At 35.2% G+C, this 57671-nt stretch carries 50 protein-coding genes, 1 pseudogene, 2 riboswitches and 1 other annotated feature; of the genes and pseudogenes, 45 read left to right on the forward strand and 6 right to left on the reverse strand.

The features are described 5' to 3' along the window. Window positions 1-265 precede the first annotated feature (265 nt). From ACMW72_RS00005 to ACMW72_RS00015, 3 genes are all read left to right on the forward strand, one after another. A complete protein-coding gene (locus ACMW72_RS00005) occupies window positions 266-1966 on the forward strand; it encodes a phospho-sugar mutase (RefSeq protein WP_418367365.1) in 1701 nt (566 codons plus the stop codon). 126 nt (window positions 1967-2092) lie between these two features. Continuing rightward, a complete protein-coding gene (locus tag ACMW72_RS00010) occupies window positions 2093-3331 on the forward strand; it encodes an exonuclease SbcCD subunit D (protein WP_418366783.1) in 1239 nt (412 codons plus the stop codon). Continuing rightward, window positions 3328-6924: an SbcC/MukB-like Walker B domain-containing protein gene (locus tag ACMW72_RS00015; protein WP_418366784.1), complete on the forward strand. Its 3597-nt coding sequence runs from the start codon at window positions 3328-3330 to the stop codon at window positions 6922-6924. Before ACMW72_RS00010 ends, ACMW72_RS00015 begins: the two co-directional genes overlap by 4 nt. Window positions 6925-6926: 2 nt before the next feature. Here ACMW72_RS00015 and ACMW72_RS00020 read toward each other — a convergent pair whose 3' ends face one another. Continuing rightward, on the reverse strand, window positions 6927-7310 hold the full coding sequence (locus tag ACMW72_RS00020) for a L,D-transpeptidase (RefSeq protein ID WP_418366785.1): 384 nt from the start codon (window positions 7308-7310) through the stop codon (window positions 6927-6929). Between the two features lie 652 nt (window positions 7311-7962). Between ACMW72_RS00020 and ACMW72_RS00025 the strand changes: the two genes are divergently transcribed. From ACMW72_RS00025 to proC, 9 genes and pseudogenes are all read left to right on the forward strand, one after another. Continuing rightward, a complete protein-coding gene (locus ACMW72_RS00025) occupies window positions 7963-8580 on the forward strand; it encodes a lytic transglycosylase domain-containing protein (RefSeq protein WP_418366786.1) in 618 nt (205 codons plus the stop codon). Between the two features lie 156 nt (window positions 8581-8736). Continuing rightward, on the forward strand, window positions 8737-8976 hold the full coding sequence (locus ACMW72_RS00030) for a hypothetical protein (protein WP_418366787.1): 240 nt from the start codon (window positions 8737-8739) through the stop codon (window positions 8974-8976). Between the two features lie 124 nt (window positions 8977-9100). After that, a complete protein-coding gene (locus ACMW72_RS00035) occupies window positions 9101-9913 on the forward strand; it encodes a TatD family hydrolase (RefSeq protein WP_418366788.1) in 813 nt (270 codons plus the stop codon). Next, the gene (locus tag ACMW72_RS00040; RefSeq protein WP_418366789.1) at window positions 9906-11285 is read left to right on the forward strand and encodes a HAMP domain-containing sensor histidine kinase; all 1380 of its coding nucleotides are present in this window, start codon (window positions 9906-9908) and stop codon (window positions 11283-11285) included. Before ACMW72_RS00035 ends, ACMW72_RS00040 begins: the two co-directional genes overlap by 8 nt. 329 nt (window positions 11286-11614) lie before the next feature. Continuing rightward, window positions 11615-11811: pseudogene (locus tag ACMW72_RS00045) on the forward strand (oxidoreductase); the annotation flags it as partial. Between the two features lie 116 nt (window positions 11812-11927). Then, on the forward strand, window positions 11928-13211 hold the full coding sequence (locus ACMW72_RS00050) for a LysM peptidoglycan-binding domain-containing protein (RefSeq protein WP_418366790.1): 1284 nt from the start codon (window positions 11928-11930) through the stop codon (window positions 13209-13211). Between the two features lie 109 nt (window positions 13212-13320). Continuing rightward, window positions 13321-13535 (forward strand) — a binding site (T-box leader). A gap of 57 nt (window positions 13536-13592) precedes the next feature. Then, a complete protein-coding gene (proB, locus tag ACMW72_RS00055) occupies window positions 13593-14399 on the forward strand; it encodes a glutamate 5-kinase (protein WP_418366791.1) in 807 nt (268 codons plus the stop codon). 30 nt (window positions 14400-14429) lie between these two features. Next, window positions 14430-15674 (forward strand): glutamate-5-semialdehyde dehydrogenase, encoded by a 1245-nt coding sequence (locus tag ACMW72_RS00060; RefSeq protein ID WP_418366792.1) that lies wholly within the window; start codon window positions 14430-14432, stop codon window positions 15672-15674. A 15-nt stretch (window positions 15675-15689) separates the two neighbouring features. Then, a complete protein-coding gene (proC, locus tag ACMW72_RS00065) occupies window positions 15690-16517 on the forward strand; it encodes a pyrroline-5-carboxylate reductase (RefSeq protein ID WP_418366793.1) in 828 nt (275 codons plus the stop codon). 26 nt (window positions 16518-16543) lie between these two features. Here proC and bioB read toward each other — a convergent pair whose 3' ends face one another. Together bioB and ACMW72_RS00075 are read right to left on the reverse strand one after the other, a co-directional pair. Beyond that, window positions 16544-17521 carry a biotin synthase BioB gene (bioB, locus tag ACMW72_RS00070; RefSeq protein WP_418366794.1) on the reverse strand — a complete coding sequence of 326 codons (978 nt, stop codon included), beginning with the start codon at window positions 17519-17521 and terminating at the stop codon, window positions 16544-16546. A 27-nt stretch (window positions 17522-17548) separates the two neighbouring features. Then, a complete protein-coding gene (locus tag ACMW72_RS00075; RefSeq protein WP_418366795.1) occupies window positions 17549-18100 on the reverse strand; it encodes a biotin transporter BioY in 552 nt (183 codons plus the stop codon). A 345-nt stretch (window positions 18101-18445) separates the two neighbouring features. Between ACMW72_RS00075 and aceB the strand changes: the two genes are divergently transcribed. From aceB to ACMW72_RS00120, 9 genes are all read left to right on the forward strand, one after another. Beyond that, on the forward strand, window positions 18446-20020 hold the full coding sequence (gene aceB / locus ACMW72_RS00080) for a malate synthase A (RefSeq protein ID WP_418366796.1): 1575 nt from the start codon (window positions 18446-18448) through the stop codon (window positions 20018-20020). Window positions 20021-20040: 20 nt separating this feature from the next. Further along, on the forward strand, window positions 20041-21327 hold the full coding sequence (aceA, locus tag ACMW72_RS00085) for an isocitrate lyase (RefSeq protein ID WP_418366797.1): 1287 nt from the start codon (window positions 20041-20043) through the stop codon (window positions 21325-21327). Between the two features lie 304 nt (window positions 21328-21631). After that, window positions 21632-22726 carry a tRNA 2-thiouridine(34) synthase MnmA gene (mnmA, locus tag ACMW72_RS00090; RefSeq protein ID WP_418366798.1) on the forward strand — a complete coding sequence of 365 codons (1095 nt, stop codon included), beginning with the start codon at window positions 21632-21634 and terminating at the stop codon, window positions 22724-22726. 159 nt (window positions 22727-22885) lie between these two features. Next, entirely contained in the window at window positions 22886-24889 is a 2004-nt protein-coding gene (gene glgB, locus ACMW72_RS00095; RefSeq protein WP_418366799.1) for a 1,4-alpha-glucan branching protein GlgB, read from the forward strand. After that, entirely contained in the window at window positions 24816-25991 is a 1176-nt protein-coding gene (locus ACMW72_RS00100) for a glucose-1-phosphate adenylyltransferase (RefSeq protein WP_418366800.1), read from the forward strand. The genes glgB and ACMW72_RS00100 overlap by 74 nt, the downstream gene beginning before the upstream one ends. 23 nt (window positions 25992-26014) lie before the next feature. Then, a complete protein-coding gene (glgD, locus tag ACMW72_RS00105) occupies window positions 26015-27130 on the forward strand; it encodes a glucose-1-phosphate adenylyltransferase subunit GlgD (protein ID WP_418366801.1) in 1116 nt (371 codons plus the stop codon). Between the two features lie 26 nt (window positions 27131-27156). Then, a complete protein-coding gene (glgA, locus tag ACMW72_RS00110; protein WP_418366802.1) occupies window positions 27157-28596 on the forward strand; it encodes a glycogen synthase GlgA in 1440 nt (479 codons plus the stop codon). Between the two features lie 11 nt (window positions 28597-28607). Beyond that, window positions 28608-31037, forward strand: a complete 2430-nt coding sequence (locus ACMW72_RS00115; protein ID WP_418366803.1) for a glycogen/starch/alpha-glucan phosphorylase — start codon at window positions 28608-28610, stop codon at window positions 31035-31037. A 24-nt stretch (window positions 31038-31061) separates the two neighbouring features. Then, on the forward strand, window positions 31062-32987 hold the full coding sequence (locus tag ACMW72_RS00120) for a glycoside hydrolase family 13 protein (RefSeq protein WP_418366804.1): 1926 nt from the start codon (window positions 31062-31064) through the stop codon (window positions 32985-32987). Window positions 32988-33071: 84 nt separating this feature from the next. Here the strand turns inward: ACMW72_RS00120 and cspD are convergent, their stop codons facing one another. Further along, window positions 33072-33269 carry a cold-shock protein CspD gene (cspD, locus tag ACMW72_RS00125; protein WP_418366805.1) on the reverse strand — a complete coding sequence of 66 codons (198 nt, stop codon included), beginning with the start codon at window positions 33267-33269 and terminating at the stop codon, window positions 33072-33074. 363 nt (window positions 33270-33632) lie between these two features. On the opposite strand from cspD, the gene ACMW72_RS00130 reads away from it, so the two are divergent. The 3 genes from ACMW72_RS00130 (at window position 33633) to ACMW72_RS00140 (ending at window position 37196) form a co-directional block, all read left to right on the forward strand. Next, on the forward strand, window positions 33633-34670 hold the full coding sequence (locus tag ACMW72_RS00130) for an IS30 family transposase (protein ID WP_418366806.1): 1038 nt from the start codon (window positions 33633-33635) through the stop codon (window positions 34668-34670). Between the two features lie 150 nt (window positions 34671-34820). Beyond that, complete coding sequence (locus tag ACMW72_RS00135) at window positions 34821-36149, forward strand: cytochrome ubiquinol oxidase subunit I (protein WP_418366807.1); 1329 nt, start codon at window positions 34821-34823, stop codon at window positions 36147-36149. Window positions 36150-36170: 21 nt separating this feature from the next. Next, window positions 36171-37196: a cytochrome d ubiquinol oxidase subunit II gene (locus tag ACMW72_RS00140; protein ID WP_418366808.1), complete on the forward strand. Its 1026-nt coding sequence runs from the start codon at window positions 36171-36173 to the stop codon at window positions 37194-37196. A gap of 27 nt (window positions 37197-37223) precedes the next feature. On the opposite strand, the gene ACMW72_RS00145 is transcribed toward ACMW72_RS00140, so the two are convergent. After that, window positions 37224-37571 carry a cupin domain-containing protein gene (locus ACMW72_RS00145; protein WP_418366809.1) on the reverse strand — a complete coding sequence of 116 codons (348 nt, stop codon included), beginning with the start codon at window positions 37569-37571 and terminating at the stop codon, window positions 37224-37226. A gap of 174 nt (window positions 37572-37745) precedes the next feature. On the opposite strand from ACMW72_RS00145, the gene ACMW72_RS00150 reads away from it, so the two are divergent. The 8 genes from ACMW72_RS00150 (at window position 37746) to ACMW72_RS00185 (ending at window position 47578) form a co-directional block, all read left to right on the forward strand. After that, entirely contained in the window at window positions 37746-39041 is a 1296-nt protein-coding gene (locus ACMW72_RS00150) for an HD domain-containing protein (protein WP_418366810.1), read from the forward strand. A 142-nt stretch (window positions 39042-39183) separates the two neighbouring features. Next, window positions 39184-40431 (forward strand): threonine ammonia-lyase IlvA, encoded by a 1248-nt coding sequence (ilvA, locus tag ACMW72_RS00155; protein ID WP_418366811.1) that lies wholly within the window; start codon window positions 39184-39186, stop codon window positions 40429-40431. A gap of 156 nt (window positions 40432-40587) precedes the next feature. Continuing rightward, window positions 40588-41475: an ADP-ribosylglycohydrolase family protein gene (locus ACMW72_RS00160; RefSeq protein WP_418366812.1), complete on the forward strand. Its 888-nt coding sequence runs from the start codon at window positions 40588-40590 to the stop codon at window positions 41473-41475. A 72-nt stretch (window positions 41476-41547) separates the two neighbouring features. Continuing rightward, window positions 41548-41695, forward strand: a riboswitch (FMN riboswitch). A 182-nt stretch (window positions 41696-41877) separates the two neighbouring features. Continuing rightward, window positions 41878-42963 (forward strand): bifunctional diaminohydroxyphosphoribosylaminopyrimidine deaminase/5-amino-6-(5-phosphoribosylamino)uracil reductase RibD, encoded by a 1086-nt coding sequence (gene ribD, locus ACMW72_RS00165; RefSeq protein ID WP_418367366.1) that lies wholly within the window; start codon window positions 41878-41880, stop codon window positions 42961-42963. Window positions 42964-42966: 3 nt separating this feature from the next. Continuing rightward, entirely contained in the window at window positions 42967-43623 is a 657-nt protein-coding gene (gene ribE, locus ACMW72_RS00170) for a riboflavin synthase (RefSeq protein ID WP_418366813.1), read from the forward strand. A gap of 15 nt (window positions 43624-43638) precedes the next feature. Continuing rightward, window positions 43639-44832 (forward strand): bifunctional 3,4-dihydroxy-2-butanone-4-phosphate synthase/GTP cyclohydrolase II, encoded by a 1194-nt coding sequence (locus tag ACMW72_RS00175; RefSeq protein ID WP_418366814.1) that lies wholly within the window; start codon window positions 43639-43641, stop codon window positions 44830-44832. Between the two features lie 20 nt (window positions 44833-44852). After that, window positions 44853-45326 (forward strand): 6,7-dimethyl-8-ribityllumazine synthase, encoded by a 474-nt coding sequence (ribE, locus tag ACMW72_RS00180; RefSeq protein ID WP_418366815.1) that lies wholly within the window; start codon window positions 44853-44855, stop codon window positions 45324-45326. 215 nt (window positions 45327-45541) lie between these two features. Further along, the gene (locus ACMW72_RS00185; protein ID WP_418366816.1) at window positions 45542-47578 is read left to right on the forward strand and encodes a penicillin-binding transpeptidase domain-containing protein; all 2037 of its coding nucleotides are present in this window, start codon (window positions 45542-45544) and stop codon (window positions 47576-47578) included. Window positions 47579-47600: 22 nt separating this feature from the next. On the opposite strand, the gene ACMW72_RS00190 is transcribed toward ACMW72_RS00185, so the two are convergent. Then, window positions 47601-47768: a hypothetical protein gene (locus ACMW72_RS00190; RefSeq protein ID WP_418366817.1), complete on the reverse strand. Its 168-nt coding sequence runs from the start codon at window positions 47766-47768 to the stop codon at window positions 47601-47603. 121 nt (window positions 47769-47889) lie between these two features. On the opposite strand from ACMW72_RS00190, the gene ACMW72_RS00195 reads away from it, so the two are divergent. The 13 genes from ACMW72_RS00195 (at window position 47890) to ACMW72_RS00255 (ending at window position 57546) form a co-directional block, all read left to right on the forward strand. Then, window positions 47890-48522, forward strand: coding sequence for an alpha/beta hydrolase (locus ACMW72_RS00195; protein WP_418366818.1), 633 nt, complete (start codon window positions 47890-47892; stop codon window positions 48520-48522). Window positions 48523-48542: 20 nt separating this feature from the next. Beyond that, a complete protein-coding gene (locus ACMW72_RS00200) occupies window positions 48543-48857 on the forward strand; it encodes a YbjQ family protein (protein ID WP_418366819.1) in 315 nt (104 codons plus the stop codon). A 394-nt stretch (window positions 48858-49251) separates the two neighbouring features. After that, window positions 49252-49953 (forward strand): purine-nucleoside phosphorylase, encoded by a 702-nt coding sequence (gene deoD, locus ACMW72_RS00205; RefSeq protein WP_418366820.1) that lies wholly within the window; start codon window positions 49252-49254, stop codon window positions 49951-49953. Window positions 49954-50660: 707 nt separating this feature from the next. After that, a complete protein-coding gene (locus tag ACMW72_RS00210) occupies window positions 50661-50819 on the forward strand; it encodes a hypothetical protein (RefSeq protein ID WP_418366821.1) in 159 nt (52 codons plus the stop codon). 334 nt (window positions 50820-51153) lie between these two features. After that, window positions 51154-52383, forward strand: coding sequence for an NAD(P)/FAD-dependent oxidoreductase (locus ACMW72_RS00215; RefSeq protein WP_418366822.1), 1230 nt, complete (start codon window positions 51154-51156; stop codon window positions 52381-52383). Window positions 52384-52423: 40 nt separating this feature from the next. Further along, window positions 52424-52738 (forward strand): TusE/DsrC/DsvC family sulfur relay protein, encoded by a 315-nt coding sequence (locus ACMW72_RS00220; RefSeq protein ID WP_418366823.1) that lies wholly within the window; start codon window positions 52424-52426, stop codon window positions 52736-52738. A gap of 14 nt (window positions 52739-52752) precedes the next feature. Further along, window positions 52753-53226, forward strand: a complete 474-nt coding sequence (locus ACMW72_RS00225) for a DsrE/DsrF/DrsH-like family protein (protein ID WP_418366824.1) — start codon at window positions 52753-52755, stop codon at window positions 53224-53226. A 241-nt stretch (window positions 53227-53467) separates the two neighbouring features. Then, window positions 53468-54247: a delta-lactam-biosynthetic de-N-acetylase gene (gene pdaA / locus ACMW72_RS00230; protein ID WP_418366825.1), complete on the forward strand. Its 780-nt coding sequence runs from the start codon at window positions 53468-53470 to the stop codon at window positions 54245-54247. A gap of 103 nt (window positions 54248-54350) precedes the next feature. After that, window positions 54351-54460: riboswitch (TPP riboswitch) on the forward strand. Window positions 54461-54530: 70 nt separating this feature from the next. Beyond that, entirely contained in the window at window positions 54531-54725 is a 195-nt protein-coding gene (gene thiS, locus ACMW72_RS00235) for a sulfur carrier protein ThiS (RefSeq protein WP_068724110.1), read from the forward strand. Between the two features lie 37 nt (window positions 54726-54762). Continuing rightward, window positions 54763-55539 carry a thiazole synthase gene (locus tag ACMW72_RS00240; RefSeq protein WP_418366826.1) on the forward strand — a complete coding sequence of 259 codons (777 nt, stop codon included), beginning with the start codon at window positions 54763-54765 and terminating at the stop codon, window positions 55537-55539. Between the two features lies 1 nt (window position 55540). Then, window positions 55541-56647 carry a 2-iminoacetate synthase ThiH gene (gene thiH, locus ACMW72_RS00245; protein ID WP_418366827.1) on the forward strand — a complete coding sequence of 369 codons (1107 nt, stop codon included), beginning with the start codon at window positions 55541-55543 and terminating at the stop codon, window positions 56645-56647. 6 nt (window positions 56648-56653) lie between these two features. Continuing rightward, on the forward strand, window positions 56654-57265 hold the full coding sequence (thiE, locus tag ACMW72_RS00250; RefSeq protein WP_418366828.1) for a thiamine phosphate synthase: 612 nt from the start codon (window positions 56654-56656) through the stop codon (window positions 57263-57265). 140 nt (window positions 57266-57405) lie between these two features. Continuing rightward, on the forward strand, window positions 57406-57546 hold the full coding sequence (locus tag ACMW72_RS00255) for a hypothetical protein (RefSeq protein ID WP_418366829.1): 141 nt from the start codon (window positions 57406-57408) through the stop codon (window positions 57544-57546). Window positions 57547-57671: the final 125 nt, after the last annotated feature.

The raw sequence follows: 57671 nt of genomic DNA on the forward strand, positions 1-57671 counted from the left end.
GCCTCAGCCCTATGGAATATAGAGCCAAAGCCGCTTAGATGATTTTAATTATTTCTACTGTCTACTTGACAGGGGGCAGTTCATAAGTTTATGCCCTTTATTTCTTTTTATCTTAGAAATGGTAAAAATAATGATAAAAATTGTCGAACATGTTGAACAAATAAATTTATTGGGTACAATTAAAAGAGTGAGAAAAAAATGGAACAATTCATGAAATAATGGTGGTGTCATGGTGGGAAATTTTGTTAAACGATTTGAAACATGGATGAATAATCCAAACTTAGAAAAAGAACTTTATCAAGAACTAGAGGCAATTAAGGATAATCCGAAAGAGATTGAAGAACGTTTTTACAAAGATCTCGAATTTGGTACAGGGGGACTTAGGGGAATTATTGGCGCTGGAACCAATCGGATGAATGTTTATACTGTCCGAAAAGCAACAATGGGCTTAGCCAATTATATCCTGAAACACGGAAATGAAGCGATGCAAAAAGGTGTGGCGATTGCTTTTGATTCCCGTAAATTTTCTCAAAATTTTGCGAAAGAGGCTGCCAGAGTTCTTGCTTCGAACAAAATTAAAGTTTATTTGTTTAAAGAGTTACAACCTACTCCTTTACTCTCTTTTGCAGTTCGGTATCTTCAAGCGTTCGCAGGAATCGTTATCACAGCTAGTCACAATCCCCCAGAGTACAATGGTTATAAAGTCTATAACCAGGATGGAAATCAAATTACTGAGGAAATGGCAAAAGAAATCTATCAAGAAATTCAAATGATTGAGAAACCTCTAGATGTTCAATTGGAAAACTTCCAATCTCTTTTAACTGAAAAATGGATTACATATATTTCTGAAGAAGTAGAACAAGCTTATGATCGGATGGTAAGATCCTTATTATTAAATTCAGATCTTATCCAAAGGAAAGGGAACGATATTACCATTGTCTATACTCCATTACATGGAACCGGGAATAAACCTGTGAGACGAATATTAGCCAATGTGGGATTTAAAAACGTTTTCGTTGTTCCTGAGCAAGAATTCCCTGACCCTCAGTTTTCAACAGTTAAGGCTCCAAACCCTGAAGAAAGAGAAGTTTTTACGTTGGCGATTCAATTTGCCAAAGAAAAAAATGCAGATATCATCATGGCGACAGATCCCGATGCAGATCGTTTAGGTGTTTTGGTGAGAGTAGGGGATGAATATCAAGCCTTAAATGGAAATCAACTTGGTGCATTAATCCTATATTATTTATTACAACAAAAATCACAGCAAGGAATCTTACCCAAAAACGCTGCAATGGTAAAAACAATTGTTACCTCAGATTTAGGCGAAGCGATTGCTTCCAAATTTAGCGTCGTTACCGAAAATACCCTTACTGGTTTTAAATACATTGGTGAAAAAATCAAAGAATATCAAGAATCAGGAAGTCATACTTTTATCTTTGGTTATGAAGAAAGTTACGGTTATCTGGCTGGCGATTTTGTTCGTGACAAAGATGCCGTTCAGATCACTGTAATTGTTGCTGAAATGGCACTTTACTATAAACAGCAAGGAAAATCCCTTTTTGATGTATTAGAAGAAATTTATCAGGAATTTGGCTATTATATGGAGGATCTCGTATCTATCACATTAAAAGGAATTGAAGGGAATCAAAAAATTCAAAAAATCGTGGCTTCATTTCGTGATAATCCCCCAAAAGAGATTCAAGGAATCAGGATCAAGTATATTGAAGATTATAAAGTTGGCCTCAAACAAGATCAAATCACAGGAGAAACAACAAAATTAACTCTTCCTTCTTCCAATGTGATTAAAATGGTGATGGAAGATCAATCTTGGTTTACCGTTCGTCCGTCTGGAACTGAACCCAAAATTAAGCTTTATTTTTCTGTAGTGACCTTAACAAAAGAAGAATCCCAGTCCAAATTAAAACAACTAAAAGCAACAATATTAGAAATGGCCAATTTAAAATAAATATAAATCATTCAGCCAGTCCGTTGAATGGACTGGCTGATTTTATGCACCCAGCATAAGTGTTCATCTTACAGGAAAAGTGATGGTACAATAGTTACTAGATTAATAGAAGGAGTGGCCATTTTAATGAGAGTATTACATACAGCGGATTGGCACTTAGGGAAAACATTAGAAGGTAGGGATCGTCAACAAGAACAAATTGAAGTGATGGAAGAGATATGCCAAATCGCCGAAGATGAGAAGATTGATCTTGTACTTATAGCTGGTGATATTTATCAATCGGTTAATCCTCCTGCATGGGCGGAGCAACTTTTTTATGAGACGATTCATCGACTCAGTGATTTTGGAAGGAGGGGAGTAGTCGTCATCTCTGGAAATCACGATCATCCCGAACGAATTCGTGCCGCTCATCCTTTAGCAGATAAACAAGGAATATATCTATTTGGTTTACCTACTGATCAAGTTCAACCCACTTTAATAAAAGGAAATGTAAGTCAAATTCGGGTGATTCAGTCGGGAATCGGTTGGTTTGAATTGTACCATCCTTTGACCGATGAAAATGCAATGATCTTTACCTTACCTTATCCCTCAGAAGCAAGGTTAAAACAACTATTATCTGATCAAGTTGACTTGAGAGAAATTCGTAGTTCTTATTCTGCTTTTATTCAGAATTGGTTTCTTTCTCAGAAATCCATTCACCAAAGCCATCTCATTTCTATCGCAATGAGCCATATTTTTGTTCAGGGTGGTTCGACTACCGATTCTGAAGTAGAGATCCAAGTAGGTGGGGCTTATACGGTAGAAGCGAATCATCTGCCAGATTATGTTCAATACATGGCACTCGGACATCTTCATCGAGCCCAAAATATAAAAGGAGCACCTACGTTTACACGTTATGCTGGCTCTCCCCTTGCTTATAGTTTTTCCGAAGCGAATCATAAAAAGTCAGTTACCATTTTAGAGTTAAAGCCACGGGAACTTGTTCAGTTTAAAGAGATTTTTCTAACAAGTGGTAAACCCTTAATCCAAAAAGCGATTCGAGGTGGGATTGATGAATTAGAACATTGGATCCATGATGAAGCAAACATTCCCTTATGGATTGATTTAACTTTGCATGTGGAACATCCTTTGTCCATTGAAGAAATTCAACGTATTCGCAAAATGCATGAAGGGTTGATTCATATCAAAGTCATTACTCCAGAAATCAAAGAGGCAATAAATACCTTTGAAAAACAAACAAAAGAGCCAAAAGAACTTTTTATTCGGTTTTATCAACAAAAAATGGGGGCAAGTCCAAGAAAAGAGGTAATTGATTTATTTCTTGAACTTTTCCATCAAGAAGGAAAAGAGGAGGACGAAACATGAGGCCTATTTCCTTAACTCTCTCTGGATTACATAGCTTTCGCAAGCCTCAAACCATTGATTTTACTCAAGTAACGGATACAGGGATTTTTGGAATTTTTGGTCCAACTGGAAGTGGGAAATCGACCATTCTTGATGCGATCACATTAGCTTTATATGGAGAGGTTGAACGAAGTGAAGCGAATCGGGTAGGAATTGTGAATCAACAAGAAGATAAGATTCATGTAAAATTTACGTTTGAACTCCATTCTGGTGAGCAATATGAACGATATACGGTAGAACGCATCTATACTCGAAATAAAGAACAGCGAATTCGTTCTACACTAGCTCGTCTTCTCCGAATTGAAAATGGGGTAGAAGTACCTATTGCTGATCGAGAAACAGAAGTAACACGTAAAATTCAAAATCTTCTTGGTTTAGAATTTAAGGATTTTAAACGGGCGGTTGTCTTACCTCAGGGGAAATTTGCCGAGTTTCTTACTTTAAAGGCACAAGAACGAAGACCCATGTTAGAACGGTTATTTCATCTTGATGAATATGGAAAACAATTAAAAGAACGAGCCAATAAGCATGAAGCCAAGTTAAGGAATCAAATCAATGAAGTACTTATCAAACAAGAAATGTTATCTTCTTCATCAGAAGAATATGTTTCTAAGTTAGCAGAAGAAATAGAGGAGATTCAGCAATTAATCCAAAAACAATCGAAAGAATATGAACAATTTCTAAAGGAGTTCGAGCAATTTCAACATGATTGGAATATCCAACAGGAATTAAGACAAATACAGAAACAATTATATCTTCTTTCACAAAAGGATAAGGAAATAGAAATATTGAAAGAAAAGCAAGAAAAAGGGGAAAAAGCTTCTTTTATTGAACCAACTTTAAGGCGTTATGAATCGTTAGAAAAACTAACAGGACAATATCAGAAGACAATTGAAGAATCCCTTATTTTGTTAGAACAAGTAAAGGAATTAGCAGAACAAAGAAGAAGGGAATATGAAAATTTAAAGGATCAATATGAACGAGAGCAAAAGGATTTGATGGAAAAGCGAATTTTTTTAAAACAAGCCTTGCAATGGGAAAAAGAAATTGCTGAGATCAATGAACGACTTAAGCAATTGAAATCTTCTTTGCATGAAAAACAAAAGGAACTTGAGGAACATAGGAAAAAATATCAAGCTGACCACCAAACATTATTAAATATTGAAAAACAGTTAACCCAGATTAAAGATAAAATCGTAAAAGCTCAAGTTTCGGCTGAAAAACGTAAGCGAGTGGAACAAGCCTGGGAAATTCGAACAAAAATTGAATCCCTAATCCATGAGCTTAACCGACGAAATCAAGAAATGGATGAATTGGATCAAAAAATTGTAAAGGTTAATGAAGAAATTGAGAAACATCTCCATTTACTTAAGGAAACGGAAAAGGAAATTCTACAAATTGAAAAGCAGATGCAAGAGCATGAAACAAGCCAAATGATTACAGAAGCTGATTGGAACCAACAAGATCGGGCTCTTTTGCAAATAGATATTTTAATCAAACAACTTCGTCATTTTTCTGAGGTGATAACAAATATAGAAGAAGAACGGGCAACTCTGCAAACAAAAAAGGAAAATCTTGTATCCTCAATCAATGAAGTAAATACACAAATTCAACAACTGGAAATCGAATTAATGCATAAGGAAGAAGAGAAAAAGCGTTTTGAACAATTCAAACTAGAGTTTCATGCAGCTGTTTTAGCGAAAAATTTAGAACCAGGACAACCATGTATGGTATGCGGTTCAACAGAACACCCTGCACCAAAACATTTGGACACCGATTTCGTGGTAGAAACAGAAAAACTGGAGAGTATAAAAAATCAAATTATTTCCTTAAAAGAAAAATTGGTAAAAAAACAGGGTCAAAAAATGACATTGGCACAACAAATTGAGTACTTTGATGATCAAATAAAAAAGTTAAGCCGCGAAATCGAAAAGAATCGTTCCCAGTATAACAAGCTCATTTTCCAATTGCCTAAAGAATACCAAGGTTTAACCATTAAGCAAATGACGGACAGATGGAATCAAGAGCGAGAATCACTTAATCATCTCAAAGTGGAATTAGAACAATATATAGAAAATCAGAGAAAATTAAGCGAAAGATGGCAACAGGAAAAAGCCAATCTGGAACAACACCAACATAAAATCGATCTTTTAACCACGGAAAAGAATTTGTACATCAATCAAAGAAACGCCATTGATGAGTCAATGGAACCCATTAAGAATGAAATAGCCCAATTTCAAGAATTATGGAATCAGATGGGCTTGGAGTTTGCGATGGATGATTTGGTTACGATACGCCAACAGATTCAAGAGTTTGACAAAAAACGGGAAGAATTAGAAAGATTACATCAAGGATTAGAAATACAGTTTCAAGAAGTATCCAATGAAGAAAAAAGATTATTAGAGAAAATTAATCATCTCCAATTACAAATCGAGCAGGATAACAAAATCATTCAATCGGAATTTAAAGAATTGAATAAACTTAACGATAAATATATTATGTTAACTAACGGTCGTACAACTCATGAGTTGTTACAAGAGATTGACGAAAGATTACAACAATTGAATGAAAAAGTACAAATGGCAAGAAACGCTTGGGAGCAAGCGATGGATCAATATAATGAGATCGATAAAAAATTAAGTTCAGACCAAGCTGTGTATTCCAATTTACAAAGCCAATTTGAGGAAGTCAGTCGTGATCTAATTTCCTTTTTACGAACAAATCAGTGGCATACAATCGAGGAATTAAAAATGTATCTTTTGACAGAAAAAGAATTACAACAGATTCGTGAAGAAATTAAGGAATTTGAGCAACAGAAACGGATATTGACTGAACGGGAGAGAACTTATATCAACACTCTGAAGGGAAAAAATGTGACAGAAGAAAAATGGAATCAAATGTTAAATAACAAAAAACAACGGGAAGAACAATTGCATCTGATTCGACAGAAGTTCTCACAGAAGGAATTTGAATACCAAAATGCCAAACAGGATTATGAGAAATGGAAAGAACTTGAGAAACAAAGAAAAGAAATACAAGAACAATTAGATATTGCTTCTGAATTAAACCAAGTATTGCGGGGAAATAGTTTTATTGATTTTGTTGCACAAGAATATTTAAGAAATATTACCATCATTGCTTCGGGAAAATTATTGCAATTAACGAGAAATCGTTATCGCTTAGAAGTGGATGAAGAGGGGAGTTTTCAAATTGTCGATGAGTTTAATGGCGGGTTAAGTCGGCCTGTACGTACCCTATCTGGCGGAGAGACGTTTTTGACATCATTAGCCTTAGCATTAGCTCTATCATCACAAATACAATTAAAAGGCGGGGTACCATTAGAATTTTTCTTTTTGGATGAAGGATTTGGTACATTAGATTCCGATTTATTAGATACGGTAATGATGACGTTGGAGAAATTACATTCTGAAAATATGGTCATTGGCATTATTTCTCACGTTCCTGAATTGAAAAACAGACTTCATCGGAAAGTGATGGTTATTCCTGCTGATGATCGGGGAAATGGGTCAAGAATTGTCATCGAATCTGCTTAAGTTTATGAATTTCGCTCACTATAAATGGTCACGGAGGTACCAAGGGGGATATGGCGGAATAGCCATTCTACGTCCTGATTATACATTCGAATACAACCTTGGCTTACATGAAAACCGATTGATACAGGGTTATTCGTCCCATGAATTCCATATTTATATCCACCAGTTCCAGGGACATTTAAGCCAAGCCATCGTGTTCCTAAAGGATTTCTCTTATCCCCTCCAGGGATTTTTTTAGGGAGATACCATGGATTTTTCACTTTCGTAACAATCTTAAAGTGACCTTCTGGCGTTAAGTTTTGATTTTTTCCTGTAGCCACTGAAAACGTTTTAACGACAGTATCATTTAGATAAACTTTTAATGTATTTCGGGTTTTATTAATCACGAGATATACACCTTCATATCCTTCCGGCATGGATATTTCTATATTTTTTAGGGTATCATTTTTTTGTATTTTTGTTTCCGTTGTCTCTTTGGCAAATATAGAAGAGGCAAATAAGTAATTTATGATTAAAACAAGGATTATCATTTTAAAGCTTCTATTCATAATCAATTCAATAAACTCCTTTTAACATTCAGTCCATCTGTTAGTATTTACGAAAAGAAAAACGTTATGAAAAAAAGGGATTCATTTCATGAACCTCTTTTGTACCACATTGAAAACCACTTGCATCTCCATATTGTTGGCCAACACCTTGAGATCTTTTTTCTGCATTATTTAAATCGGCTAATAAACTCTGGCCAACATTAAATGTTGATGTATTTTCTATGGAATTAATTTTGATGTATTAATATAAGGTTTGATATAGACTTTTATATATGTCGTCTTCCCATCGGTGGTGAGTATTCTTGGATATCAAAAAGGGCATAACCCAAAGGTAGATATATGGATGAATCAACAGAAAATTGTCGTCTTGATCGAATTATCGTGATTAAATAAAGAAGCTGGAAGGAATGATTCGTTCTTTTTTTCTTGTCCACTATGGAAATATAAGTTATTCTATAATTATATAGGATTATTATAGAGGTGAAACTGATTGATAGACGTTTCTTCTAAATATTTATTGATGCAAAGTTTATTACAAGCTCAATTGAATGCAAATAGGATGAAAGAGCTTAATGGTAGCATGGGGCAAACGGAGAAACGATTTGATGATTTATTAAATCAAGCATTACTAAAGGAAATGGAATCTTTAGGAAACCAAGATATTCAGGATTTATCTAATTTATCAGTTAGGTTTTTCAATACTTCTCTTCCGCCAATTTTGCAGCAGTCGTCATCAGGGGATTTTCAAGACATCATTCAAGAAATGGCAGAAAAATATGATGTACCTGTAAACTTAGTACAAGCTGTTATTCGTGTTGAGTCGAATTTTAATCCCAATGCTGTATCTAAAGCTGGAGCTATGGGCTTAATGCAATTAATGCCAAATACAGCAAAGTCATTAGGTATTAATAACCCCTTTGACCCTAGAGAAAATATTGAAGGAGGAGTTAAGTATCTTCGTCAATTACTTGATAAATACAAAGATATTCCCACTGCCTTAGCCGCATATAACGCAGGACCTGGAAATGTAGAGCGTTATGGTGGTATTCCTCCTTTTAAAGAAACCCGACGCTATGTTACGAAAATTCTAGGATATATGAATGCCTAAAATCAAATAACAGCACTTCCATATACGTTGCTTATGCGTAAGATTTTCCCTTCTGGGTATAATCTTTGTAGATATGTGTAAAGGAAGAGTTTTTTATGCCCATAAATTGTTTAAGTGAGGAAAAATATGCTCGTATTGCAGAATAGATTCTATTGTATGTCACATGTAATATTGACTGACGGATTCAAATATCCCAAAGGGTATGCCTACTTTTTAATAGCTATGCAATTTGCATTGTGGCCTACAAGGGAAATTGTAGTCGCAGGAGAGTACAAAGACCCTCAGACAGTTGAGATCATCCAAGCGATTCACGCACAATTTTTAATTGAAACGGTTATTTTGCTTCATGAACCAATGGAGAATCATCTAATTGAATCGATTGATCCCTTTTTTTAAGGATGAAGTGATGATCAACAATCAAGCAACGGTATATATCTGTAAAAATTTTGCTTGTCAGGCACCAATACACGATGTGTCAAAAATGTTACAAATCTTAAACGAAAGATAGGTGTTGTTTCGATTGAGCCGTTTTCCAATATGGGATAGCCATATTCATTTAAATCAATATCCAAAAGAAAAAATTCCCTATTATCTTGAAAAGTGGCATAATGCCGGTGTTAAGGGAATTATTGCCGTTGCGACAGACTTAAGATCCTCTTACGAACTATTAGAATGGAAGCAAAAGTATCCAGACTTTATTCATATTGCAATGGGACATCATCCTGAACAAAAGTTACCAGTTAAGAAGGATTTGATCGAATTATTATCTTTAATTCAGAGGGAGTCGAGCAAAATTGTTGCAATTGGTGAAGTGGGTATTATACACTATCGCCAATCTGAGCTCGGTATGAATGATTTAAATGGCTATATTGAATTGCTAAAAGTTTTCACCGAAACAGCAAAAAAACAGAATATACCGATTATTCTTCATGCGGTTCATGACAAAGCGGAAATTGCCTTACGGATTTTGTTGGAAGCAAATATGAAAAAAGCACATTTTCATTGGTTTAAATCATCAAAGGAAACAACGAAAAAAGTAAATGATGCGGGTTATACCGTTTCCTTTACTCCCGAACTTACTTTTCGCAAACGGGATCAAATCATTGCAAAAGATTTTCCTTTGACACAAATTCTGCTGGAAACAGATGGACCGTGGCCTTTAAGGGGGAAATTTTCAGAAAAAATACCGGAACCATTTTGGATTCTTGAAAGTATTCACATTTTATCAAAGTTAAAAAATCGATCTGAAGAAGATATTGCTAAAGTCATTCATCAAAATGTCCTAAATTTATATTTTGAATCATATAGATTTGGACGGTTATATTATGCTTAGGCCAATGAATCGGATTTCTGTTAAAATGGGGATACTGTTTAGCGGATTATTCCTAAGTCTATTATTTTTATTAGGTTTTTTGATGTTTCAACTATTTACTCATTTTATTCTCGATTATGTAACTCAGGACCTGGTATCAAGAGGGGAAAACCACGCGAAAGTATTAGAACAGAATTTTGACCAAACGACGATTAAGCATGTTGGTTTAATGGAAAAAGACGTAGTCACAAAGGTTATCATTACAGATCAAAATGGTAAAATCCTCACATCGTCCGATCCATATGATGATGAAATGCTTTCATACTTAAACTCGATACATAGCTATACGCAAGAACGGATATTGAATCAAGAATGGAGAGAGCATAATTATATTGTTTCCCTTATCCCAATAGCGAAAGGGAAAAAAGGTTTTGTTATCATGTATTATCCAACCTCATTACTGAGAGAAACAGTTGAAGTATTACGATTGATTATATTGATTACAAGTATTGGTGTCATTTTAATTGGGATCGGTGTGATTATTCTAATTTCAAAAAAATTGACAAATCCGTTATTAAAAATGAAGGAAGCCACATCAGAAATGGCAAAGGGACATTATAAACAAATCATTGGTGTTAAAGGACAAGATGAATTAGGACAATTAGGGGAATCAATACAAAAGCTAGGTGAACAACTTCAATATTTTGAAGAGACAAGAAATGAATTTTTAGCAGGTGTGTCTCATGAATTACGGACACCTCTTACTTATATTCAAGGTTATGCAGATATTCTAGCTAAAGGACTCATCAAAGAAAGAGATGAACAAATAAAAATATTAAAGATTATTCATGAAGAGACGAAACGAGTCGTTCATTTAGTCAATGATTTATTTAATATGGCACAAATAAAATCGGGACAATTTCAATTAAAAAAGGAATGGGTTTCAATTGAACAGCTATTAGAAAAAGTGGTGAATCATGTTGTTCCCCTTGCTCATGAAAAAGGATTAGAGATTTGTTTAGATATTCAAAATAGACCAATTCCTGTTATCAAACTTGATCCTATAAGAATGGAACAAGTATTTTTTAATTTGATAGAGAATGCAATTAAATATACCGAAAAAGGGAAAATTGAAGTAAGATTGGATCAAAATCCGGAATTTTTTATCATTACTATTCAAGACACAGGAATTGGCATACCGAAAGCTGAATTACCTCGAATTTGGGATCGCTTTTATCGTGTAGAGAAATCAAGAGCAAGAAAAACAGGAGGAAGTGGCTTAGGACTCTATTTAGTGAAAGAATTCATCCGACTCCATGGTGGTCAAATCGAGGCCATCAGTGAAGAAGGAGTAGGAACGACTATGATTGTTAAATTACCCAAATTCGCATAACTTAAGATCTTTATTTCCCCGGTAAGCGCAGAAAACGGCACAAATTAACAAAAAATTGTGTCAAAAGATATGTATTCGACAAAAAACTTAGTATTAATGCGCTGGAGGATGATATGTTAAGGATAAAGCCAATGCAATTACAAGTGCGAGATTGGCGCTGAAATGCGAAATTATTTACACGAAAAGTGCAATCCTTATCCTTCTTTGTCTGTTCCATGGATAAATTGCAAGAATATCATCGCAAATTAGGGGAAAGCATGAATTTTTTTCCTTAGATGCTACTGAGATGAAGCAAAAAAGTGGACATATTATTATATTGCTTCTGTTATATTGCTTCTGTAGCTGGTAAGATTGCAACAGCGAAAGCAGCGGCTTATTCAAATGGTTTAAGATAAGAAGTAGCTTCATTTGGCATTACTGTTTCAACTGTAAACCCAGGTCCCATCGATTCTCCTTTCTTTGATAGAGCAGATCCTTCAGGAAACTATGTAAAAATGAACAATGGATAATGTTAAAACCTGAAAAAAATAAGTTTCTATATTGACCAGACCAGTGAAACTGGTCTTTTTTTGTAGACTTTAATCACGTTCTATTTTATTAGGGAATAACCTAAAATGAAATTATTTAAATAGGAGGGTTAGCATGGAGATTGTCGTTGTTAGACCTGGGGATTCGCTGTGGAGTATAGCAAATCGGTATGGTATAAGTATAGATGCGATAGTGCGAGCTAATGGAATTGAAGATCCGACTCAATTGGTTATAGGTGAAGCCTTAGTGATTCCTATTCGAGATAGAATTCATATCGTTCAACCTGGTGAATCCATATGGAGCATTGCCCAAAAATATGGGATTCATTTTGAAAGGATTATTCAAGAGAATAATATAATTAACCCAGCCCTTATATATCCAGGATTACGATTACGGATTCCAACTACAACTAGAAAAACAACAATTGAGGTGAACGGGTATTTAGAACCATCTGGAACAGAGCGAGATCGCACTACCGTTAATTCTACTGAACGTTTTCTAACGTATTTAAGTCTTTTTAGCTATCAGGTTAGAGCAAATGGTGATCTTGTACAACTTAATGATCAAATTGCAAGAGATGCGTTAAGGGATAGCCCAGCCAAACCAATGATGGTGATTACCAATTTTTCAGAAGGAACATTTAGACCGGAGATCACACATGCGATATTCACTAACCGTGGAGCGAGGGAACGGCTCATTGCAAATGTTATCAATACAATGAGAAACAGGGGTTTTTTCGCATTAAATATCGACTTTGAATTTGTAGACCCTGGGGATCGAGATCGATATACCTCATTTTTAAGGGAGATAACTCCGCGCCTTAAAGCAGAAGGTTTCCTCGTTTCAACAGCTTTAGCTCCAAAAATAAGCGGTGAACAAAGAGGAAGGTTGTACGAAGCTCATGACTATGGTGCACATGGAGCGATTGTTGATTTTGTCATTATTATGACGTATGAATGGGGTTGGTCTGGTGGCCCACCAATGCCTGTTGCACCGATTCCAAATGTTCGTCAAGTACTAGATTATGCCGTAAGTGTAATTCCAAGAAACAAAATCATGATGGGAGCTCCACTATATGGATACGATTGGACGCTTCCATATGTTAGGGGAGGTCCTTTCGCTAGAATGTTAAGTCCTAAAGAAGCCGTTCAACTAGCTTGGCGCATGGGGGCAATTATCCAGTATGATAAAAGAGCAAAGGCACCTTTTTTCCGATATTATGATCGTCAAGGTAAACAACATATTGTTTGGTTTGAAGATGCAAGAAGTATGCAAGCTAAATTTGACTTAATCAAGGAATATCGGTTACGGGGAATCAGTTATTGGGTTTTGGGAAGAGAGTTTCCACAAAACTGGATATTACTGGAGGATAATTTCAACATTAAAAAATATAAATAGTATAGGGGTTTACAATTCAGAAATTTTTTGTACAAAAAGATTGACATTCGCTAACGCTTTAAAGCATAATATAAAGTATAAACAATACGTGGATAAATTTTAATTTTGCACAAAAGTGATGATGGGGAATAGTAAGTAGCTATCATTATGTACAGAGAGTGGGATCCATGGGCTGAGAGATTCCATCATAAGAACTACTGAACCCGCCCCTAAACGGCCAAGGATGACTTGGACAGAGGGCTTCTTCTCTGTTATCAAAGAAGAAAGCGGGCTTGATTAGCCAATAAAAGGTGGTACCACGGAAGACACTCTTTCGTCCTTTTTTAAGGATGAAAGAGTTTTTTAATTTACTCGTAAAATCGCGATTAGGATGTGAAGATAATGAATACAAAAAAATATAGAATCGTTATCAAGATTGGAAGTAGCTCTTTAACGGACCAACATGGGTTTTTATCACACAAAAAGTTAGAACATCATGTGAAAGAAATCGTTAAGCTTTTAAAGGCTGGACATGAAGTGGTTCTAGTTTCTTCGGGGGCTGTTGCAGCAGGCTTTCACCTACTTGGCTTTGAAGAGCGACCTGAAACAATTGAAGGCAAACAAGCTGCGGCAGCAATAGGTCAAGGATTACTCATTCAAGCCTACAGTGAAGCTTTTCAAAAGTATCACTATACAGTTGCTCAAATCCTATTAACTCGAAACGATTTTTCAAATCAAAAACAGTATTATTATGCTTATCGTACATTATCAATGTTAATCAAACATAGTATTATACCGGTTATAAATGAGAATGACACGGTAGCTATTGATGAATTGACCTTTGGGGATAATGACCAACTTTCTGCATTAGTTGCAGGTCTCATTCATGCAGATTTGCTCTTATTACTAACAGATATTGATGGTCTTTATTATTCTGATCCAAGGTCAAATCCAAATGCGAAGAAAATCACCTATTTAGAGGAAATTACTTCACAAATTGAAAACATAGCTAGCGAAAATGGTTCAAAGTTTGGAACGGGAGGCATGAAATCAAAAATTTATGCAGCAAAACTGGCATTATCTTTTGGGGTTAACGTCTATATTGGAAAAGCGATAACAAATTGTTCGTTCTTAGATATAATTCAAGGTCATGGAGAGGGAACTTATATCGGAAGATCTTTATTTTGTCCTACATCAAAAAATTGCTGAAGTGTAGTCTTGGAAAAAGGGGGTATACATATGGATGAATTAGTGATAAAAGGGAAGAAAGCAAGAATTGCAGCACAAGACTTAGCGATTATACCGACAGAGAAAAAAAATGAAGCCTTACGATTGATAGCTAACGAACTAATGGATAAGCGATCATTTATCATTCAGGAAAATGAGAAAGATCTTAACAATGGACGATTAAGCGGTTTAAGCCAGAGTATTCTTGATCGTCTCATGCTAAATGAGAAGCGAATTGAAGAGATGGTAAAGAGTCTACAAATCCTTATCGATTTAGATGATCCAATTGGGGAGATCATCGAATCTTGGAAAAGACCCAATGGTTTACTGATTAATAAAGTACGTGTTCCATTAGGTGTAATTGGAATGATTTATGAAGCAAGGCCTAATGTAACAGTTGATGCTGCTAGTTTAGCCATTAAAACTGGGAATGCGATTCTATTAAGGGGAAGTTCTTCTGCAATTCACTCAAATAAAGCAATTATTCAAGTCATTCATGATGCTCTTAGAAAAACGGTTATTCCATCTTTTTCCGTTCAACTCATTGAAGAAAAAGGACATGAAATTACAGATCGAATGTTACGATTGCATAGGTATATTGATGTTCTTATTCCCCGTGGAAGCGCGAAGTTTATTCAATATGTCATAGAAAACTCATCATTACCTGTCATTGAAACAGGAGCTGGGAATTGTCATGTATATATTGATCAAGACGCAAATTATGAAATGGCCAAACAAATTATTATCAATGCAAAAACTCAGAGACCATCGGTATGTAATGCAGCAGAAACATTATTGGTTCATAGGGACTTTGCAAAGAAGCATTTACCTGAACTTATCGCTTCATTAGAAGAATTAAATGTGGAATGTCGAGGTTGTACACAAACCATATCCATGCTTCCCCATCTAACACAAGCAACAGAAGAAGATTGGGCTACGGAATATTTAGATTTAATCTTAGCGGTAAAGATTGTTGAGAATGTAGATGAGGCAATTGAACATATCAATCGCTATGGAACAAAACATTCAGAAGTAATAGTAACGAATAATAGGAATCATGCAAAAAAATTTATGGAGTCTGTTGATGCCGCTGTTGTTTATCATAATGCTTCTTCTAGATTTACAGATGGTTTTGAATTTGGATTTGGTGCTGAAATCGGAATTAGTACACAAAAACTTCATGCCCGAGGACCAATGGGGTTAAAAGCATTAACTTCTTATAAGTACATGGTGTTTGGTAATGGCCAAATTCGTTAGGAGGGAAAAGTACAAATGGAGAAAAATATTTGCTTTTTAGGAGCTGGTTCAATTGCAGAAGCGATGATTGCAGGGCTTACCAAAAAACAAATTCTAGATCCTAGTTACATTTCAGTCATTAATCGAAGCGATAAACAGAAAATCGAAAGATTAATAAAAAAGTATGGTGTTAAACAACCTGTAAACAAGTATCAAGCGATTTCTTCAGCTGATATTCTCATTTTAGCAGTAAAACCAAAAGATATCTGGGAAGTCCTTCAGGAGATCTATCCGTATAGTCATTCTGATCAATTAATTTTATCCGTTATCGCTGGTGTTACAACAGATTTGATTACAGAAGCTATTCACCATAATGGACCAGTAATACGTGCAATGCCAAATACTTCTGCAATGGTTGGATTATCTGCAACTGCGATTGCTTTAGGAAAATATGCAAAAAAGCAACATTCTGAAATTGCACAGTCAATCTTACAAGCTATAGGAACGGTTACTGTTGTCAAAGAAAAATTATTAGATGCAGTAACTGGATTGTCTGGAAGTGGTCCAGCTTATCTATATTATCTTGTCGAAGCGATGGAAAATTCCGCTGTTGAATTAGGAATTGATCATAAAACGGCAAGAGAACTTATTATACAGACGATTATTGGAGCGGGATATATGCTAAAAGAAACAATGGAAGAGCCTATGATTTTAAGAGAAAAAGTAACAAGTCCTGGTGGTTCAACGATGGCTGGCTTAGAAGTATTAAAAGAATTTCAATTTCAAAAAGCTATCGATCAAGCAATAAAAAAAGCCGCATTGCGATCACAAGAACTAGGAAAATTGATAATGAAAATTCAGTAAAAAAAAAGTAAAAGAAAAACTGTTGATTAAACAACAGTTTTTTCTTTTACTTGAAAACCCATTTGTTCTAACATTTTAATATCTTCAGCAATTATACTTCCAACCGTCGTTAGATAATCACCAACAAGAGCAGCACTAACTCCTGATTGAAAACTTTTTGCTTGGTATTCACCTAATTGTCTTCTCCCTCCAGCCAGACGAATATGAGACGATGGTAGAATAAAACGGAATATGGCGATTGTCTGTAATATTTCTTCAATTGGTAATGGGGGAACATGTTCTAATGGAGTACCAACAATAGGTGTCAAAATATTAATTGGAACGGACTTAACCTTCAACTCACGTAAATCAAGTGCCATATCGATTCGATCTTCCATCGTCTCTCCCATACCAATGATTCCACCACTACAGATATTAAGGCCAGCTGCTTGAGCATTCTTAATCGTTTTGATTCGATCGTCATAATGATGGGTTGTACAAATTGAAGGGTAAAATTGTCTGCTTGTTTCTAAGTTATGATGGTAAGTTGTGACGCCTACCTCTTTCAAAGCTTTCGCTTTTTCGTAAGAGATAATTCCTAGTGATGAACATAAATGAATCGAAGTGTTTTCTTTTAATATTTTATAGATTTCTAGAATTTTTGCGAAATCGCGATTCCCAATCCCTTTACCGCTTGTCACAAGGGAGAATCGATGCGCACCTTGAAGTTCTACTTCTTTTGCCCGTTTTAATGCGATTTGTTCATGAATAAGTGGATATCTAGGTATATTGGTATGATAATGACTTGATTGAGCACAAAATTTACAGTCCTCTGAGCACCCTCCTGATTTTGCGTTTATGATTGTACAAAGATCCACTTGTTTGCCAAGATATGCTTCTCTGATTTCATTGGCTGCATCAAGCAATTCTTCTAACTCGTTTTTTTTGATCTGTGCCAACGATAATGCTTCTTCTTTGGTAATTTCATAACCTGATATAACTTTTTCTTTTAAATGTTGAATCATATTATCCCTCATTTTTTAATTTAATCCTTATTCAAATAAAAGATTTGAAGATTTGAGACTTTGTTTAATTGGGACGATAATGATTGAGGCAATCACAATTTTTATGATGTCAAATAGGATGAATGGGGCAACGCCAAATTCAAAAGCTTTGGCCCAAGACAGATTAAGGACGTATTTAAGTTGAATCGCACCTAAAGTATAAATAATCACTAGTCCGATTAAAGAGAGAACAATGAAATGTATGGAACGATAACGTATTGATTTGTCTTTTGATTTCTCAAAAAACTTTCCAATAAAATATGTAGCGATGATATAACCAAATAGATAACCACCAGTTTTCCCTAACAGAACGTGAATGCCTCCAGAAAAATTAGCGAACACTGGAACACCGATTGCTCCTAATAAAATATAAAGAATCACAGAAATAGTCCCCATTTTAGGGCCTAATAGACCGGCTGACAGAAAAACTCCGAAAATGGATAAAGTAATTGGTACTGGACCTATCGGAATACTAAGTTGTGCTAATATTGCTATAACTGCTGTCATCATAGCTGAAAGAACCCAGTCTCTCGTTTTCATTGAAAATCTCCTCCTATTTGTCTATTTATTTAGAATTATCATAATACGGTTTAAATTATATGTCAACCTATAAATTACTTAAGGTTAACAAAAAAAATACCAAGGCTGATGATCAATCATTAAGTAACTTGAGAGTTGTTGAACAAGTTTCAATAGCTCTTCATACATTTACTCTACTAAAATGAATAGACAAAACAAGAACAGATATTAAATCAAAAAAATTTATAAAATTTAAAATAAGTAGTTTATTTTTTCTTTTATCTGTTATATAATACTAACATGAAAACAATACTGTAATATAACAAAAACAAAAGGGAGATGAGAAAATTGAATACGGGGACTTCAATGTTGAAAATTAATGCACCAAATACCCCACAAGTGGAAGAAATTTTAACACCAGATGCACTCCTATTTCTTGAGAAGTTAGTTAGGAATTTCTCCGAAACAAGACAACATTTACTCAACCGCCGAAAAGTTAGGCAGAAAGAGATTGATCAAGGGAAAATCCCGGATTTTTTGCCGGAAACAAAAGAGATTCGGGATGGGAATTGGACGATTGCTCCTGTTCCGGAAGAATTACTTGATCGACGTGTGGAGATAACTGGACCAACCGATCGTAAGATGATAATTAATGCCCTTAATTCAGGCGCAAAGGTATTTATGGCTGATTTTGAAGATGCGAACTCCCCTACATGGGAGAATATGATTCAAGGTCAAATTAATTTACGCGATGCAGTAAGGAGAACGATTAGTTATCGTAGCCCTGAAGGAAAAGAGTACAAATTGAATGAAAAAGTAGCGATACTCTTTGTTCGACCTCGAGGATGGCATCTGGAAGAAAAACATGTTCTTTTTGAGGGGAAACCAATACCCGCAAGTCTGTTTGATTTTGGCCTTTATTTTTATCATAATGCGAAAACTTTGCTTGAGAATGGAAGTGGACCTTATTTTTATCTTCCAAAGCTGGAAAGCTATTTAGAAGCTCGTTTATGGAATGATATATTTGTTTTCGCACAAAAGGAATTAGGGATCCCCCAAGGAACGATTAAGGCAACGGTGTTAATCGAAACGATCTTTGCTGCATTTGAAATGGATGAGATTCTTTACGAACTTCGCGATCATTCCGCAGGATTAAATTGTGGACGTTGGGACTATATTTTCAGTTTCATTAAAAAGTTTCGAAATCGAAAGGACATTATCTTACCTGATCGTAATGTCGTGACAATGACAGTGCCGTTTATGCGTGCCTACTCTTTATTGGCTATCAAAACTAGCCATAAACGAAATGCTCATGCGATCGGCGGAATGGCAGCACAAATACCCATTAAAGATAATCCTGAGGCAAATGAAATCGCCTTTGAAAAAGTGCGTCAGGATAAGATTCGAGAGGCAAATGACGGACATGATGGGACATGGGTTGCTCACCCTGGATTAGTTCCTGTAGCTATGGAAGTATTTAATAAATACATGCCTAAGAAAAATCAAATTGAGAAAAAAAGAGAAGATGTAAAGATTGAAGCTCATCATTTATTAGAAGTGCCAGAGGGAGCAATTACAGAAAAAGGATTACGTACCAATATCAGTGTTGGTATTCAATATATTGAATCATGGTTGCGTGGGAAAGGAGCTGCTCCAATCTATCATTTAATGGAAGATGCAGCGACGGCAGAGATTTCCCGAGCTCAGGTTTGGCAATGGATCCATAACCCTAACGGTATTTTAAATGATGGCCGAAAGGTAACCAAAGAAATGTTTAAAACCATAATGGCTGAAGAATTAGAGAAGATCAAAGAAGAAATTGGTGAAGAAAAATATCAATCAGGAAGATTTACAGAAGCGAGTGAACTCTTTGAAAAACTTTCTCTTCAGGATGAATTTGAAGAATTTCTTACAATTCCTGGTTACGAATATTTAAATTAAATCAAGAGAGGAGATATAAAATGAATAGAGAAAATGAAATCAAAAAAATAGAAGAAATGTGGCAAAATGACCCGAGATGGGAAGGGATTATCCGCCCCTACCGTGCAGAAGATGTTGTACGTTTGCGTGGATCTATACAGATTGAATATACTTTAGCACGAATGGGAGCAGAACGATTGTGGAATTTACTCCATACAGAGGATTACGTTCCTGCGCTTGGCGCTTTAACAGGAAACCAAGCATTACAACAAGTAAAAGCAGGATTAAAAGCTATTTATCTTAGTGGCTGGCAAGTGGCTGCTGATGCTAACCTAGCAGGGCAAATGTATCCTGATCAAAGTTTATATCCAGCTAATAGTGTTCCACATGTTGTAAAGCGAATCAATCAAGCCTTTCAACGAGCAGACCAAATTCAAACGGTAGAAGGTAAGAATGATATTTATTGGTTTGCTCCAATTGTTGCCGATGCAGAAGCAGGTTTTGGTGGTCATTTAAATGTGTTCGAATTAATGAAGGCAATGATTGAAGCAGGTGCTGCTGGAGTCCATTTTGAGGATCAACTTTCATCGGAGAAAAAATGTGGGCATATGGGAGGGAAAGTATTAATTCCTACACAAACAGCGATACGTAATTTGATTGCTGCTCGCTTAGCCGCCGACGTCATGGGTGTGCCCACTATTATTGTCGCAAGAACGGATGCAGATTCAGCTCAATTAATCACTAGCGATATCGATCCGAGAGACCAGAAATTTATTACAGGTGAACGAACGGAAGAGGGATTTTATCGAATTAAGGGAGGAATCGAAATGGCAATTGATCGTGCCCTTTCGTTTGCTCCATATGCAGATTTACTTTGGTTTGAAACAAGCAAACCAGATATTGAAGAGGCAAGAATATTTGCCGAGGCGATTCATGAGAAATATCCAGGTAAACTACTTGCTTATAATTGTTCACCATCTTTTAACTGGAAATTAAATTTAAGTGATGAAGAGATTCTTAACTTCCAAAAAGAGATTGGTAAAATGGGTTATAAGTTTCAATTTGTTACCCTTGCAGGGTTTCATGCACTTAATCATAGTATGTTTGAATTGGCGTATGATTATAAACAACGGGGAATGGCAGCATATGCAGATTTGCAAGAACGTGAATTTGCTAGTGAGGCAAAAGGGTATACGGCTACAAGACATCAACGGGAGGTTGGAGCTGGGTACTTTGATGAAATTACAATGGTAGTGACTGGCGGGTCAACTTCTACCACCGCATTAACGGGTTCAACAGAGGAAAAGCAATTTAGAGTTTCTGTATAATCTAATCCCATGATTTTCGATTATAGATAATTGTGTATATTCCCCATTTAGATGTTTGTTACTTCCCGGGGCTGTCCTAAAAGTAGTAATTAACCCCGAAATCTAGAAAAGCAACCCCAAAGAATGTTGATTTTACAGCATTCTTTGGGGTTTAATTTTGGCGGATTTTCAACTTAAATGGACTTTTTAGACAGCTCCCTTTTTTTTGATTTTTTTTGCGAAATATGTTACATAGTATAAAGATAATATACTAAGATGATCAAAAAAAAGATTTTTGAAATTCTAAGATAAAGAGGAGACTCCAATGAATAAAAAACCTGAGGAAACAAGAGTAATTGTTGGAATGTCTGGTGGTGTAGATTCATCTGTAGCCGCATTATTGTTAAAGCAACAAGGTTATGATGTTATTGGTGTATTTATGAAAAATTGGGATGACCGTGATGAATTTGGCCATTGTACTGCTGAAGATGACTATCAAGATGTAATTCGAGTATGTAATCAGATTGGAATTCCCTATTATTCTGTCAATTTTGAAAAGGAATACAAGGAAAAAGTTTTTAACTATTTCCTTGATGAATATAAAAAGGGAAGAACTCCAAACCCTGATGTTATGTGCAATCGAGAAATTAAATTTGGAGAGTTTTTAGAAAAGGCATTAGAGCTTGATGCAGATTATATTGCGACAGGACATTATGCAAGAGTAAGAAATATCAACGGGGAATTTCAACTATTAAAAGCTATTGACCAAAACAAAGACCAGACTTATTTTCTCAATGTGTTAAATCAATATCAATTATCAAAGACGATGTTCCCAATTGGTCATCTACAAAAAAGTGAAGTTCGCAAGATTGCACAAGAAAATGGATTGGCCACGGCTAACAAGAAAGATAGTACGGGAATTTGTTTTATTGGGGAACGCGACTTTCGTGAATTCTTAAGTAAGTTTCTTCCTGCACAACCTGGTGAGATACGAACCTTAGATGGTGAGGTAAAAGGAACCCATCAAGGGTTAATGTATTATACTCTTGGTCAACGTAAAGGATTAGGAATTGGCGGAGAAGGAACAGGAGAGCCGTGGTTTGTTGTTGACAAGGATGTAAAAAATAATATCTTATATGTTGCACAAGGTGCAAACCATCCAAGTCTTTACTCAAAAGGCTTGGTAGCAACCGATGTAAATTGGATTTCAGGCAAACCACCAGCAAAACAGTTTACTTGTACGGCAAAATTCCGTTATCGTCAACCTGATCAAAAAGTAACTGTTATAATTAAGGAAAATCATACTTGTGAAGTCATCTTTGAAGAGAAACAAAAAGCGATTACCCCTGGACAAGCTGTTGTCTTTTATCAAGACGAAGTTTGTCTTGGTGGAGGAATTATTGACCAAGTTATAAGGTGATAAAATATATTTATACACAAAACGCCCTTTTTAGGAAAAATGGGCGTTTTTTTATGCTCAAAGTTTGAATGTTGTCATATCTATCTTTTTATTTGCATAATTTGGATTCTGTAGATGTTTTTTCTCAGCTAGCGATGATAAACGGAAGGGAATGGAGTTATGGTATTACCTCTATATCCAGAAGAAATTTTTCCAAGTGAAACCGATCTCTATTTATTCCACGAAGGGAATCTATTTCATAGCTACAAAATGTTAGGTGCTCATCAAATGGAATACAAAGGGATACAAGGGGTTCGCTTTACGGTATGGGCTCCACAAGCAAAAGAAGTTCGGGTCGTTGGCGACTTTAATCAATGGAAGGGAAAACAATATCGAATGAAAAGAATCAATCATGCAATATGGATGATTTTTATTCCTGGATTAAAAAATGGTGACCTGTATAAATATGAGATCCATACCGAAAAAGAAATCTTCTTAAAATCTGATCCCTATGCTTTCTACTCAGAACAAAGACCGAATACGGCTTCCATTGTTTATTCAATGGATGGTTATCGCTGGAATGATGACAAATGGATGCAAAAGAAAAAAAACTGCTCCATTTATCATCAACCACTATTGATTTATGAAGTACATCTTGGATCTTGGAAAAAAAAGAATGGAAAATTCTATACGTATCGGGAATTAGCTGATGAATTAATTGATTATGTCGTTGATCTAGGTTATACCCATATCGAACTATTACCATTAGCTGAACATCCTTATGACCAATCTTGGGGTTATCAGATCACGGGCTATTATTCCATTACTAGTCGTTATGGTACACCAGATGATTTTAAGTACTTTGTTGACCAATGCCATCAAAAAGGAATAGGAGTTATTCTCGATTGGGTACCTAGCCATTTTGCAAAGGATGCCCACGGCTTAAGACTCTTTGATGGTACACCATTATATGAATATGCTGACCCTAGAAAGGCAGAAAAACCTGGGTGGGGAACGTTAAGTTTTGATTTTGGTAAACCGGAAATTCATAGTTTTCTCATTTCTAATCTGATTTTTTTTCTAAAAGAATATCATATTGATGGATTTCGGGTAGATGCTGTTTCAAGCATGCTCTATTTAGATTTTGATAAAAAAGATGGAGAATGGGTTCCCAATCAATATGGTGGAAAAGAAAATCTAGAAGCAATTTCATTCTTACGAAAATTAAATGAAGTAGTTTTCAAATACGATCCAACCATATTAATGATCGCTGAAGAGTCAACAGCTTGGCCAATGGTCAGCGCACCAATCTATCTTGGTGGGTTAGGTTTTAACTATAAATGGAATATGGGTTGGATGAACGATACGTTACGATATATGGAAATGGATCCCATTTACCGCAAATATCATCATCATTTGCTCACCTTTTCTTTTTTCTATGCTTTTAGTGAAAATTTCATTCTTCCATTATCCCATGATGAGGTTGTTCATGGGAAACGTTCTCTATTAAATAAAATGCCAGGTTCCTATTGGGACAAATTTGCTAGTTTACGACTCCTCTATGGATATATGATGGCTCACCCAGGAAAAAAGATTCTATTTATGGGTGGAGAGTTTGGTCAATTTGATGAATGGAAGGATCAATCGGAATTAGATTGGAACTTACTAGATTTTGAATTGCATCGCAAAATGAAACAGTATGTGAATGAATTAAACCACTTTTATCGAAAAGAGCCGGCTTTATGGGAATTCGATCATATGCAAGAAGGGTTTCAGTGGATCGACCCACATGATGTGAACCAAAGTATTATCACATTTATGAGAAAAGGGAAGAAAAAAGAAGATTGGATCGTGATCGTTTGTAATTTTACCCCAATGATTTATGAAAACTATCGAATTGGTGTTCCGTTTTTAGGGGAATATATTGAAATTTTTAATAGCAACGAAGAGAAATATGGCGGTAATGGTTTAACAAATAGGAATCGATCCCTACTAGCTGAAGAAATAAGTTGGCATAACCAATCTTATAGTCTTGAAATTAGAATTTCACCATTATCGGTTCATTTTTTTAAGATTTCACGAATTCAAAAGGAAATTAGGAGGATTCAATATGTACCGAAAAGAAGTAGTCGCTATGCTTTTAGCAGGTGGGGAAGGAAAACGATTAGGAGTTCTAACAAATAGACTAGCAAAACCTGCTGTTCCTTTTGGTGGCAAATATCGAATCATTGATTTTCCCTTAAGCAATTGTAAACATTCAGGAATCGATACAGTTGGGGTGTTAACTCAATACGAGCCATTGGTATTAAACTCTTATATTGGTGTTGGCAGTCCATGGGGTCTAGACCGAAAATGGGGTGGTGTAACTGTTTTACCCCCTTATGTACAACAGGGTGGAGGAAGATGGTATAAAGGGACAGCAAATGCTGTTTATCAAAACATTCCGTTTATCGAACGATATCATCCACGGTATGTTCTTGTGATATCGGGTGATCACATTTACAAAATGAATTATTCATTGATGTTGAAACATCATATCGAGAAAAATGCTGAATTAACAATTGCTGTGGTTGAGGTTCCTTGGAAGGATGCGAATCGATTCGGCATTATGAATACAGATTTGGATCATCGCATTTTATCATTTGAGGAGAAACCAAAACACCCCAAGAATAACCTTGCTTCTATGGGAGTTTATATCTTTAATTGGGATGTTTTACGCTTTTATTTGATTAAAGATGAAAATAACCCGAATTCAAGTAATGATTTTGGAAAAGATGTTATTCCAATGATGTTACGTGATAAAAGAAAGCTATATGCCTATCCTTTTAAAGGCTACTGGAAGGATGTTGGAACGATCGAAAGTTTATGGAGTGCCAACATGGATTTATTATCTAGTCAACCAAGCTTAGATTTAAATGATGATTATTGGCGAATTTGTTCGGCAAATACCACTTTTCCTCCTCAATATATTGCGCCAACAGCGAAAGTGAAAAACTCGTTAATCAATGAAGGTAGTGAAATCTACGGGGAAGTGAACCATTCTGTTATTTTTTATGGAGTTCATGTAGGTAAAGGGAGTATCATAAAGGATTCAGTGATCATGCCAAATGTAAAAATTGACGAAAATGTTGTAATCAATCGATCGATCATTGGTGAAGGGACAATTATCAAGGATGGTTGTCGTATTGGAAGCGAAAACGGAGAAATTACTTTAATCGAAGAAAAAACACAAATCTTTGGCTCACCTCAAGTAGAAGATACTCATACAGTCAAAATAAATTCATAATAGGGAAAGGAGAAATTGATGCAATGGAAGATGTACTAGGAGTGATTAATCTAAGTAATGATCGTCATGAGTTAAATGAATTAACCTTTCATCGTTCAAGTGCATCTGTCCCTTTTGGCGGAAGATATCGCCTGATCGATTTTACATTATCAAATATGGTGAATTCCAGAATACGGGACGTTGCAGTGTTTGCCTTAAATAATTATCGTTCATTAATGGATCATTTAGGAACGGGAGCAGAGTGGGACCTTAATCGTAAACGGGGCGGTTTATTTTTCTTACCTCCTTTTTTAGAATATTCTTCGGTTCATTTAAAGGGAGACTTGCATCATTTTTTTGATCATATCGATTTCTTTTACCGCGGCCAGCAAAAATACGTGCTGATCTCTAGTGGGAATCTAGTGGCGAATATGGATTTTCGACCTGTTTTTGAATTTCACAAAATGACAGGGGCAGATATAACGGTAATCTATAAGGAATTGAATCCGGAACTTGATAACGAAAAGTCTTATAAAAAAATAAAAATGAATGAAAATGGGCGAATTGTTGAAATGGATCATGAATTAAATCAACTCCAATCAAATAAGGGGTCTTTAGAAATCTATATTCTTGAAAAACAGCTTTTATTGGACTTGATTCAAACGAATATAGAAAATGGGAAATATGATTTTCTTAAGCATTGTATCATTGATCATCTTGATCAATTGAAAACCGTCGGATTCAAATACACTGGATATGCAGTAAAAATCGATTCATTACAAAGTTACTATCATCATAGTATAAAATTGTTGTCGGAAAATCTTTGGCAAAAGTTGTTTGTTAAACCAGGTCTTATCTATTCAAAAGGGAAAGATGATCCTCCAGCAAAATATTTTGCTGGTTCGGAAGTGTCCAATTCTATCATCGCAAATGGTTGTTTGATAGAGGGAAAAGTGGAAAACAGTATTCTTTTTCGAGGGGTTAAGGTACATAAGGGAGCAGTGATTAAAAATAGTATCATCATGCCAAAGTCTGAAATAGGTAAAAATACCGTGATTGAGAATGCGATCTTAGATAAGGAAGTTTTTGTTTCACCTGGAAGAACATTAATTGGAACAAAAGATCAACCCCTTGTCCTTGAAAAAAAGAGTATGATTTAAATTTTCCAAGAAAGGATTAATTGAATATGAATGTTCTTTTTGTTGCTTCAGAAGGTGTACCTTTTATCAAAACAGGGGGGTTAGCAGATGTTATTGGATCTTTGCCAAAAGAATTAAAAAGACAAGAGATTGATGTCCGAGTATTTTTACCTAACTATAAACAAATACCAAAAGAATTTAAAGAGAAAATGGTATTAATGAAAACATTAGAGATTTCTTTAGAATGGAGAAAGCAGTATTGTGGGATTCTGAAGTATAAATATCAGGATGTTACTTACTATTTTATCGATAATCAGTTTTATTTTAATCGTGACCAAATTTATGGCTACAATGGTACATTTGATGAAGCTGAACGTTTTGCTTATTTTAGTAAAGCCGTTTTGGAGGCTCTGCCACATATTGATTTTCAACCGCAAATCATTCATTTACATGATTGGCAAACTGCATTGATCAGTGTTTTTTTAAAAGCGTATTATCAATACTATGACTTTTATAAAAATATTCGTACCGTTTTTACGATCCATAATTTGAGATACCAAGGAGTTTTTCCTAAGTCAATCTTAGGAGATCTATTTGACTTGCCAGAAGAGTTTTTTACAATGGATGGGATTGAGTTTTACGGACAGGTTAATTTTTTAAAAGGAGGATTAGTTTTTTCTGACAAGATTACAACTGTAAGTCCAACCTACGCCAAGGAGATTCAGTATCCTTATTTTGGTGAAGCTTTAGATGGAATTCTGCGAAAGAGAAATAACGATTTATCGGGAATATTAAATGGGATCGATGAGGATGAATATAACCCTGCTACAGATCCCCATCTTTTTGCCCGTTATGATCATTCTCTAGAACAAAAAAAGAAGAACAAAATGAAGCTTCAAGAAGATTTAGCCTTACCCATCCGTCCAGATATTCCAATGATCGCGATCGTGTCAAGGCTTGTAGCACAAAAAGGATTGGATTTAATCATTCATGTTTTAGATGAACTTTTATCTGAAGATATTCAAATGATTATTCTAGGAACAGGTGAACGGTATTATGAACAGATTTTTTTAGATGCGATGATTCGCTTTCCCGAAAAATTATCCGTACATATTTTATTTGATGAAAGGCTTGCGAGACAAATCTATGCAGCGTCCGACTTTCTGTTGATGCCTTCATTATTTGAACCATGTGGTTTAAGTCAGTTAATTGCTCTTCGCTATCACTCTGTTCCCATTGTGCGAGAAACAGGGGGATTAAACGACACCGTTCAACCTTATAATGAATGGACAAAAGAAGGGAATGGATTTAGTTTTACCAACTATAATGCTCACGATATGCTCTATACCATTCGAAGGGCAATTCATTTCTACTATGATCAAGACCATTGGAACCAGATTCATAACAATACTGCCAAATTGGATTATAGTTGGAAATTTTCAGCGAAACAGTATCTCGAGCTATATCGCCATTTACTTCAGGGTTAAGGGGGAAAACCATGTTTACCAATAAAGAGAGCTTTAAGAGTGCTTTTCTCGAACGGTTAGAGAACATGTACGGAAAGAATATCAATGAAACGACAACAATAGAACAATATATGGCTTTAGGCAGTTTAGTCAAGGAACAGATTAATAAAAACTGGATATTAACAAAAAAGATTTACCGCGAAAGAGGGGAAAAACAAGTATATTATCTATCAATGGAATTTTTACTTGGCAAAATGCTAGGGATGAATTTGATTAATTTGGGTATCTATGAGGTCATTGAAGAAGGGTTAAAAGATTTAAGAATTTCTCTTAGTGACCTTGAGCAACAAGAACCGGATCCTGGTTTAGGAAATGGAGGATTAGGAAGGCTTGCAGCATGTCTTCTTGATTCAATGGCCTCTTTACATCTACCGGGACATGGATGTGGAATTCGCTATAAATACGGGCTATTTGAACAGAAGATTATGGATGGTTATCAAGTTGAACTTCCCGATTATTGGTTAAGAGAAGGGAATGTTTGGGAAGTTCGAAGATCGGATAAAGCCGTAGAAGTTCGATTTGAGGGGAATATTTGGGTTGAAAAAGTAGGGGAACGACTTGTGTTTCATCATGAAAACTTTGAATCCGTCTTAGCAGTTCCCTATGATATACCGATACCAGGATACAAGAATAAAACCGTAAATACCTTGCGATTATGGAGCGCTGAATCAGCAATTAAAGATTTTGATTTTCAGTGTTTAAATAATAGAGACTATCAGAAGATTGTGGAGTACAAACGATCAACAGAAGCGATTTCTGAGTTTCTTTATCCGGATGACAGTAAAGAGGAAGGGAGAATTCTTCGTTTAAAACAACAATATTTTCTTGTATCAGCTGGATTGCAAAGCATTATTCGCAGTTATAAAAAAAGGCACCAAAATATCAAGGATTTTCCTAATAAAGTGGCGATTCATATCAATGATACCCATCCTGTATTAGCAATTCCCGAACTAATGAGAATCCTAATGGATGAAGAAGGTTTAGAATGGGATGAAGCGTGGTCGATTACAACGAGAACCATTTCCTATACGAATCATACAACGCTGCAAGAAGCCCTTGAGCGCTGGCCCATTGACATGATGAAACGTCTATTACCCCGCATCTATATGATTATCGAGGAAATTAATGAACGATTTTGTCGAGAATTATGGAATAAATACCCTGGTGAATGGGGACTGATTCATGAAATGGCCATCATTGCAGATGGGCAAGTGAAAATGGCCCATTTAGCAATCGTAGGAAGTTATCAGGTAAATGGTGTATCTAAAATTCATACCGAAATTTTAAAAAAGCAAGTGATGAAAAACTTTTACAATTACTTCCCTTATAAATTTCATAACAAAACAAATGGTATCACCCACCGTAGATGGTTATTAAAAGCAAATCCATTATTAGCGAAACTCATCTCAGATGCAATTGGTACCAATTGGATTGAACATCCTACTGATTTAAATTATCTATTGAATTATGCCAAAGATCCATCCTTTCAAGAGCGAATTTCACGAGTAAAAAGACAAAATAAAATTTCTCTATCCAATTATATTAAAGAAAAATATCATATTGCTGTTGATCCCGATTCGATTTTTGATGTACAAGTGAAAAGACTTCATGCCTATAAACGGCAGCTGTTAAATGTTTTTCATATCATGGATCTATATAATCGCTTGAAAGAAAATCCTAATCTAGATATAGTTCCCCGAACATTTATTTTTGGAGCAAAGGCCGCTCCCGCATACTTTTTAGCCAAACGAATTATTAAGTTAATCAACACCGTTGCTTCACTAGTGAACAATGATTCAACGATTCAAGGGAAAATTAGGGTAATTTTTGTTGAGAACTACGGAGTAAGTCTAGCAGAAAAAATTATTCCTGCAGCAGATATTGGGCAACAAATTTCTACGGCAAGCAAAGAAGCATCGGGTACTGGAAATATGAAGTTTATGATGAACGGAGCGTTAACCCTTGGAACATTAGATGGGGCGAATATTGAGATAAAAGACGAGGTAGGGGAGGATAATATTTTTATTTTTGGTTTAACCCCGCAAGAAGTATTAGATTATTATCAATATGGTGGCTATCGAGCAAGGGATTTATATCAAAGCGATCCTCGCCTACGCAAAATCTTGGATCAACTTATTGATGGTTTCTTCTTAAAAGAAGTAGTCGATTTTAAATTTATCTATTATTCTTTATTACAAGAAAACGATGAATTTTTTGTGCTCAAGGATTTTGCTTCATATGCGGATGCACAGAAAAGAATTGATCAATTCTACAAAGACCAAGAAAGCTGGATAGAAAAAAGTATTATCAATATTGCCCATTCTGGTATTTTTTCTAGTGATCGAACGATTTTAGAATACGCTTCTGGAACATGGGAAGTTCGGCCCATTTTCATATCGTAGAATAAGGGGACTGGAGGCACAAGGATGGTAAATGATTGGATTTATCATAACTCCTATGATTTGTTTTATCGTAATCCGTTTGGTGCAGTTCCATGTAAGCAACAAGTTGAGCTAAAGATAAAACTTCAGCGAACGAACAAAATTGATAAAGTAACCCTACGACTATGGATAGAAGGGGAAGAAAAAAAAGAGTTTCCTATGTCTCCTTTGGAAGGGGAAGAAGGAATCTATTCAGTTCAAATTACCACACCATCTACACCTGGATTGGTGTGGTATTATTTCATGGTAGTAACAAATGGACAAATCGTTTATTATGGAAATAATCAAGCAAAACAAGGTGGAATAGGTGAAGCTTCAGAACAAATTCCTCATCCATATCAGATCACTGTTTTTCTAAATAAACATCTACCTCCTTCTTGGTTTTACGATACTGTGCTGTATCAAATTTTTGTTGATCGTTTCTTTAATGGAAATGAAAATGGAAATGTTTTAAACCCAAAAAAGAATAGCTTAATTCACGCCCATTGGGAAAATGATCCGATTTATATTAAAGATGAGAAAACTGGCAAAATCGCAAGATGGGATTTTTTTGGTGGTAATCTGATCGGGGTGAAAAAAAAATTACCCTATTTAAAAAAATTGGGTATACGTGCCATTTATTTCAATCCAATATTTGAAGCACAAAGTAACCATAAATACGATACAGGGGATTATCACAAGATTGATCCCATGTTTGGTGATGAAGAGATTTTTCGCGATTTAGTGAACGAAGCAAAAAAAATAGGGATTTCAATTATATTGGATGGAGTTTTTAGCCATACAGGTAGCGATAGTATTTATTTCAATAAAGAAGGAACTTATCCATCCATAGGTGCCTATCAATCACAAAATTCTCCTTATTATTCTTGGTATCGCTTTTATGAGTTTCCTCATCGGTATGATTGTTGGTGGGGAATCGATTCATTACCCAATGTGAATGAATTAGATCCGTCTTATTTGGACTTTATCATCTATCATCAAAATAGTGTGTTAAAACATTGGTTAAAAATGGGGATAAAAGGCTGGAGGCTTGATGTAGCCGATGAACTTCCAGATCTTTTTATTAAAAAGTTCAACAAAGTTCTAAAGGAACAAAATAAAGAAGCTGTTTTAATCGGAGAAGTTTGGGAAGATGCATCAAACAAAATCAGTTACGGACAAAGACGGGAATATCTCTATGGAGAAGAATTAGACTCTGTAATGAATTACCCTTTTCGTCAAATCGTCATTGATTTTTTATTAGGGTATAAAGATTCTCATGCAGTTCATTCAACATTAATGAGTCTTTATGAGAATTATCCTCTCCATCATTTTTATAGCTTAATGAATTTATTAGGTAGTCATGATGTTCCTCGAATTTTAACTGTCCTTAAAGAGAAACTACCACAAGATTTAGACCCGATTAAGAAACGAAAAATGGCCATTAAACGGTTAAAATTAGCTTCCCTTTGGCAAATGACATTTCCAGGTGTTCCTTCTATTTATTATGGAGACGAGGCTGGACTTGAAGGGGGAAATGATCCTTTAAATCGTCGAGGATACCCTTGGGGGCGTGAGGATCAAGAATTGTTAAATTGGTTTCAAGAAATCATTGCCATACGTAATCAATATGACGTTTTACGAACAGGTGACTGGATTTCTTTTTTTCCTGAAACTGATGTTTATGGGTATATAAGACAAATTAAAAATGGTATCGATGCTTTAGGTCGAAAACGAAGAGAAAACATTGCGATCATCATCTTTAATCGCAATCTATTTTTTAATAAGCATGTTGTCTTAGATATTTCTAAGTGGGTATCAAATATACGGATGATCAATCTGTTGAATCAAAACGAAGAGACTGTAATTAAAAACGGCATGCTTGAACTTACTTTAAAACCATTAGAAGGGAAATTATTGATGAACAAGTAACTTTCTCTCTAATGTCTAATTAAAGACAAAAAGAGCCGAAAAAAATCGGCTCTTTTTGTCTTCATATAAGGCTATATATATATATTATAATTTTACAACATTAGCAGCTTGAGGTCCACGGTTACCTTCAACGATATCAAAGCTAACTTTTTGACCTTCTTCTAATGTTTTAAACCCTTCGCCTTGGATCGCTGAATAGTGTACGAATACATCGTTTCCACCTTCAACTTCAATAAATCCAAAACCTTTTTCTGAATTAAACCATTTTACTTTACCTTGCATTTGAATAAGCCTCCTAAAAAAATCTGTGCACGAATTGTGCATATTCTAAATTAACCATTAGAACCTCATTATGTAGTCATGTAATAAAAAAGTACCCCTGAATTGTCATTCGGAAAATAAAACTCGTCCTCACAACATTGGGGTACGATTTCTTATTTCCAAAACTATATAATTCAGTTTAACGGTTTATATAAACTATACAATAATTTCTGATGAGAGTCAAATAAAAATAGCAAATTCATACGAAAATAAAAAAAGGTTCATTGTAAAATTAAATGCAACAAAATAAATATATAGAAAACGCCATGGTAAATCCGTTATGATTAAGTCGACCAAAACCATACATAACAGGAGGATTTACCGATGGCTTATTCTAATCATAACACAAAGAAACGTCATTTCAAACATCTCACTCCATATGAACGAGGTCAAATTCAAGTGCTACAAAAAGAAGGAAAAACCCTTCAAGAGATTGTAGATCTTCTTGGTCGCCACAAATCTACGATTTCTCGAGAATTGAAGCGAGGAACAGTTATTCAGCGTCGTTCTGACTTATCTGAGTATAAGACCTATTTCCCGGAAACAGGACAAGCACGTTATGAAGCCAACCGCTCCCATTGCGGGGCTAAATATAAACTCGTCCAAGCATCTGATTTTATTCGCTTTGCCGTAGAGAAAATACAAAAAGAACATTGGTCTCCTGATGCCGTCTGCGGCTTTGCTAAGGCAAATCAACTCTTTGGGATCGTTGTATGCACAAAAACGCTCTATAACTACATCGATCTTGGTGCACTACCTGTGAAAAATATTGATCTGCCTTTAAAAGTAACAAGAAACACAAAGAAAAAACGAAACCGCGTCAATAAGAAGATCCTTGGAGAAAGCATTGAACAACGCCCTTCTCACATTAACGAACGCACAGAGTTTGGTCACTGGGAAATTGATACCGTTTTAGGCAGTCGTCAAAAAGGCGCTGTCCTCCTTACCCTAACTGAGCGCATGACTCGCAAGGAAGTGATCATGAAAATCGATCAAAAGACAACGACTGCGATCCATCATGCAATACAACAGTTGAGAAATCAATACAAAACCGCCTTCTCCTCGATCTTTAAAACCATTACATCGGATAATGGCTCTGAATTTAGTGAACTCGTATCAGCGGTTAAGGATGAACAAACAAAAATCTATTACACCCACCCTTATACATCAAGTGAACGTGGCTCCAATGAACGTCACAATGGATTAATCAGACGATTCATTCCAAAAGGAAAGTCCATCGATGATATTGATGAGGATCTAATTGCTTACGTTGAACATTGGTGCAATACACTACCAAGGAAAATTCTTGGCTACAAGACACCAAATGATCTATTTCTAAAGGAATTGCAAAATGTCGCTTAATCTTACTGGATTTGGTATTTTATATTTTGTTGCATTTATTATTGCAATTTAGGAAAATAAAAAAATGATTTTAAAGCTGAAAAAAGTATAAATTGTTTTATTTTTACCGATTATGTATAAAGGAAGATTTTGGTTGAAAGGACTGATTTCATGGACCATTTATTAAATGCTCGTCTATTATTTGGTTTTACGATGGCTTTTCATGTTGTGTTTGCAGTTCTTGGTGTTGGTATTCCATTAATGATACTCATAGCAGAAATTATATATCAGAAAACAAATGACCGCGATTATGATATTATGGCCAAACGATGGACGAAAACTTTTGCTATTTTGCTAGGTGTAGGTATTCCCACTGGTACAATTGCAAGTGTACAACTTTCTATCTTATGGCCGACATTTATGGAAGCGGTTGGGAAAGTCATTTCTTTGCCATTTCAAATTGAGATTTATGCCTTCTTTTTAGAATCGATTTTCATGACGATTTATGTTTATGCTGCAGATCGCATCTCTGCTCCATTGCGAATTCTCAGTTTGTCTTTGGTTACAATTGGGGCTATTCTTTCTGCGGTGTTAATTACAAATGTTCATGCATGGCAAGAAACACCATCTGGTTTTGATTATGTAAATGGGGAATTTATAAATGTGAATCCATGGAAAGCATTCTTTAACCCCATCTTTTTTACTACAGCTTCCCATGTTGTATCGTCAGCCTTTATGGTTGGTGCCTTTATGACCGTAACCGTTGCGGCTTATAAAATGCTGAGAAAGGATATAACCGAACGGGAATATAAATTCCACCAAAAAGCATTAATGGTCGCTTTGCTTATAGGGGGGATTTCGGGAGTAATCACTGCCTTAAATGGTCATGATTCAGCGGTGAAACTCCATATTTATCAACCTGAAAAATTGGCTGCTGCAGAAGGATTATTCGAGACTACTTCAAACGCTCCTTTAGCAGTAGGAGGTATCGTCGACCCAAAAACACAGCAGGTTAAGTGGGCGTTACAAATACCTAGCCTATTAAGTATCTTAGCAACTGGAAAACCAAGTGGTGTGGTACGAGGGCTGAATGAGTTTCCAAAAGATGAGTGGCCACCACTTGTTACACATATCCTATTTGATGCAATGGTTGGTATTGGGGCACTACTTATATTCCTTGCTGTTTTGGGTTGGACACTAAAATTAAGAAAAAAAGAAAATCATTTTCCAAAATGGTTAATATGGGGCTATGTCTTTTCTGGCCCTTTAGCGATTGCAGGTATTGAATTAGGATGGTCATTTTCCGAGATCGGTCGTCAACCTTGGACTATCTATCGTGTTATGAAAACATCGGAGGCAGTAACTACTAGCGGGAATATGGGGCTTTTCTTCTTCATCTTTCTTGGGTTATATGTTTCACTTACAGTGATTACACTACTAGTAATTTGGTACTATTTTAAACGTCATCCATTAAAAAAGGATCTAGAAAAGTTAAATTAAAAAGAAGGGTTGGTGGATGAGATGGATGAAGCACAATTCAGTATTGCTCTGCTATGGCTTTTTATCTTCATCTATTCCATAGCTGGAGCACTTGATTTTGGCGCAGGATTTTGGTCAATGGTTTATTTTAATCGAAAAGATACGAAAGCAGGAGTAATTGCTAATAAATATCTATCACCAGCATGGGAAATTACCAATGTTTTATTAGCCATGTTTGTTGTTGCATTGGTTAGTTTTTTTCCGAATGCGACTTTTACCTTAGGGACTGTATTGATGATTCCAGCAAATTTAATCTTAGTTTTACTTAGTATAAGGACGGCTTTTATGGTTTTTGCCTATTCAGTAGAAGAGGGGTATCGAAAAATATTGAACCATATTTCAGGGATTGCTGGTATTTTGATTCTGGCTTTACTTGTTGTTGTATTACCCCTTACTCATGGGGGATATATTCGAGAAGTAAATGGAGTCCTCCAACTACCACTAAGTAAAGTATTTACAAGTCCAACAGTTTATGCCTTTATTGGCTTGGCAATTAGTATGACCTTATATCTATCCGCATTGCTGTTAGCTGATTATGCTAGTTTGACAGGGGATGGATCTGGTTTTGCCATTTATCGCAAACATAGTATATGGATTGGGCCGTTTACGGTATTGTTTGGCTTTTTGATTATTTTCACCATAAAAAATGAAGCCACATGGCTATATGTTAATCTTTGGAATTACTCATTGTGGCTGATCCTTTCAGTCGTTGCTTTTCTAATCGGATATTGGTTTATTTTGAGATCAACAAAAGACAAAAATGTTGAGAATCGTAGCTCGGGAATTGCTTTATTATTAACAATAGTTCAATTATTCCTTGCTAGTTATGCTTATGGAAAAGCCCATTTACCCTATCTTGTCTATCCGGCGACCATTCATGAAAGTATAACAAATGAAGAGATGTATCGTGCTTTGGTCATTATATATATAGTCGGAACCGTGCTTATGATACCAGCTTTTATTTGGCATTGGCGATTGTTTATTCGTAATAGGGAGTATGTTAAGTAGAATGAGAGCCAGTTATTTTAGCTGGCTCTATTGATCTCCTTCTTCTGGAACGATGCAGATAAAACGAAATGTTTCTTTTCCTCGATTGAGAAACTGATGAATTTTGTTCTCGGGTACATAGGCATAAGAACCTTCTTCCACTTCATAATCCTTACCATCAATATGTAAGATTCCTTTTCCAGAGATAATATAGTTGATATGTGGCCAGGGATGACTGTGACGAGGTGAGTATCCCCCCTCTTCTAAATCAAATAACCGCATGACATAACCTTCCCAACCTTCTTTTGGCGAAATTAAAACTCTTTTGGTCATTGCCTTGACTACTGGGCCCTCAATTTTCATTCCTTTTACATCTTTAATGTTTGATACGACCAACCTTATTCCCCCTCTACTTTTGAATCGTTTTTTACTAAAAATTCAAAATTTAATTATCCTTATTATATCCTATTAAACAATATAAAGGTATAATATTCAAAAGAGAAGGATTTTTTGGTAGAAATGTGGAATATATAGAAAAAGTTATTTTTACACGTCTATCGGAGGAAATATATGAAAACAATACGTGATCCTGTCCATAATATTATTCAATTTGATAAGCGAGAAGAACGTTTATTATTGGATCTAATTGACACTTTAGAGTTTCAACGATTAAGACATATAAGGCAACTTGGATTAACTTCATTTACATTTCCTGGCGCTGAACATACTCGCTTTACCCATTCTCTAGGGGTTACCCATGTGATGAAACGATTACTTGATAAGTTAACAAGTCTAAAGGAAGAACATATTCAGCCCTTTGTAGAGGAATTAAAAGAACATCGGTTATTAGCGCTTACTGCTGCATTATTACATGATATTGGTCATGGTCCTTTCTCCCATGTTCTTGAAAAAATAACTAAGATACGGCACGAAAAATGGACTATTGGTATTTTGCTTAACAATACGGAAATCCATCAAGCTCTTGAAAGCTATCGAACGGGTTTTGCTCAAGAAGTGGCTGATGTGATTCAACGGACCCATTCATCAAGAGCATTAGTGAAATTGTTGTCGAGTCAATTAGATGCAGATCGGATCGACTATTTATTAAGGGATTCAAAAATGACAGGAGCGGGATATGGATATTTTGATCTAGAATGGTTAATTCATGTCTTGCGAGTTGGGGAAGTAAATGGCGAGTTCGAAGTAGGTCTAGATAAAGACAAAGGTCTTAGTATCGCTGAAGATTTCGTAATGGCTCGCTACTATATGTATGTAAATGTTTATTATCATAAGACAAGTAGGAGTGCCGAATTATTAATTGACAGAATTTTTACCCGAGCGATTGAATTAAACAAAGAGGGTGAGTTGGAATTACCCAATGATTTATATGAGATCCTTGTCAATGGATTAACTCCAAAAACCATCAAAAATTATTTAGCACTCACTGATAACACGGTTTGGTTCTATATTTATCAATGGAAAGATCATAAAGATCCGATTTTAAGTGATTTGTGTTCTCGATTCGTACATCGACGCTTATATAAGACAGTCCCGATCAACGAAATGAACGAAATGGTCTTATTTGAAAAAGTTTTGGACTTATCTAAAAGAAAAGGAATACCATATCAATATATTTATCTTAAGGATGAAGCGATTATCAGCTCATATGAAGATGATTATATCCTTCATAATGAAAAATCAATTGACAAAAAGGTAGCAACTGAACAGATCATCCTTTTTGATAAAAAAGGGAATCATGAAGAGTTATCAAATATCTCGGATACAATACGGCAAATCCGAAATAAGAAAATATTTATCCCTCGAATTTTTATGCCAGAAGAATATATAGAAATGGTTCTAAAATAAAATGTAACTTGATTTTGATAAAACCTTTCTAACCTAATTTTTAGAAAGGTTTTTCTTGTTTTTGAAAACAAATTGCACCGGATGAGATGGATTATGTTAAAATAAGTTTTAAAATTCGATAAAATCTGGGAGGATTAAGAGAATGAGTCAGGTACAAATCAAAGATATTATCATTGCAAATCAAGCCTTAAAAGATGTTGTTACCAAAACACCTCTTCAACGTAATGAAATTTTATCCAATCGGTATCAGTGTAATGTTTATTTAAAACGTGAAGACTTGCAAGTTGTCCGGTCTTTTAAAATACGAGGAGCTTACTATTTTATTCAAAGTCTAACAGACGAAGAAAGAAAAAGGGGCGTTGTTTGTGCGAGCGCAGGTAACCATGCTCAGGGGGTTGCTTATTCTTGCCAATTATTAAAAATTCAAGGGAAGATTTTCATGCCTACGACTACACCTAGACAAAAAATAACACAAGTTAAGCGATATGGTGGTTCTTATGTAGAAGTAATTCTTACAGGAGATACATTTGATGATTCTTATTATGCAGCCAAAAACTATTGTGAAAAAGAAAATATGGTTTTTATTCATCCATTTGATGATCCAAGAACCATTGCTGGACAAGGAACGATTGGTGTAGAGATTATGAATGATTTGGACGATTCTCTTGACTTTGTATTTGTTGGTGTGGGTGGTGGAGGATTAGCTGCTGGAATTGGTTCATACATAAAAAGCATCAGCCCATCAACCAAAATTATCGGGGTAGAACCAATGGGAGCGCCCGGAATGAAACGGTCAATAGAACAAAATCGGGTAGTTACCCTCGACTTTATTGATAAATTTGTCGATGGTGCAGCTGTCAAACAAGTTGGAGAACTTACGTTTCACATTTGCAAGGAAACATTGGATGACATTGTTTTAGTTCCCGAGGGAAAAGTTTGCACAACAATTTTAGAATTATACAATGAGAATGCAATTGTAGCTGAACCAGCAGGAGCACTCTCTATTGCGGCTTTAGACTTTTATCAGGATCAAATTAAGGGTAAAAACGTAGTCTGTATTTTAAGCGGTGGAAACAATGATATTGATCGTATGCAAGAAATAAAAGAACGATCACTGATTTATGAAGGATTGAAGCATTACTTCATTATTAATTTTCCTCAACGGGCAGGTGCACTACGAGAATTTATTGATGAGGTTTTGGGCGTAAATGATGATATTACTCGATTTGAATACACGAAAAAGAATAATAAAGATAATGGTCCTGCTCTAGTTGGAATTGAGTTAAAAAATAAAGAAGATTATCATGCCTTGATTGATCGAATGAATAAAAAAGGTGTTTCATATATTGAAATAAATAAGGATGAGAATTTATTTAACTTGTTAATTTAAGTTTTGGACAGTATGAGAAGATGAGAAGGTGGTTTAGCCTTCTTTTAGAAGATCGAATGACAAAAGAACCATTGCTCGAAAACGTGCTATTAGAAGAAAGGGAAAGCGTGTCTTTGAGCGTCTAGATTTCTAGGCTTATATAATGGAGGAGAGTTGATGTTAGATAAGATTAAAGGTGCTTTATACGGTGTAGCTATTGGTGATGCTTTAGGTGGTACAACCGAGTTCATGACACCTTTTGAGATTAAACAGAAGTATGGACGATTAACGCAAATAGTAGGTGGCGGTGTATGGGATTTACAACCTGGAGAAACAACTGATGATACAGCCATGACCATTGCTTTAGCTAAAGGATTGCTTGCAAATCCTGATGATCCTATATCAGCAATCGGTAATGAATTTGTGAAATGGTATAAAACCAAACCAAAGGATGTAGGAAAAACGGTAAGACTAGCTCTTGAAAGTTATTTACAATGGAGTGATTGGGAAGTTGCTGCAAAAAAAGCTCATGAATTAAGTGGTGGTAAAAGTGCGGGAAATGGTTCATTAATGCGCACATTACCTATAGCTCTTGTTTATCAAGATCTACAAAAAATCGAAGAGATTACCTTCCGTCAATCAAAAATGACTCATTATGATCCTTTAGCTAGTGAAGCATGTGTCATTTATAACCGAATTGCCTATCGATTACTAAACTCTGATATCAGTCTTTCTAAGGCAATTCAGGTTGAAATTGAGGGTACAAGATATAAATCAGTATTAAAAGGAAAACCCAAAGTTCCCTCAGATGGTTATGTGGTTCATACTTTTTTATGGGTTTTACATCTTTTACTTCAATACTCTACGGTTGAAGAGGTAATCATTGAAGCGGCAAATTTGGGGGATGATAGTGATACTGTAGCAGCAATTGCTGGAGGTTTGGTGGGGTTATATCATGGCTATGATTCGATACCTAAAATGTTCTCAGATAAAATTTTAGTGAAAGACCAACTTGATTTTTTAGTTCACGAGATTTACATGGCTCGTATGAATCAGAGTAAATGAGTTAAAGGTTATTTCAGAAATTATTGCAGAAATAATATATATTTTGTACAATTATTGCGACAACTAAAAATGATATTCCTTCGGGGTTGGGTGAAATTCCCTACCGGCGGTGATCAAACAGTTTTGTTTGTAGTCCGCGACCCAATAATCAAACGGATTATTGGTTGATTCGGTGAGATTCCGAAACCGACAGTGAAAGTCTGGATGGGAGAAGGAAGAAAGAGTTTAGTCCGTTTAATCATTTACCATTCCCATATATAAGGAATGTTATCGTACCGTGTCTATTATTTATCATTATTAGGATATAAGTATGGATTGAACATTTTACCCCGAAGCGAAACGCTTTGGGGTTTTATTTTTGGTTTAAGAAAGGTGGTTCATCAATTGGATGATCGCTTTTATATGCAATTGGCACTTGATTTAGCAAGAAGAACAAAAGGACAAACTTCACCTAATCCGATGGTTGGTGCAGTAGTGGTAAAAGACGGAAGAATTATTGGATTAGGAACACATTTAAAAGCTGGTGAACCTCATGCTGAAATCCATGCTCTGAATATGGCAGGAAAAATGGCAGTAGGAAGCACCCTTTATGTAACACTTGAACCTTGTAGCCATTATGGAAAAACTCCTCCATGTGCCGAAAGGATTATTCAGGAAAAAGTAAAAAGGGTTGTTATCGCTAATATTGATCCCAACCCCCTTGTAGCAGGAAAAGGTGTTGAACTTCTTAAAAAGGCAGGAATTGAAGTAACAACTGGTGTTTTAGCGGAAGAAGCAAAAAGGTTAAATGAGGTTTTTTATAAATACATTACAACGCGAACTCCGTTTGTAACCGTGAAAACAGCGATGACCTTAGATGGGAAAATTGCCACTTATACAGGAAGCAGTAAGTGGATTACAGGTGAAAAAGCAAGAAACTATGTCCATCAACTGCGGCATGAACATGATGCTATTATGGTTGGTATAGGTACTGTATTAAAAGATAATCCTTCTCTTACTGTACGATTAGAACAACCAGGAATCCATCCAATCCGTGTTGTACTTGATACAACACTAAAAATACCGATGGATGCAAAACTGATCACCGACAAAATTGCACCAACTTGGATTTTTACATCAGAAAAAGCTCCAAAGGGAAAAATCGAACAATTACAATCCATGGGGATAAAAGTCATTCAAATGAGTAGATATCAAGATATTCCAATAAATAAAGTACTTCAATATTTAGGAAGAAACCAGATTACATCAGTTCTTGTCGAGGGAGGATCAACAATTATTGGTCAGTTGTTTGATCAACGTTTGATCGACAAATATATTGCTTTTATCGCTCCGAAATTAGCGGGTGGGAATCAATCTCCTACAAGTATCGGCGGGCAAGGCATCGCTAATATGTCTGAAGCCGTTTCACTAACTAACCTAACCATTGAAAGATTCGGGGATGACATTTGTATTACAGGTTATCCAATCTACCAGAAGATGGAGGCATGAATGATGTTTACAGGATTAATTGAAGAAGTAGGGAGAATCAAAGAGATTCACCGTTCAAGGGATTCTATGGTTTTAACAATTGAAGCAAAAAAGGTTCTCGAAGATGTCGCAATTGGTGACAGTATAGCTGTAAACGGAATTTGTTTAACGGTGACAAATTTTCAATCCACTTCTTTTACTGTGGATGTGATGCCAGAAACGATCTATAAAACCAATTTAAGTGAATTAAAAATTCATAGCTTAGTGAATTTGGAACGTGCTATGAGTCCTAATCGCCGTTTTGGAGGGCATTTTGTAGCAGGACATGTCGATGGAACGGCAGTTTTAATTGAGAAAAAACCCCTCGATAATGCGATTTATTTTACATTTGAAGCAGAACTCTCATTAATTAGATATATGATTCCAAAAGGTTCTATTGCCATAGACGGGATTAGCTTGACACTAGTTGACGTATCAGACCGAACTTTTACTGTTTCAATCATTCCTCATACACTTAAGAATACGAATTTATCAACGAAAGAAATCGGTCATTCAGTTAATATTGAAGTAGATATGATTGGTAAATATGTTGAAAAATATGTTATGAATTTTATGACTTCGCAAAATCAAGGAAAAAAGGGAATTACAGAATCTTTTTTAAAAGAAAATGGTTTCTTATAAAAGGGGGAGTGAAGAATGTTTCATTCAATTGAGGAAGCAGTTGAAGATTTAAAACAAGGTAAAGTCGTTATTGTTGTCGATGATGAAGATCGTGAAAATGAAGGAGATTTTCTTGTATTAGCAGAAAAGGCGACTCCTGAAGTCATTAATTTTATGATTAAAGAGGGAAGAGGGCTAGTTTGTGTTCCAATGACTGAAGAAAGAGCAAATCAACTTGACTTACCGCCGATGGTACAACATAATACAGACAATCATGGGACAGCATTTACTGTATCTGTTGATTATATCGATACGACTACAGGTATCTCAGCTTATGAAAGGGCTAAAACAGTACAAGCTCTAATTAACCCTAATGTCCGCCCAAAAGACTTCCGGCGTCCTGGTCACATTTTCCCCCTTATTGCAAAAGAAGGTGGAGTCTTAAGACGAGCTGGCCATACAGAAGCAGCAGTAGATTTGGCAAAAATAGCAGGAGCCTATCCGGCAGGTGTCATTTGTGAAGTAATAAAAGAAGATGGTTCGATGGCACGAGTGCCTGATTTGCTAGAAATTGCAAAAAAATTTAACCTAAAAATCATTACAATTGCTGATTTAATTCGCTATCGTAATCAAAGTGAGAAACTTGTTCATAAAGAAGTTGAAGTCTACTTACCTACTGAATATGGAGAATTTCGAATTGTTGCTTATACAAATGATGTTGATGATAAAGAACATATTGCTTTAGTGAAAGGAGAAATTCACGGAGATCAACCGATTTTGGTACGAGTCCATTCTGAATGCTTAACTGGAGATGTTTTTGGTTCGTACCGTTGTGATTGTGGCCCTCAACTTCATGCGGCTTTAAGGCAGATTGAAGAAGAAGGACAAGGAGTTCTATTATATATGCGGCAAGAAGGACGGGGAATCGGTTTAATTAACAAATTACGAGCTTACCAACTTCAGGATCAAGGTTATGACACTGTTGAAGCCAATCATAAATTAGGATTTCCAGCCGATTTAAGAGATTATGGAATAGGCGCACAAATCTTAAAAGATCTAGGTGTTCGAAAAATTCGCTTACTAACGAATAATCCACGAAAGATTAAAGGTTTAGAAGGACACGGTTTAGAAGTGGTTGAAAGGGTACCGCTAATCATTGAACCGAATCGAAACAATATCAATTACTTACAAACAAAGAAAAGTAAATTAGGCCATTTATTAAATATATAAAAAAGAAAGGAAAGATGATGATGAGAAATTATGAAGGACATTTAGTAGGAACTGGATTACGAATTGGAATTGTGGTTTCCCGTTTCAATGAATTCATCACAAGCAAACTGTTAAGCGGTGCAAAAGATTCATTAATTCGCCATGGAGTAGATGAAAAGCAAATCGAAGTGATGTGGGTACCAGGTGCTTTTGAAATTCCCCTTGCTGCTAAAAAAATGGCAAATTCAAATCGTTATGATGCTGTCATTGCACTTGGTGCAGTAATTCGCGGTGCTACGCCTCATTTTGATTATGTTGCCTCAGAAGTTTCAAAAGGAATTGCGAACATTAGCTTACAATCAGATACACCCGTTATTTTTGGCGTTTTAACCACTGACTCTATCGAACAGGCGATTGAAAGAGCGGGAACAAAAGCTGGTAATAAAGGTTGGGAGGCAGGCTTAACAGCAATTGAAATGGCCAATGTATTAAGACAATTTGAAGAAAATGAATAAAAGAATAAAAAATATGAAAAGAGTAGCCTTAGGTTCATCTTTAGGCTACTTTTTTAATTATGATTGGAAGTAGCTTTATATGCTTTTTTTGCTTCTTAAAAAGATTTTAAATGGTAAAAAGGTAATAATAAAAAAAGAAAGTAGAAAAGATTTACGAACATATATTATAGAAGTATATTTATAGAAGGGAATTTCCGTTTATTAAGGAGGGCAACATGAAGAAACGTTTACTTTTATTTAGCTTATTTGTCTTCCTCATGATTGCATTTGTTGGTTGTGGTGAGAAAACAAAGCCAGAAGATCGCTTCCAAGCTTTTATCAAAAGTTGGGAAAAGCAAGATTTTGCTAATATGTATGATTTAACTTCCCAATCTACACAGCAAAAAATCAAAAAGGAAGAATTTATTCGACGTTATCAAACTATTTATGGGAAAAAAGGAATTGAAGTTAGTCAACTAGAAGTGGATTTTCAACCTTCTAAAGAAGAAGTGAAACCAGACATTGGAGAAATCAGATTTTCCTATTCTGTAAAAATGAATACATTAGCTGGACCTTATGAATTTACTGGGAAAGCCAAACTAGTAAAAGAAAAAAGAGAAAATGAAGAAAATTGGTTTGTTGTTTGGGAGCCATCCATGATTTTAGCTGGGATGAAAGAGGGAGATAAAGTAGGTGCACGTATCATTCCAGCGAAACGCGGGGAAATCCTTGACAGAAATGGAATTGGTTTAGCGATCAATGATACGGCGATCACAATTGGTATCGTTCCTGAAAAATTAGGAACAAATGAAGAAACAAAAGCAAAAATTGCTAAGTTATTAGACATCACTGTTGATCAAATCAATAAAGAATTGGAACAGTCTGGGGTGAAACCGAATCAATTTGTTCCCATAAAAACGTTAACAAAGGATCAAAAAGCAAAAATAGATCATTTGACCAAAATAGAAGGAGTAACAAGTCAAGAAGTACCTATTCGCTATTATCCATACAAAGAAATTACTGCTCATCTTATCGGGTATATAGGGAAGATTTCCGCTGAAGAATTGAATGATCTTCAAGAAAAAGGGTATTCTAAAACAGATCTGATTGGTAAATCAGGACTAGAAAAAATTTTTGAAGATAAGTTAAAAGGAAAAAACGGCGGTGAGATCTATATCGTTGATGGTAAAACAAAAGCAAAAAAAATAATTGCGAAATTAGATCCGATTGATGGAGAAAATATTCAACTAACGATCGATATCAACCTCCAAAAAGCGATTTATGAGCAATTTCAAAAGGATTCTGGTACAGCAGTGGCGATTCATCCTAAGACTGGTGAAGTTTTAGCTTTAGTTAATAGTCCTTCATTTAATCCAAATGATTTTGTCATAGGGATGAGCGAAAGTCAATGGAATGTCTTAAAAGAAGATCCTAAAAAGCCTTTACTAAATCGTTTTGCTCAAACTTATATACCAGGGTCTGTCTTTAAACCAATTACTGCGGCAATTGGTTTGAAAACAGGTATTATTCAACCGGATCAGACAAAGAACATTAAGGGTTTAACTTGGCAGAAAGATCAATCATGGGGGGATTATTTTATTAAAAGGGTTACTGATCCGGGGAAACCAATTAATTTAAAAGATGCTCTAATCTTCTCAGATAACATTTATTTTGCACAAACAGCTTTAGAAATTGGAGGTGACAGGTTTTTAATTGAAGCGAAAAATTTTGGGTTTTTAGAATCATTACCATTTTCTTTTCCTATTGCTAGGTCAAAATTAGTAGCAAAAGATAATTTTCAAAACGAAATACAATTAGCTGACACAGGATATGGCCAGGGAGAAGTAACAATGAATCCACTACATTTAGCGATCGCCTATACTCCATTTTTGAATGATGGTGATTTACTTAAACCAACGTTAATCAAAGGAGAAACCCAAACAAAAATATGGAAAGACAATTTAATTCCAAAAGAAGTTGCGAATACCATCTTTCAAGATTTAATTCAAGTTGTTGAAAATCCTAAAGGTACGGCATACCAACCTAGAGTTTCAGGAATAAAAATTGCTGGGAAAACGGGTACCGCTGAGATTAAAGGGAAACAAGAGGAGACAGGGACTGAAAATGGTTGGTTTGTAGCTGTGAATACAGATAATCCACGACTTCTTATCGTAATGATGATTGAAGATGTAGCAAATCGGGGCGGAAGTCACTATGTCGTGCCGAAAGTAAAAAAGATTTTTCAGCATAAGGAGCTTTATCCTAATGAATAATCATTAGTGTGAATCGAGATGCTTAGTCTCTGTCATCAAAAGCACGATCGATCACAAGTTTCGTTACAGGCGTATAGTCGCCTTTTTCTATTTCTTCAGGAGTTGCATCTTTTTCTAAGTCATCCATTTCATAACTGGGAGCAATGGTTGGTTTTATCTCATTGTTTGTTCTTTTTCTTTTTTTAGCCATTATAATCCCTCCTTGAATAAACATTTCCCTTTTTGTCAAAAATTTATTCACTCTTCTTTAGAAAATACGGTATGATGAAGAAAGAATAAAAAGAATTTTTAATGAAAAGCAGGGAAAAATAATGAAGTCAGAACCACAATTGTTTGTTCGAACGCCTATCAATTATCAATCAAATCGATACTATCCATTACTTTTTTCCATTCATTGGCGGCATGGGAATGCGATTAGCTTTATGGATTATTGGAAAACGCCGAGAACAAAAACCGATTTTATTATGGCTTTTCCTCAATCTTCTCAAATGTGTGCAATCGATGATTATTGTTGGGATGACGAAGCATTAGCAAAGAGAGAACTCCTAGAAGCTTATCAAATAGTAATTCAACAATATCCGATCGATTTAAATCGAATCATCATTGCTGGAGCTTCTCAAGGAGGCAAACTTGCAATCGAAATGACATTAAGTGGAGAAATTCAAAGTAATGGTTTTATTTCAGTTATTCCAGCTTTTTATGATATCAAACCTCAGATCGCTTCTCTCAAACAAGCAAATCATTTAAATCTTCGGGGTTTTATTATTGCTGGTGAACTCGATCCTTTCACACCAAAAGCAGTTGAATTTTATCAATATTGTCAAGAAAATGATTTTACATGTAAATTGACAATCGAACCAGGAGTTGGTCATGCTTTTCCAGAAAAAGAATTACCTAAAAAGTTGGATCAAGCCATTAATTTTGTTCTTAATCAATCAAAATAAAAGGAGAAAGGAGGAAAAAAATGATTATTACAACAACAAGTCACTTGGATGGGAAAACGATTAAAGAGTATTTAGGAATCGTAAGTGGCGAGGCTATTATGGGAGCAAATGTCGTTCGGGATTTTCTTGCTGGGATTACAGACATTATTGGAGGTAGAAGCGGAGCTTATGAAAGCAAATTAGCAGAGGGAAGGGAAATCGCAATCCGGGAAATGATGGATAAAGCAAGAAGTTTGGGTGCAAACGCCATAATTGGTGTTGATCTTGATTTTGAGACATTGCGCGATGGAATGATGATGTGTATAGCAACTGGAACTGCTGTAAAAGTTGAATAGTATAAAATTAGGTACTCCTTTGGGGTACCTATTTTTGATTTTTACGTATACGATCTTCAAGATCAACATAATAATATAACTTAGAGAAAATCGATTCTACAATCACAAAGGAGACAACAATGGAGATTAAACCTATTAATAAAAAATTAAAATTGTACGGATTTAATAACCTTACGAAAACGTTATCTATCAAGAGAATATTTTCCATACAAAAATGATTTTAAAAGAATTTGATCTCGATCGATATCTTTATGGAACAGAAAAGAAGGAATTAGCGCCTAGAGAGCGAAAAAAGATAAAACAGAGGATAAAAAAAGAAATGCTAGAGAAGAGATCTTCTACGGAAGGAACTTACCAAAAATGTAGAAAATTTTTGAAACTAGGAGGGTAATAAATGAGTATTCATATTGGAGCAAAAGAAGGAGAAATTGCAAAAACAGTTTTATTACCAGGAGACCCACTTCGGGCAAAATTTATTGCAGAAACAATGTTAGAAGATGTAATTCAATATAACGAAGTGCGGGGAATGTATGGATTTACCGGTACATATAAAGGAAAACGAGTATCAGTTCAAGGTACAGGGATGGGAATTCCTTCCATTTCTATTTATGTAGACGAACTCATTAATAGTTATGGAGTGAAAAATCTGATCCGTATAGGAACTTGCGGCTCTTTACAACCTGATGTTAACATTCGTGATGTAATTATTGCGATGAGTGCATCCACTGATTCAAATATCAATAAAATTCGTTTTCATGGTCAAGATTATGCTCCAACAGCAAGTTTTAAATTATTAAAAAAGGCTTATGACCAAGCAGTAAAAATAGGAATAAATGTTAAAGTTGGGAGTATCCTTACATCCGATACATTTTATCATGATGATCCTGATTATTGGAAACTATGGGCAAAGTTTGGTGTACTTGCTGTTGAGATGGAAACGGCAGCCCTTTACACTCTTTCGGCAAAATATAACGTTAATGCTTTAACTTTGTTAACTGTGAGTGATAGTCTTGTAACAGGAGAATTTACAACAGCAGAAGAACGGCAAAAAACATTTACCAATATGATCGAGATTGCCTTAGAAATAGCGGAATAAACGATCTAAGAGGCTAACCTCATAGGTTCAGTGCCCATTACGGGTATTTAATTGAGGAATTTTTTGACGATAGAAAAACCTCTGTAAATAAATGAAGTGACCCCTGTCAAGTAGACAGGAATAAAAAAGCATACTTAATGCAACCTGAGTTCTGTATTGATAAGGACTTAGGTTATTTAATTTCTTTTGGAATCTGGTGGTTATAAAAACGATGCTGTGCGGAAAGTGTAGAGATTGAAGCACTCTGCCTTGAAATGGCTAAAGAAGTTTTCCATGCAGGCATTGTCCCAACAGTTTCCTTTCCAAGAGGAGTCCATTTACATTCCGTTTTTTTATTGCCTTTTTAACGGTATTCATCACCAGTTTTTTCCCATAGAAAAATCCTCTCTATATTAGACAGATTAATATGCTTTCTTTTTTCTGTCTACTAAAGGGGATCATATCAAAATGCGGAGGTTTTTTTATTAATTATATCTTATTTGGAAATGCAAATTTGTGATTTCATTCACAACTAATATCTAAATGGCAGAAAATTAAAATCTATCACTGAATTTTAAAAATTAATAAAAAAGAGATTATAAATAAAACGTTTCATTTTTTGGAAAATTAGAACTTTATTGTTGTTCGATTTTTTGTTACAAATTTCACATTTACAAACAAAAAAATCATGTATAATAAATGTGAAATTAACAAAGAAGGTGATGAAGATGAATACTCAAGTATTAGATAAATTAAGTCAAAAAGGCGAGAAAAGTTTCACTTCAGATTACTCTGTAATGTATCAAGGAAAACGAATTAAATTAGAAGAATATTTAATTATGAAAGAGCAAAAAGCGGTTTGGGAACTATTCCGATCAAAAAAATAAATTGGGAAATAACATAGCAGACAAAACCTTCTATTAATGAAGGTTTCTTTTTTTTATTGAACAAATATTCGCTGCAATATTTCCTTCAAGAATAAATATTCAAATTATTGTCACAAAAGAGTTTAAAACCAATCTTAACACAAAAAAATTATATGTTAATATTATTCTATAAAGAAAATATCATTCTTTATTTACATCGAATATTTTAGTTTAAATGACAATAGACATGAATTCCTATATTGGGAATATACTGGTGATAAAAAGAACTTAAAAGGGGGTTGTTAATTAAAATAAACAAAGAATTTCTTATTGATATAGTAGGGGGAGGGGAAAAATGAAGAAACTACTAATTTTAGGCGCAGGTACAGCTGGTACCATGATGGCGAATCATCTCCACAAAAAAATCAACAAAAATGAATGGCAGATCACAATTATTGATCAAGATGAAAACCATTATTATCAGCCTGGATTTCTTTTTATCCCATTTGAAATCTATTCTGAAAAAGATGTAGTAAAAAGAAAAAGACAGTTTTTGCCAGATGGGGTTGATTTTATTCAAGCTCCTATCCAACTTATCGAAGCACAGAAGAATCAGGTTCAATTAAAGGATGGCAGAATTATTCCTTATGATATTTTAATTATTGCAACTGGTTGCAGGATTGTCCCATCAGAAATCGAAGGATTGGATGCAGGTTGGCGAAAAAATATATTTGACTTCTATACCTTTGAAGGATCAATTGCTTTAAGAAACAAATTGAAAGAGTGGAAAGGCGGTAAATTAGTTGTCCATTTGGCAGAAATGCCAATAAAATGCCCAGTTGCTCCACTTGAATTTCTTTTCCTTGCAGACTGGTTTTTTGTAAAAAAAGGAATTCGTGAAGATGTAGAGATTACTTATGTTACACCTCTTGGTGGTGCTTTTACAAAACCTAGAGCATCAAAGGTATTAGGAAATCTATTTGAGACCAAGAATATTCAGATTGTCCCGAATTTTAACGTAAGTCATGTAGAAGCAGATCACAATAAACTCGTATCCTTAGATGGTAAAGAAGTAGAGTATGATCTTTTGGTAACGATACCAACAAATATGGGGGATGAGCTTATTGAACGCTCGGGTTTAGGTGACGAATTAAATTTTGTTCCAACGGATAAACACACTTTGCAATCAAAAGAATATGAAAATATTTTTGTAATTGGTGATGCTACAGATATACCAGCTTCTAAAGCAGGTTCTGTAGCTCATTTCGAAGCAGAAATATTAACTGAAAATATCTTAAGCTACATCAATCATAAGCCATTAGAAGCAAAGTTCGATGGACATGCAAACTGTTATATTGAGTCCGGATACAACAAAGCATTTTTAATTGATTTTAACTATGATGTTGAACCAGTAGAAGGTAAATTTCCTCTACCAGGTATAGGGCCGTTTTCATTATTAAAAGAAACAAGAATCAATCACTTAGGAAAAATGGCATTTAAGTTTATTTATTGGAATATGCTTTTAAAAGGAATACCTATTCCAACCGTTCCTCCACATATGAAAACAAGTGGTAAGAAACTTTAATTTATTAAATAAATCATTATATTAAAGGGGAGGTAAAAAAATGGCTGAAAAAGTAATTGCAGGGTATACTGTCGACGTTAACGAGGAGGGATATTTAACCAATCCAGCTCAATGGAATAAGGAGATTGCAGTTGAAATTGCCAAAGAACTTGGGATTGAATTAACTGAAAGACATTGGAAGGTTATCGAGTTCTTACAAGAAGAATTTAAGCAAAATGGAAAACTGCCTACGATTCGAAGGATAAATAAAGTAGGGGGTATTTCTACAAAAGAATTATATGAATTATTCCCAGAAGGTCCATTAGTAAAAGCAGCAAAGGTGGCTGGGTTAAGTAAACCGGCAAGCTGTGTATAAAATGGGGGATCACTATGTCAGATCATGAAAAAATTAAAAAAGTATCGATAATCATTTCAAAAGGTACATTAGAAGGGGTATATCCTGGACTTATCATGGCCAATGGAGCAAGAATGGCCGGGATTGAGGTCAATGTATTTTTCACTTTCTTTGGCCTTGACGCAATAACCAAAAAGAAAATGAATAACCTCAAAGTTGATACTGTTGGTAACCCAGCATTAGGTTTTCCAACTTTAATTGCTGCTCTACCCGGCATGTCTTCGTTTGTAACAAAGAAGATGAAACAACAAATGGAAGAACTAGATATCCCACCAGTTCCAGAATTTATTGAAATGATCAGCGACGCGGGTGGTAAAATATACGCATGTCTTGCCACAGTCGAGATGTTTAAACTTAAAAAAGAAGATTTTTGCGATCAGTTAGATGGAATTCTTACTGTTGGCGAGTTTTATGAATTATCGGCAGGTGGGCAAATTATTTTTACTTAATTGACCGCTCAATACAGTTTTATTATATCGAACTAGAGATACTTTCTCTAGTTCTTTTTTTTAAAATCTCAAATAATGATCATTATTAAATAATAATTCGAAGGCTTTCAATCTTTGGAAATAAGAGGTTGTACTGTTATGGGATGATTTTTCATTCTTTGTGAAATATTATTCCTTAGTTAGTAAATAATTAAAGGTGTTATAAGGTGTTATATTGTTGGTATAAAAAGGAGTGAACATAATGAAACGCGTTTTAATTTTACTATTAGCATTTATTGTTTTTTTACTTTCAGGTACTTTGGGCCAAGCTTATGGAAAAAATGCTTATCATTTCGGTTTTAAGAAAAGTAAAAATGGCCACCTCGCTTCTATTGACCAAGAAGGTTTTCGAGATATCTTAGAGAGACACGGTGCTATTTTTCTTGGAGATGTCAATAAAAAGGAGCTTTATCTTACTTTTGATAATGGTTATGAGAATGGATATACTCACAAAGTTCTTGATGTATTGAAGGAGAAAAAAGTCCCAGCTACCTTTTTTGTAACTGGACATTATGTTAAGAGCGAGCCTGAATTATTAAAAAGAATGGTGAAAGAAGGTCATATCATTGGTAATCATTCTTGGACTCATCCAGATATGACTAAAATTTCTAGGCAAAAAATCAAAGAAGAACTGGAAAAAGTGAAAGAAGAAGTAAATAAGATCACAGGCCAAAAAGGAATGAAATTTGCACGACCGCCAAGAGGTATTTTTAATGAACAAACACTTGCTGTTAGTCGCGAGCTTGGCTATACTACCGTTTTTTGGTCGATTGCATATAAAGATTGGGAGACGAATAATCAAAAAGGATGGAAATATGCTTATGATAAGGTAATGGCCCAACTTCATCCAGGAGCAGTTATATTGCTTCATTCTGTTTCTAAAGATAATGCGGAAGCCTTAGGAAAAATTATTGATGATGCAAGAAAACTAGGGTATGAATTTAAAAGTTTAGATCAATTAAAGGAAAAATATTATAATTAAAAAATTGCTTACCCTACATTAAAAGAGATTGAATATTTACTTTTTTTATGTGTCGCTTTATAATAATTATAAATATAAATTAAATTGATTGGTAAAATTTAATAAACGTAACAAGGGGAGCCTATAGAGATAGGCTGAGAAAGAAATGTTATTTCTGACCCTTATCACCTGACTTGGGTAATGCCAACGTAGGGAATGTTACACAGTTTTTTATGTGCAAATTCTTTACGGATTTGCACTTTTTTTAAATTTAAAAGGATTTAGCAAAGGGGGCGGTGGGAATTTGGTTGTTAATGGTAAAGAAATCACAGGATTTGCAGGAAAAACGGTGGCTGAGTTGTTAAATGAACTTAAACTAAACCAAACACTTGTAGTTGTAGAAATCAACTTGGAAATTATCCCCAAAGATCATTATGATATAAGAATCCTTCAAGAAACAGATAAAGTAGAAATTGTTAGTGTTGTTGGTGGCGGTTGATTACAAGGTTCAGAAAAAGTATGAGAGGGGTTTAGAAATGAATAAATTAAGTATTGGTGGAGTCGAATTAAAAAGCCGCTTATTCATTGGTACTGGAAAATTTCCTAATCATCAAATTCTACCAGAAGTGATTCAAGCTTCAGAATCACAAGTCATTACTATGGCGATTCGTCGTGTAAATTTAGATTCAAAAGAGGAGAATATTCTAGAATATATACCAAAGGACTGTATTTTATTACCAAATACTTCTGGAGCAAGAAATGCAGAAGAGGCAGTGAGAATTGCAAGACTTGCTAGAGCAATGGGATTAGGGAACTGGATTAAAATTGAAGTGATCTCGGATAATAAATATCTTTTGCCAGACAATGCAGAAACGATTAAAGCCACTGAAATTTTAGCTAAAGAAGGCTTCGTTGTGCTTCCTTATATGAGTCCTGATTTAATGGCAGCAAAAAGATTAGTAGAATCTGGGGCTGCTGCGGTTATGCCTTTAGGCGCTCCCATTGGTACAAACCGGGGATTAAAAACAAAGGAATTAGTTCAAATCATGATTAACGAGATCGATCTTCCTGTGATTGTTGATGCAGGGATCGGAAAACCATCTGAAGCAGCAGAAGCGATGGAAATGGGGGCAGCGGCAGTGTTAGTCAATACAGCTATTGCTACAGCAGAAAATCCTGTCCAGATGGCAAAGGCTTTTTCCTTAGCAGTAAAAGCAGGGTATTTCGCTTACCATGCGAAACTTGCTGAACAACACCAGCTTGCTCAGCCTTCGTCACCTTTGACAGGATTTTTATATGAAGAGGTGAGATGAAGTGGGCTTTTATGAGGTATATTCCCAGTATAAGAATTTTGACTATCACCTGTTTTATGAAAAACTAACCGATTCAGACATCTTAAAAATCATTCACAAGGAGCGTCCAATCAATGAATATGAATATCTTGCATTATTATCTCCAAAAGCGGAGAACCATTTGGAATTAATGGCGCAAAGGGCTCATACCTTATCCCTTCAACATTTTGGGAAAACCGTTTTATTGTATACCCCCATGTATCTTTCTAACTATTGTACGAATAAATGTACTTATTGTAGTTTTAGTATTGATAACCAAATCAAAAGAAAACAATTAACAGTAGAAGAGATTGAAAAAGAAGCAAAAACGATTGCTAGTATGGGGTTTAAACATCTCTTAATTTTAACTGGAGAATCGAAAAAAGATACACCACTCTCTTACGTGATTGATGCCGTTCACATCTTGAAAAAATATTTTGATTCGATTGGAATCGAGATTTTCCCATTGACCGTAGAAGAATATCAACAAATGATTGAAGCTGGCGTAGATAGCCTTACCATTTATCAAGAAGTATATGACGAGGAGATTTATCGAAAAGTTCACCTTGCAGGTCGTAAACGTAACTATCATTTCCGACTTGATGCACCTGAGCGGGGATGCATAGCCAAAATGCGCAATGTAAATATAGGAGCATTATTAGGTTTAGGTGAATGGCGAAGTGAAGCCTTTATGACAGGCCTTCATGCGAATTACTTACAAAATAAATACCCTGATGTAGAAATAAGTGTATCTTTTCCAAGAATTCGTCCCCATGTAGGGGTTTTTGAAGATATATATGAAGTAACTGATCAGAATTTAGTACAATTTATGTTAGCGTTACGTATCTTCTTACCACGTGTAGGGATTACCATTTCGACAAGAGAACGCCAAGGATTCCGCGAGAATTTGATTCCCTTAGGGGTAACAAGAATGTCTGCAGCTTCTTCTACAGAAGTAGGTGGACATTCAATAGAAGATGCGGGGGATGGACAATTTGAGATTGATGATAAACGAAGTCTGGAAGAAGTAAGAGCAGCGATTTTCAAAAAAGGGTATCAACCAATTTTTAAAGATTGGGTAAGGATATGAGGATTAATGTTATATTTAATTACGAATCGAAAAATTGTAAAAAAAGAAAGTTTCATAGGGGTCATCGAGCAAGCGGTATATGGTGGTGTCGATGTCATCATTTTGCGAGAAAAAGATCTATCTATTGATGAACTATTCCCCTTGGCTTTAAAAATAAGAGAAATCACAAAGAATAATGGAGTTAAGTTGGTGATTAACCATCATTTAGAAGTGGCAAAAGAAGTGCATGCGGACGGTTTTCATACGAGTTATGAAAACTTTATGAAAACAAATATCGACTTTCCTGGTATCATAGGCGTTTCGATTCACCATTTGCAAGAAGCGAAAAAAGTTGAGAAAAAAGCGAATTATCTTCTTGCAGGGCATGTTTTTGAGACAGATAGCAAGAAAGGGCTTAAACCAAGGGGGATATCCTTTATTGAAAATCTAAAACAAGAAGTTCATATTCCTATTGTAGCCTTAGGGGGAATTCATTTACACAATATTGAACAATTACTTATAAGAGGAATCGATCATATTGCAGTCATGTCGGCGATTATGTCATCGGAAGACCCTTATCAAACAACAAAAGATTTAAAAAACAAAATGAAGAAATTTAATCATCAAAGCGAAGCGTGAGCATTAGTTGTTCACGCTTTTTCTATAGGAAGATTTTTCGGAATTTTAAGAATCGTTATAGGGTTTGGGAAATATTTGCAGAATATAACTTCTTTTCACGTATTGAAGATGAACCTGATGAGACAATTGAGCAATTAATGATGAGAATCTATTTCCCAAAAGAATTAGATGCATTACTCAAGTATAACGGATTTAAGATTGAGGAAAAATACGGTGACTATTTTGGTAATCCATTCACAGCAGATTCAAAGAAACAATTGATTGTTTGCTTACAAGTCTAAGGTACCACAAAAGGCGGATGATTTAAAATGGCCAATTTATACAGAGCGACTAACCGTGGATCAATAATTTAAACAAATGATTTGTGAATCTACTAAATCAGATTATAGATATTAATTCTAAGATA

This window comes from Tepidibacillus sp. LV47 (assembly GCF_048381575.1).
Classification (GTDB): domain Bacteria; phylum Bacillota; class Bacilli; order Tepidibacillales; family Tepidibacillaceae; genus Tepidibacillus.

Bases quoted from the DNA above. Each gene is read 5' to 3' on its own strand.
- ACMW72_RS00040 (WP_418366789.1), top strand. From the start codon at position 9,906: ATGCTTAGGCCAATGAATCGGATTTCTGTTAAAATGGGGATACTGTTT.
- ACMW72_RS00150 (WP_418366810.1), top strand. From the start codon at position 37,746: ATGAAAACAATACGTGATCCTGTCCATAATATTATTCAATTTGATAAG.
- bioB (WP_418366794.1), bottom strand. From the start codon at position 17,521: ATGATTCAACATTTAAAAGAAAAAGTTATATCAGGTTATGAAATTACC.
- glgD (WP_418366801.1), top strand. From the start codon at position 26,015: ATGGAAGATGTACTAGGAGTGATTAATCTAAGTAATGATCGTCATGAG.
- pdaA (WP_418366825.1), top strand. From the start codon at position 53,468: ATGAAACGCGTTTTAATTTTACTATTAGCATTTATTGTTTTTTTACTT.
- ribE (WP_418366815.1), top strand. From the start codon at position 44,853: ATGAGAAATTATGAAGGACATTTAGTAGGAACTGGATTACGAATTGGA.
- ACMW72_RS00190 (WP_418366817.1), bottom strand. From the start codon at position 47,768: ATGGCTAAAAAAAGAAAAAGAACAAACAATGAGATAAAACCAACCATT.
- ACMW72_RS00005 (WP_418367365.1), top strand. From the start codon at position 266: ATGAATAATCCAAACTTAGAAAAAGAACTTTATCAAGAACTAGAGGCA.
- ACMW72_RS00010 (WP_418366783.1), top strand. From the start codon at position 2,093: ATGAGAGTATTACATACAGCGGATTGGCACTTAGGGAAAACATTAGAA.
- ribD (WP_418367366.1), top strand. From the start codon at position 41,878: ATGCAATTGGCACTTGATTTAGCAAGAAGAACAAAAGGACAAACTTCA.
- ACMW72_RS00215 (WP_418366822.1), top strand. From the start codon at position 51,154: ATGAAGAAACTACTAATTTTAGGCGCAGGTACAGCTGGTACCATGATG.
- aceA (WP_418366797.1), top strand. From the start codon at position 20,041: ATGAATAGAGAAAATGAAATCAAAAAAATAGAAGAAATGTGGCAAAAT.
- ACMW72_RS00030 (WP_418366787.1), top strand. From the start codon at position 8,737: ATGTCACATGTAATATTGACTGACGGATTCAAATATCCCAAAGGGTAT.
- ACMW72_RS00115 (WP_418366803.1), top strand. From the start codon at position 28,608: ATGTTTACCAATAAAGAGAGCTTTAAGAGTGCTTTTCTCGAACGGTTA.
- glgA (WP_418366802.1), top strand. From the start codon at position 27,157: ATGAATGTTCTTTTTGTTGCTTCAGAAGGTGTACCTTTTATCAAAACA.
- ribE (WP_418366813.1), top strand. From the start codon at position 42,967: ATGTTTACAGGATTAATTGAAGAAGTAGGGAGAATCAAAGAGATTCAC.
- ACMW72_RS00240 (WP_418366826.1), top strand. From the start codon at position 54,763: ATGAATAAATTAAGTATTGGTGGAGTCGAATTAAAAAGCCGCTTATTC.
- ACMW72_RS00060 (WP_418366792.1), top strand. From the start codon at position 14,430: ATGGATGAATTAGTGATAAAAGGGAAGAAAGCAAGAATTGCAGCACAA.
- deoD (WP_418366820.1), top strand. From the start codon at position 49,252: ATGAGTATTCATATTGGAGCAAAAGAAGGAGAAATTGCAAAAACAGTT.
- ACMW72_RS00185 (WP_418366816.1), top strand. From the start codon at position 45,542: ATGAAGAAACGTTTACTTTTATTTAGCTTATTTGTCTTCCTCATGATT.
- ACMW72_RS00050 (WP_418366790.1), top strand. From the start codon at position 11,928: ATGGAGATTGTCGTTGTTAGACCTGGGGATTCGCTGTGGAGTATAGCA.
- proB (WP_418366791.1), top strand. From the start codon at position 13,593: ATGAATACAAAAAAATATAGAATCGTTATCAAGATTGGAAGTAGCTCT.
- ACMW72_RS00210 (WP_418366821.1), top strand. From the start codon at position 50,661: ATGAATACTCAAGTATTAGATAAATTAAGTCAAAAAGGCGAGAAAAGT.
- ACMW72_RS00135 (WP_418366807.1), top strand. From the start codon at position 34,821: ATGGACCATTTATTAAATGCTCGTCTATTATTTGGTTTTACGATGGCT.
- ACMW72_RS00120 (WP_418366804.1), top strand. From the start codon at position 31,062: ATGGTAAATGATTGGATTTATCATAACTCCTATGATTTGTTTTATCGT.
- ACMW72_RS00195 (WP_418366818.1), top strand. From the start codon at position 47,890: ATGAAGTCAGAACCACAATTGTTTGTTCGAACGCCTATCAATTATCAA.
- ACMW72_RS00225 (WP_418366824.1), top strand. From the start codon at position 52,753: ATGTCAGATCATGAAAAAATTAAAAAAGTATCGATAATCATTTCAAAA.
- mnmA (WP_418366798.1), top strand. From the start codon at position 21,632: ATGAATAAAAAACCTGAGGAAACAAGAGTAATTGTTGGAATGTCTGGT.
- cspD (WP_418366805.1), bottom strand. From the start codon at position 33,269: ATGCAAGGTAAAGTAAAATGGTTTAATTCAGAAAAAGGTTTTGGATTT.
- proC (WP_418366793.1), top strand. From the start codon at position 15,690: ATGGAGAAAAATATTTGCTTTTTAGGAGCTGGTTCAATTGCAGAAGCG.
- ACMW72_RS00015 (WP_418366784.1), top strand. From the start codon at position 3,328: ATGAGGCCTATTTCCTTAACTCTCTCTGGATTACATAGCTTTCGCAAG.
- ACMW72_RS00130 (WP_418366806.1), top strand. From the start codon at position 33,633: ATGGCTTATTCTAATCATAACACAAAGAAACGTCATTTCAAACATCTC.
- ACMW72_RS00200 (WP_418366819.1), top strand. From the start codon at position 48,543: ATGATTATTACAACAACAAGTCACTTGGATGGGAAAACGATTAAAGAG.
- ACMW72_RS00220 (WP_418366823.1), top strand. From the start codon at position 52,424: ATGGCTGAAAAAGTAATTGCAGGGTATACTGTCGACGTTAACGAGGAG.
- ACMW72_RS00255 (WP_418366829.1), top strand. From the start codon at position 57,406: ATGAGAATCTATTTCCCAAAAGAATTAGATGCATTACTCAAGTATAAC.
- glgB (WP_418366799.1), top strand. From the start codon at position 22,886: ATGGTATTACCTCTATATCCAGAAGAAATTTTTCCAAGTGAAACCGAT.
- ACMW72_RS00160 (WP_418366812.1), top strand. From the start codon at position 40,588: ATGTTAGATAAGATTAAAGGTGCTTTATACGGTGTAGCTATTGGTGAT.
- ACMW72_RS00175 (WP_418366814.1), top strand. From the start codon at position 43,639: ATGTTTCATTCAATTGAGGAAGCAGTTGAAGATTTAAAACAAGGTAAA.
- ACMW72_RS00075 (WP_418366795.1), bottom strand. From the start codon at position 18,100: ATGAAAACGAGAGACTGGGTTCTTTCAGCTATGATGACAGCAGTTATA.
- thiE (WP_418366828.1), top strand. From the start codon at position 56,654: ATGTTATATTTAATTACGAATCGAAAAATTGTAAAAAAAGAAAGTTTC.
- ilvA (WP_418366811.1), top strand. From the start codon at position 39,184: ATGAGTCAGGTACAAATCAAAGATATTATCATTGCAAATCAAGCCTTA.
- aceB (WP_418366796.1), top strand. From the start codon at position 18,446: ATGTTGAAAATTAATGCACCAAATACCCCACAAGTGGAAGAAATTTTA.
- ACMW72_RS00140 (WP_418366808.1), top strand. From the start codon at position 36,171: ATGGATGAAGCACAATTCAGTATTGCTCTGCTATGGCTTTTTATCTTC.
- ACMW72_RS00100 (WP_418366800.1), top strand. From the start codon at position 24,816: ATGTACCGAAAAGAAGTAGTCGCTATGCTTTTAGCAGGTGGGGAAGGA.